This is a genomic window from Shewanella sp. ANA-3 (assembly GCF_000203935.1).
Lineage (GTDB): Bacteria > Pseudomonadota > Gammaproteobacteria > Enterobacterales > Shewanellaceae > Shewanella.
This window is the reverse complement of the sequence record NC_008577.1, coordinates 1,151,112-1,208,782: the sequence shown is the minus strand read 5'-3', so window position 1 is coordinate 1,208,782 and position 57,671 is coordinate 1,151,112. Positions and strand designations below refer to the sequence as shown.

Sequence of the window (57,671 nt, the reverse complement as noted above, 5' to 3'; positions counted from 1 at the left end):
AAATCGCCCTCGTCGTCTCCACCAAGCAGCAACTCACTACCACTCAACAGGAATTACTCGATTCTGTAGAACAACCCGCCGCCAACGCCGTCTGGGCTTTAGATGATAATTTGGCAAGGCAAACCCTAGAGGGGGCGATTAAAGTAGAGCATGTGGGCTCTGCGGTGATTGAACTCGATGACGGCTCGATGTTTGTTTCCGTGAGCAATAATAAGAAAAACAACTCACAAACCTTTATCAGCCTCAGCAATAAACTCTTTGATGACTTAAAAGAAATCTCACGGCCCTTGTATCGGCCCTTTTACTTTGAAGGCACTCAAAAACAGCAGCTTATCGGCACGCTAACCATTTTTTACGATACGCAGGAACTGACCAACACCCTCTTTAGCCAGTTACGCTTCAGCTTTTTTGCCACCTTAGCCCGCGCGCTGTTACTCACCTTAGTGCTGTCTGTCGTATTCCACCGCTTCTTGACACAGCCAATAGCCAGGATCAGCGAGGCCATTGATAAGATTTCCCCCGATTCGCCCGATGAAAACCTGCTGCCCATGTCCAACGCCCATAAGGATGATGAATTAGGTCTAGTGACATCGAAGTTTAACCAGATCCTTATTCAATTCAGTCAGACCCAATCCAAACTGCGTAAAATGGCCACCCGAGACCCATTAACAGGCCTTCCTAATCGAACCCTATTACTCGAAACCATTGCCGTGACTATCCAGCGCTCACGGGTTCATAAAAGCAGTTTTGCTTTGATGTTTATCGACTTAGACCGTTTCAAAAATATCAATGACTCCCTCGGACACGCCCTTGGCGATCAATTCCTCGCCCGCATCGCCCGTATTTTGGAACGCGTGGTGGGCGATAAAGGGTCAGTATCACGCCTAGGCGGCGATGAATTCGTGATTCTAGCCGACTCAGTTCACTCCCCCGACCAAGCTGCCGACTTTGTCGATAAGCTGTTAGTGCAGCTGAATGTGCCGATTCAGCTGAATGAACATGCGATTCACCCGGCGGCATCGATTGGGATTTCCATCTATCCAGAAGATGGCAACAGCGCCGAAGATCTTATCCGCCATGCCGATATCGCCATGTACAGCGCCAAGGCCGCAGGATCGAATCAATGGGCCTTCTTCAAACAACAGATGACCGAGCGCGCGGCTGTGCGACTCCGTACCGAAGCATCGCTACATGATGCCTTGAAAAACAATGAATTTTTGCTCTACTTTCAGCCCAAATTAGATTTACAAACCGGTAAGATCACCGCTTGTGAAGCCCTGATCCGTTGGCAAAAGGATGGCCGTTTAATCAGCCCCATCTCCTTTATTCCGGTGGCGGAAGAAACCGGCATTATTATTCCGATTGGACGTTGGGTTATCGAGCAAAGCTGCCGCGTGCTACGCGACTGGCAGAAGAAATATAACTATGCGATACCGATTGCTATTAATGTCGCGTCACAACAATTTGCCGATGCCAGCTTAGTGTCGGACATTAAGCAAATGGCGCTGCGTTACCAAATTCAACCGGAATTGCTCGAAATTGAAATCACCGAAACATCGTTGATGAATGACATTGAGCTTGCGATCAACAAGTTAGAACAGCTCAAGTCGGCCGGATTTGGTATCGCCGTCGATGACTTTGGTACCGGCTACTCTTCCCTGTCTTACCTGCGGCATTTGCCGATCACGACCATGAAAATCGACCGCTGCTTCGTATCCGACTTACCAGGAGACAGTGCGATTGCCTCGACCATTTTGATGTTAGGTAAACAGTTAAATCTGACTATCGTCGCCGAAGGCATCGAAAACGAGCAGCAACTCGATTGGCTCAAGCGTAACCAATGTCAAATAGGTCAAGGCTTCTACTTTAGCCAGCCGTTACCACAGGCAGAGTTTGAGGCGCTGTATATTGCCAACCAAACCGCAACCATTAGCAATATTGATGGATTTCGTGGCGCCTAACGCACCGAAGAGAGAGTGTAAAAGAGTAAATTTGAGGCAATAAAAAAGGAGGCTTAGCCTCCTTTTTTATGTCAGTAAACGCGTGATTAACGACGTAAACCTAACTTTTGGATCAGCTCATTGTAACGCGCTGCTTCAGTACGCTTCAGGTAAGCTAATAACTTACGACGAGCGCTAACCATGCGTAACAGACCACGACGTGAGTGGTGATCGTGGATGTGCTCTTTGAAGTGATCTTGCAAATGGTTGATTTGAGCAGTTAACAGCGCAACTTGAACTTCAGTTGAACCAGTGTCGTTTGCGCCACGGCCAAATTCAGCCAGGATCTTTGCTTTCGCTTCAGTACTTAGTGACATGTGTCTCTCCAAATATAAAATGTGAATCTCTAGCCGATCACTAACTCAGCCAGAGGGCGCGCTATTCTACCCATAATCCTTGGCGCGCGCAATAAATGCGATGGATTAATAACCCAAGACAATCAATTAAGATGCTTTAGCTTGGTCGTGGAGCACAACTAAGCGCTTTGGTGCCAGTAAGCCATCTTGGTTCATCTCGCCAATTCCAACGAAACGACGCTCAGTGCCCAACGTAATGCGCACCAATGTATCTGCAACGAGTCCAGAGACACGTACCGCCTGACCTTGCATTAAGTAAGCTGCGCTTGCATCTGGCACATTGACCTCAGGAAAGTCAGCAACAGCGGTATCCATAGGTAGCAGCAACGAGTCAAGCAAACTGCTAGGGTCAAGCTGCTCTTCCTGCGCCTTAGCGACTAAGGCTTCGAGTTGCTCCAAGGTGACCATTTTGTCGTAGGGATAATGCGCGACTTGAGTACGACGCAGCATAATCACATGGGCGCCACAACCAAGCATCTCACCTAAATCATCGATGATAGTGCGAATATAAGTGCCCTTTGAACAATGAATGTCTAAGGTCAGCTCATCGCCTTCTAGACCGATGAAGTTCAGTTCAAAGACCGTAATTGGACGCGCCTCGCGCGGCACTTCAATCCCCTCGCGGGCATACTTATACAAAGGCTGGCCTTGGTATTTCAGCGCCGAATACATGGAGGGTACTTGCTGGGTATCGCCACGAAAATGCTCTAAGGCGGACATTAACTGCGCCTCAGTGAATTCGAGCGGGCGAGTCTGCACCACTTCACCGTCGGAGTCGCTAGTATCTGTGCGTTGTCCCAGTTTTGCGGTAACCAGATAACGCTTATCCGAATCCAGCAAATGCTGCGAAAACTTAGTCGCTTCGCCTAAACACACAGGTAGCATACCCGTTGCCAAGGGATCGAGCGCCCCCGTGTGCCCCGCTTTATTGGCATTAAAAAAGCGCTTTACCCGTTGTAATGCAAAGTTGGAACTCATGCCAGTGGCTTTGTCCAACAACACAATACCGTCGATAAAGCGGCCCTTCGAACGTCTCGCCATTACGCTTTACCTTCGGTGTCATCGGCTTCGTCGATGTCATTCGACGTCACATCTTCGGCGCTACCAAACTGTTGCTGCTTGGCTTTATCACTGTTGATCACTTGGCTGACGAGGTTAGACATACGCATACCTTCAACCAATGAACTGTCATACACGAAACGGATTTCAGGCATGACTCTCAGCTTCATGCGGCCCGCAACTAAAGTACGGATATAAGGCGCAGCTGTAATCAAGGCATTGAGCTTTTCTTGCACCAGCTCTTTGTCTTCTTCGAAGAAAGTCACAAACACTTTGGCGTAACTTAAATCGCGGGATACATCGACATCATTAACGGTTACAAAACCAATACGGGGATCTTTCATGTCGCGTTGTAACACAACAGCCAGCTCTTGCTGCAACTGCTGGGCTATGCGACGTGTACGACTGAATTCTTTTGCCATAATAGAGTTACCATAGCTAATGTATTAAATTGAAAGGGCGGCTAATGCCGCCCTCTTTATCGTTACAGTGTACGTGCCACTTCGACGGTTTCGAATACTTCGATTTGGTCACCCACGCGGACATCGTTGTAGTTCTTAACACCGATACCACATTCCATGCCGTTGCGAACTTCGTTAACGTCGTCTTTAAAGCGACGTAGCGATTCGAGTTCACCTTCGAAGATCACCACGTTATCACGCAGTACGCGGATTGGTGCGCTGCGCTTGATGGTACCTTCAGTCACCATACAACCGGCGATTGCGCCAAGTTTTGGTGACTTGAACACGTCACGTACTTCAGCCAGACCGATAATCTGTTGCTTGAATTCTGGTGACAACATACCCGTCATCGCCGCTTTCACTTCATCAATCAGATTATAGATAACGCTGTAGTAACGCAGGTCAACACTTTCGCTTTCGATAGTCTTACGTGCCTGTGCATCGGCACGGACGTTAAAGCCAACCATGATAGCGTTAGAAGCCGCAGCTAAAGTCGCGTCGGTTTCGGTCAGAGCACCCACACCGCGAGCGATGATGTTCACTTTCACTTCGTCGGTAGACAGACCCATTAAGGAGTCGGTAATCGCTTCGAGTGAACCTTGAACGTCTGCCTTCAGAACGATGTTCAGTTCCTTCACTTCGCCTTCGGTCATGTTCGCGAACATGTTTTCCAGCTTAGACTTCTGCTGACGTGCTAATTTCACGTCACGGAACTTACCTTGACGGTACAGCGCTACTTCACGGGCTTTACGCTCGTCGCGAACAACAGTTGCTTCATCACCGGCAGATGGCACACCTGACAGACCTAAGATCTCAACAGGGATTGATGGGCCCGCTTCAGTGATTGAACGACCGTTCTCGTCTTTCATCGCACGGATTTTGCCGTATTCTAAACCACACAGAACGATGTCGCCTTGGCGCAATGTACCTTCTTGAACCAGAATCGTTGCCACAGGGCCACGACCTTTGTCCAGTTGTGATTCGATAACCACACCTGCCGCCATACCGTCACGTACTGCTTTAAGCTCTAATACTTCAGCTTGCAGCAGAATGCCTTCGAGTAGGTCGTCAACGCCAGCACCTGTCTTAGCAGATACGAAGGCGAACATGTTGTCACCGCCCCAATCTTCAGACATAACGCCGTGTTGCGCTAATTCGCTCTTCACGCGGTCGATATCGGCTTCTGGTTTGTCCATCTTGTTGACGGCAACAATCAATGGCACGTTACCGGCTTTAGCGTGTTGAATCGCTTCGATAGTTTGTGGCATTACGCCGTCATCGGCAGCAACAACCAGTACAACGATGTCAGTCGCTTTAGCACCACGGGCACGCATTGCGGTAAACGCGGCGTGACCAGGGGTGTCTAAGAAAGTAATCATGCCGTTTTCCGTCTCAACATGGTATGCACCGATATGCTGAGTAATACCACCGGCCTCACCCGCAGCGACTTTCGCGCGGCGGATATAGTCGAGCAGAGACGTTTTACCGTGGTCAACGTGACCCATGATGGTCACAACTGGCGCACGAGGTTCAAGCTTAACGCCACCCTCTTCATCACGCTCAGACAGTACTTGTTGCTCTAATTCGTTTTCACGGATCAGTACTACTTTGTGGCCCATTTCTTCGGCAACTAATTGGGCGGTTTCTTGATCTAACACTTGGTTGATCGTCACCATTGAACCCATCTTCATCATTTGTTTGATGATTTCAGTCGCTTTAACAGCCATTAAGTGCGCAAGTTCTGCCACAGTAACGGTTTCACCGATACGTACGTCACGGGTAACAGCAGCTACTGGCTTGTTAAAGCCGTGTGCCATTGATTCTGGCGCTGTGCTGCGGTTACGCATGTGTTTTTCGCGACCATCGCGAGCATCTTTACCACCGCGTTTAGTCTTAGCGGTGTTTTTGTTACGTGCACGACGACCACGCTTTTCTTCATCCATATCCGATGAATCTTCAGCGGCACGGGCCACTTTAGAGGTAGTGATATGGTGATCGCTATAACGCTCAGCCTCTTTACGTTGACGCTCTTCTTCGTCCCAACGCTTAGAGTTTTCTTCTGCTAACAGACGTGCTTTTTCAGCCGCTTTAGCCGCTTCTTCGTCTTGCTTACGCTTAGTCGCTTCCGCTTGAGCCGCTTTTAAACGCTCAGCTTCAACACGCGCCGCTTCCGCTTCTGGCGAAGTATCTTTTGTGGTTTTCGCATCAGTCGCCGCTTTGGCTTTAGCTTTTGCTTCAGCATCCGCTTTCGCCTTGGCTTCAGCTTTTGCTTCGGCGTCTGCTTTAGCCTTAGCTTCGGCTTCCGCTCTGGCCTTGGCTTCTGCTTCAGCTTTTGCCTGAGCTTCGGCTTCTGCCTTCGCTTTAGCTTCTTCTTCAGCTTTCAGAACCGCTTCGCTCACGTCGCGCTTAACGAAAGTACGGGTCTTACGTACTTCTACTTTAACGTCTTTAGATTGACCACCATTACCGGCCACACTCAGGGTCGATACGGTTTTACGTTGCAGTGTCATTTTGGTCGGTGCACTTTCGCCGCCATGCTGCTTCTTCAGATAATCCAGTAACTGTTGCTTCTCAGCTTCAGACACGTTATCAGTTTGGCCTTTCTTAATTCCGGCCTGAGAGAATTGCTCAATCAGACGTTCAACACTTTTACCCACTTCCGTGGCCAATTTCTCTACGGTAGTATCTGCCATCAGTTAAATCCCCCTGTTGATCGACTTATGCTTCTTCGCCAAACCAACAGATGTTGCGGGCAGCCATGATCAGCGCACCTGCTTTTTCTTCTGTCAATTCTTCAATTTCGATCAAATCATCAATGCCTTGTTCAGCCAAGTCTTCTAGAGTCACGATACCTTTGCTTGCTAAAACATAGGCTAAGTGTCTTTCAACACCTTCAAGTGCTAATAACTCTTCACTTGGCTCCACACCATCTAGTGCTTCTTCAGTGGCGAGAGCTCGAGTTGAGATCGCCGCTTTTGCACGCTCACGTAATGCTTCAACGATATCTTCATCGAAGCCATCAATTGCTAATAATTCAGATACAGGCACGTAAGCCACTTCTTCGAGAGAAGTAAAACCTTCGTCAGCCAGTACTTGAGCAAAATCTTCATCTACATCCAGTGCGTTAATGAATAAGCTCTTCACCTTAGCGCTCTCGGCTTGGTGCTTCTTGTTCATGTCTTCCACTGTCATTACGTTCAGTTCCCAACCAGTCAGCTGAGTCGCTAAACGTACGTTTTGACCGTTACGGCCAATCGCTTGTGCCAGACTTTCCGCTTCAACGGCGATATCCATTGAGTGGTTGTCTTCATCAACGATGATAGAAGCCACATCGGCAGGCGCCATTGCGTTGATCACATATTGTGCTGGATTATCATCCCACAACACGATATCCACACGCTCGCCACCGAGTTCATTCGATACTGCTTGTACACGTGCACCACGCATACCTACGCAAGCACCGATTGGGTCGATACGACGGTCGTTTGACTTCACGGCGATCTTAGCGCGTGCACCTGGGTCGCGCGCAGCGCCCATGACTTCGATCAGCTCATCGGCGATTTCCGGTACTTCAACACGGAACAGCTCAATCAGCATATCTGGCTTAGTGCGAGTTAAGAATAACTGCGCGCCACGTGCCTCTGGACGTACTGAATACAGCAGTGCACGGACACGGTCACCAGGACGGAAAGATTCGCGTGAAATTAAATCTTCACGGAACAATACGCCGTCAGCGTTGTTACCTAAGTCAACAACAACACTTTCACGGGTCGCTTTTTTCACAACACCAGTGATCAGCTCGCCTTCTTTATCTTGGAACTGTTCAACGACTTGCGCACGCTCGGCTTCACGTACTTTTTGTACGATCACTTGCTTAGCGGTTTGCGTCGTAATACGGTCGAAGGCAACAGATTCGATCTGATCTTCGATGTAATCGCCAGGTTGGATTTCTGGGTTTTCGTAACGCGCAGCTTCCAAGGTGATTTCGCGGTATGGGTTTTCTAACGCAACACCGTTATCATCGATCACCATCCAGCGGCGGAACGTTTCATAGGCGCCGGTTTTACGGTCGATAGAAACACGAACGTCGATATCGCCTTCGTATTTTTTCTTGGTTGCAGTTGCCAGCGCAGTTTCTAGCGCTTCAAAAATTTTCTCGCGTGGAACGGCTTTTTCATTTGAAACCGCCTCAGCGACTAGCAGAATCTCTTTATTCATTTCGTCTTGCCTCGTTCACCTTGAAACCATCAAAACTTAGCGATGATGTTGCCTTTACGGATATTATCCAAGGCGACAACCAGCTCTTTACCATTCACATTGAGTGACAGCATTTGGCCGTCAACCTGTGTAATGGCGCCTTTTAAATTACGACTGCCCGCGACAGGCATAGTCAGTTGAAGCTTGACATCCTCACCGACGTAGGCCGCATATTGTTCAGCAGTGAACAGCGGTCTATCTACACCGGGTGAAGAAACCTCTAAGGTATATTCGGTCGAAATAGGGTCTTCAACATCGAGTACAGCGCTGACTTGGCGACTTACGTTGGCACAATCTTCGATATTGATACCATTCTCACCATCAATGAACACGCGCAGGATTGAATGTTTACCCGCTTGTACATATTCAATGCCCCAAAGTTGGAAGCCTAATGCCTCCACAGGCACTTTGAGCATGTCTGCCAGTCTGGATTCTAATGTTGCCAAAATTGACCCCCGGAAAAAACAAAAAAGGGCTTAATAGCCCTAGTAAAACGTCGCATCGGATACGACAAATTTAAAAGTCCCAGATAACAAAAAACCCCGTAATGACGAGGTTATTAGCTTCAAGAACCTGTAAACCATAACGAATTCAAATACTATTCGTTACTAGGAGCTGGTTGCGGGGGCCGGATTTGAACCGACGACCTTCGGGTTATGAGCCCGACGAGCTACCAAGCTGCTCCACCCCGCGTCAACTGTGTGCAAGTATATTGACTATCGTCTTTGCTTGCAATAACTAAGTCAGCGCTTACTTCGTCTCACTTAGCTATATTATGGTGCCGAGAGCGGGACTTGAACCCGCACGTCCGTTAGGACACAGCCACCTCAAGGCTGCGCGTCTACCAATTTCACCACCTCGGCGACACCTTTTACTAGTCAGGAATTTTCGTTTCTGACTTTTCGGTTGCTTGATCAACTGGTTGAGTAACCTGTTCATCAGCACCTAAATTTTTCCATGCATCTTCATTTTTTGCGTGGTTTGCACTTAAGTTGCCAATCAGCAGACTTAACGTGAAAAACGCAATGGCCAGAATCGCCGTTGTACGTGTCAGGAAGTTACCTGAACCGCTTGAACCGAATAAGGTACCTGATGCACCGGCGCCAAATGAGGCACCCATGTCAGCTCCTTTGCCTTGCTGGATTAAGATCAGGCCAATTAAACCTAATGCAACCAACAAGTAAACAACTACTAAAACTTCATACATATTATGCGCTCATCGCTATGGTACACAGACTTAAAAACTCGGTAGAGTTTAAACTGGCACCGCCAATCAGTCCACCATCAACATCAGGTTGGGCAAATAAATCTGCCGCATTACTCGGTGTCACACTGCCACCGTACAAAATCCTGATATTTTCTCCGATAAACGGAGACACTTCAGAGAGACGCTTGCGTATAAACGCATGTACTTCTTGTGCCTGCTCTGGTGTCGCGCTCTTACCAGTCCCTACCGCCCATAACGGCTCGTAAGCGATAATGGCGTTATCAAAAGCCATAGTGCCATTTTTCTGGATCACTATATCCAACTCTTCCGCAATCACCTCGAAGGTACGTCTTGCTTCACGTGCTGGACCCGACTCACCCACGCATAAAATGGGGGTTAAACCGTGCTTTTGTGCTGCAGCGAATTTCTCCGCTACGATATTACTCGTCTCTCCGTACATACGGCGACGTTCTGAATGCCCGATAATGACATATCGACATCCGCAATCTTTAAGCATCTGACCCGAAACTTCTCCGGTATAAGCGCCAAAGTCATGTTGACTTAAATTCTGAGCGCCCATCCTAACAAGTGAACCGTCTAACGCTTCCTTGTTTGCTTCTAGCAGTTGCCTTACGCTTTCTAGATAGATAGAAGGCGGGCATAAAACCACTTCAGCTGAATCATTTTGGAGCTTTGAGGCAAATTTCTTGAACAACTCTTGGGCTAATGCCGCGCTGCCGTTCATCTTCCAATTGCCAGCTACCATAGGACGTCTGAGTGCCATCACTGTCTCCTCTGAAAGCGGCGTGAATAATAGCGAACCACTTATTAAGTTACAATAGCTAAATTCGAAATTTTTCAGATATTAGGTTGGAATGCTTACTTTTTACACGCCAAACCCTATTCTTGCTCATTAATGCAGCTAACACCTTCATTTTTAATCGGTATCAGCTGCACTCGACTAAAGATTGGTCTGATTAGCTCGCCGATTTTACCGCATCTGCGATCAAATTGGCGTGCGCTAACACAGTATTGTGATCATCACCTTCAACCATTACGCGAATTAACGGTTCAGTACCTGATTTACGTAGTAATACGCGACCTCGGGCCCCCAGTTCTGATTCAACCTGAGCTTGAGCGGCTTTAACTTTATCTGAGCTTAATGGGTCGTGTTCCCCCTCAAAACGCACATTCACTAACACTTGTGGCAGCATCTCCATTGGGGCAGTGAGTTGCTCTAGTGTGGCATTTTGTCGACGCATTGCCGCCAATACCAAGATACCTGCCACGATACCATCTCCCGTCGTGCCATGGTCAAGGTTAAGGATGTGGCCCGAGTTTTCGCCGCCAATGCGCCAATCGAGTTCTTTCAGTAACTCCATCACATAACGGTCACCCACTTTAGAGCGGGCAAAAGGAATATCTAAGGCTTGCAAGGCTAAATCGAGGCCTAGATTAGACATTAGCGTGCCGACAACGCCACCACGCAGCACGCCACGGGCTTTAGCATCGCAGGCCAGAATATAGAGAATTTGGTCACCATCGATAACTTCACCACGGCTGTTGACCATCATAATACGGTCACCGTCACCATCGAGTGCAATCCCTAAATCGGCGCCTTCGGTCAATACGGTTTCGCAAATTTTCGCCATGGACGTGGCGCCCACTTTGTCATTGATGTTGACGCCATTGGGCTTATCACCAATGGCAATCACCTCTGCGCCTAACTCACGGAATACCGCAGGTGCAATGTGATAGGTCGCTCCGTGAGCACAGTCCACGACAATTTTTAACCCTGTTAGGGTTTGATCCGCAGGGAAGTTACCCTTGCAGTATTCGATATAACGGCCACGCGCATCTTCAATACGTGACACTTTGCCCAATAGATGTGACTCAACACACTCTAAGGGCTTTTCTAATTCGGCTTCAATTTCCAGCTCTAGGTTATCGTCGAGCTTGCTGCCATCGGTTGAGAAAAACTTAATGCCATTATCGTAATAAGGATTGTGGGATGCACTGATCACCACCCCCGCCTCTGCGCGGAAAGTGCGAGTGAGATAAGCCACAGCAGGTGTTGGCATTGGCCCCATTAACATCACATTGAGGCCAGCTGCCGAAAGACCCGCCTCTAAGGCAGACTCAAACATATAACCCGAAATACGGGTATCTTTACCAATAATCACTTTTTTCGTGCCGCTGCGGGATAACACCCGCCCAGCAGCCCAACCCAACTTTAATGCCAGCTCGGGAGTCATCTGGCCTGAACCTACCTTGCCACGAATACCATCGGTTCCAAAAAATTTACGTTCGCTCATATTGCCCCACAAACTTCAATGTGTCCCTTCGGTTGGGATCATAATATTAATGAAATACTTAACAAAAATAGCCTTTATAGATATGCCTGTGTCGCTTGTAACACTTTCAGCATATCGACAGTTTCAGGGACATCATGGACACGAATGATATGTGCCCCTTTCTGGGCCGCTATCATGGCGCCAGCAAGGCTCCCCGCTAAACGCTCGGAGGTCGGTCTAGCAAGGAGGTTTCCTATCATGCTCTTACGGGATAAACCTATCAATATCGGCAGTTCAAACTGCTCAAAACTATCTAACTTCGCCAGCAGTTCATAGTTGTGTTCTAAGGTTTTACCAAAGCCAAAACCCGGGTCGATTAACAATCGCTCCCGCGGGATCCCCGCATCGATGCAGGCTTGAATACGCTCGTACAAAAACTCAGAAACATCGGCAACAAGGTCTTGGTATTCGGGCGCCGTTTGCATACTGCGCGGTGCGCCCTGCATGTGCATCAAACAGATGGGCACATTTAGCTGCGCCGCAGTCTCTAAAGCCCCAGGCTCCAACAAGGCACGCACATCGTTGATTAAATGGGCGCCAGCATTCACCGCTTGTCGCATCACTTCCGGTTTACTGGTATCGACCGAAATCCACACATCATGGTGTTTCGCGACATATTCCACCAAAGGGATCACCCGTGCGAGTTCATCTTGAACCGACACATCGGCCGCGCCCGGTCTTGTCGACTCGCCACCGATATCGATGATAAGCGCCCCTTGGGCGACCATCTCATCGGCATGTTGGCAAGCTAATTCAAAGGAAGAGAACTTTCCACCATCGGAAAAAGAATCGGGAGTAACATTCAGAATGCCCATCACGACGGGCGAGGCTAAGGATAAGCGTTTGGTTCCAGCAATTAATTCAAACACGCATTGACTCCATTTGGGACAGCTTGCTAGCGCGCTTCATCCGTTTTCTGCGCTTTTCACTCATGTGACTGATTTATATTGAATGACAGCGCAGTCAATTTTCTAGCAAGATAAAACAAGAAAACCCCTTAACGGGGTTCTCTTTCAATTAACAACCGCTACTTAACGGGTGACTCATCGGCATCTTTCAGCTCTGCCTCAACGGGAGCAGTTTTTACCACTTCGTCGACTTTAACGGCAGGTTCACCTTTGCCATTGCCTTTGTCATTTGAACCATTGTCATCCGCTTGCCAATCGGCAGGCTGACGCACTTCACGACGGTTCATTAAATCGTCAATTTGCAGTGAATCAATGGTTTCATACTTCATCAGCGCGTCTTTCATCGAATGTAGAATATCGATGTTATCCAGCAGGATTTGCTTAGCACGGCCATAGTTTTTATCGATAAAGGCTTTCACCTCGGCATCGATAACCGTCGCGGTTTCGTCGGACATTGCCTTGGCTTTACCCATGCTACGACCTAAGAACACTTCGCCCTCTTCCTCTGCATAAAGCAGTGGGCCGAGTTTTTCAGAGAAGCCCCATTGGGTCACCATATTACGGGCAATCGACGTCGCATATTTAATGTCTTGTGAAGCGCCTGTAGACACTTTTTCGCTACCGTAGATCAGCTCTTCGGCTAATCGACCACCGTAGGCAACCGAAATCTGGCTCTCTAACTTACGACGGCTTTGGCTAATCGCATCGGCCTCAGGTAAGAAGAAGGTCACACCCAGCGCACGACCACGCGGGATGATGGTTACCTTGTGCACAGGGTCATGCTCTGGCACTAAACAGCCCACAATCGCGTGACCCGCTTCGTGGTATGCTGTCATTTCTTTTTCAGCTTCCGACATCACCATAGAGCGGCGCTCAGCCCCCATCATGATCTTGTCTTTTGCACGCTCGAATTCTTCCATACCGACAACACGGCGGTTACCGCGCGCCGCAAACAGTGCCGCTTCGTTAACTAAGTTGGCTAAATCGGCACCGGAGAAACCTGGAGTACCGCGGGCAATTACGCTTGCTTTCACATCTTCAGAAAGTGGCACTTTACGCATATGCACTTTAAGGATTTGCTCACGACCGCGAACGTCCGGTAGACCCACAACCACTTGACGGTCGAAACGACCTGGACGCAGCAGCGCAGAGTCCAATACGTCAGGGCGGTTGGTCGCCGCAATTACGATAATCCCTTCGTTACCTTCGAAGCCGTCCATCTCAACCAGCATTTGGTTAAGGGTTTGCTCACGTTCATCGTGACCACCACCTAAGCCTGCGCCACGCTGGCGACCTACGGCATCGATTTCGTCGATGAAGATAATACAAGGGGCTGATTTTTTCGCCTGTTCGAACATGTCACGCACACGAGATGCACCGACACCGACGAACATTTCTACGAAGTCAGAACCTGAAATGGTAAAGAAAGGTACCTTTGACTCGCCCGCAATCGCTTTAGCCAGTAAGGTTTTACCTGTACCTGGTGGGCCAACCATGAGCACGCCCGTTGGAATACGACCACCCAGTTTTTGGAATTTGGTTGGATCACGCAGATAATCGACCAGTTCTTTCACTTCTTCTTTGGCTTCATCACAGCCAGCAACGTCAGCAAAAGTGGTCTTGATTTGATCTTCGCTCATCAGCTTGGCTTTGCTCTTGCCAAAGGACATAGCGCCTTTGCCACCGCCGCCCTGCATCTGGCGCATAAAGAAAATCCATACCCCAATCAGCAGCAACATTGGGAACCAAGAAATAAAGATCTGGGTTAAGAAACCCGATTCTTCGGCTTCTTGGCCTTTCATGGTGATGCCTTTACGGTCAAGATCATTAATTAAATCTTGGTCATACAGTGGCATGATGGTCGTGAATTTTTCGCCCGTGCGCTTAGAACCTTCGATAGTACGTTGGTCACTTTTCACTTCAACACTAGCGACTTGTCCATCACGAACATTGTCTAGGAAAGTAGAATAATCCATCTTCTGCGATGACGAAGAAGAGGGGGAGTAACCCTGAAACACTGACATCAGCACGACGGCGATGACAACCCAGAGTATTAGATTTTTTGCCATGTCACTCAAATTACTAGACCTCATAAAGTCTTGCGATGATTAACGCTAGGGTACTACAACTTGTACCCTGTCGCCACAAGATAGACTTCACGGGAGCGTGCCCGCGACGAGTCCGGTTTACGTGTTTTTACTACTTTGAATGCGTCTTTTACCGCCTTCATATATTCGTCAAATCCCTCCCCCTGAAAGACTTTGACCGCAAAACTGCCGTTAGGTGCCAATACTTGATGACACATATCTAACGCCAGTTCGACTAAATACATGGCGCGCGGCTGATCGACACCATCGGAACCACTCATGTTGGGCGCCATATCAGATAATACAACGTCAACCTTATCCGCACCGACGCGAGTTAGCAATGCTTCGAGCACTTTCTCTTCACGAAAGTCCCCTTGCAAGAAATCCACGCCGACAATAGGATCCATTGGCAAAATATCACAGGCGATCACTTTACCTTTATCTCCGGTCAGCTTGACGGCTATTTGAGACCAACCACCAGGAGCCGCACCTAAGTCCACCACAGTCATTCCAGGGCGGATCAATTGGTCCTTCTCCTGGAGCTCCTCAAGCTTGAACGCAGCGCGAGAACGCAATCCCCGTTTCTGTGCTAGTTTGACATAATGATCATCAAAGTGTTCCTGCATCCAACGGGTGGAACTGGCCGTACGTTTTTTACCTGACATTTAAAATCCGCAACAATTGAGAGTTACACAAGGGCTATATAAGGGTAGAATAGCGGTTTTTCAACAGTAACTCAGCAAAAGTTGGTAGAAATGAACTTAACAACCAAACAAAAACAGCATTTAAAAGGTCTGGCGCACAATTTAAAGCCAGTGGTGCTGCTTGGTGCCAATGGATTGACTGAAGGTGTACTCGCTGAAATTGAAAGCGCACTCGCTTATCATGAACTGATTAAAGTGAAAGTAGCCTCTACCGATAGAGAGCTAAAAAATGCCATCGTTGATGCCATAGTACGTGAAACTCAATCTGCAAAAGTGCAACTTATTGGTCATATTCTGGTGATTTATCGTCAATCGCCTGAAATGAAAATTGCCCTGCCAAGAGCTAAGTAATTTTCCAGCCTTAAACAAAACGGCCACTCAAGCGAGTGGCCGTTTTGTTTTCAGCACTTAAGGCGTGTCGGTGATGACTTGCACTTTATAATGCTCTGGCGTTAATCCCAAAAATTCAGGCAATGAAGTCCCGACCGATATCGATGAGAAAGTACCAGTCAAGATGCCGATAAACATGGCTATCGAGAATCCTTCCAACGGCCCACCACCCATAATCCATAACGCTCCGACCGTCATTAAGGTGGTTCCCGAAGTCACCATAGTGCGGGAAAATGTCGCGACAATCGCTTGGTTATTAATCTCCTGAATAGCAAGCTTTGGCTTAGCAATCAATAACTCCCGAATCCGGTCGGCGATAATGATCGAATCGTTGAGTGAATAACCTAAAATCGCCAGCACTGCAGCGAGTACAGTTAAATTAAACTCCATCTGGGTTAATGAGAAAAAGGCGAGCACAAAAATCACGTCGTGCACCAGCGCAAATAACGCGCCGGAGGCGAGACGCCATTCGAAGCGATAACTCAAATACCCTAAGATACACAGCATGGCCACCAACAGGGCAAGACCGCCCTGCTCGGCTAACTCTTTACCCACTTGCGGGCCGACAATACTGGTGTTCAGTACTTGCACCTCACCCAGTGGCGCTAAGGTTTGCGCAATATCAACATTACTTTGTGCAGTGTCCGCATAGCGTAATACCCAACGCCCAGGCTCACTGGCCGAAATCACCGTCACCTCTTGCTGATAAGCCGCGTTCAATAAGGGTTGCAACTCGCTGCTGGTGATACGCCTGTCGAGCTGAACCTCAGTCACCACACCGCCAGTAAAGTCTAAGCCCCAGTTAAAGCCTTTCATCCCGATGATGGTGAGTGAGGCCAGCATTAAAAAGATAGAGATAGCGCTCGATACATAACGCCATTTAGTCAGATTGATATTCTTCATAGTTATACCCTCACATGGCGGCGCGCATCACGCCCATACACTAGGTTGATTAAGGCTCTTGAGGCAAAAATACCGGTAAACATACTGGTTAGCAGGCCCAAACCCAAGGTCAAGGCAAAGCCTTGGATGGGACCATTACCGATGGAATAGAGCACAACCGCGGTAATCATAGTGGTGAAGTTAGCGTCGAAAATGGTTGAAAACGCACTGTCAAAGCCAGTGTCGATAGCCAGAGCGAAGCTGCGCCCCTCTTTCAACTTGTCTTTAATCCGCTCGAAGATCAGTACGTTGGTATCGACCGCCATGCCGACCGTTAACACCAGACCGGCAATACCGGGTAAGGTCAATACCGCGCCGGGGATCAGCGCCAGCAAACCAAAGAGGATCACCATGTTAGCAATCAAGGCCACATTGGCCACCCAACCAAGACGGCGATACCAGAGCGCCATAAACAGCAAGGTAATTCCCATGCCAAGACCGAGCGCTGCAAAACCGTTTTGAATGTTTTCGGCGCCAAGGGTTGGGCCAATGGTACGCTCTTCAACAATGGTCACGGGCGCCGTCATTGAGCCCGCGCGTAGCAGCAGCGCTAATTGCTGCGCCTCTTGATAGGTGCCTGCGCCCGTAATTCTAAAGCGATCTCCGAGCTGTGATTGAATGGTCGCGACACTGATAATCTCTTGGGTTTGCTTAGCTTTGCCCTGCTCATCCCGGCTATATTCGCTGTAGGATGTTGCCATCGGTTTACCGATATTGGCGCGGGAGAACTCCGACATTTTTTGGCCGCCGATACGGTCGAGGTGAATGTTCACTTCGGCCATGCCCATTTCACCAATATTGGCGCGGGCATCGACAATATGATCGCCACCCAATACGGGCGTGCGGGCCACATAAACAGGATTGCCAGATTTATCCTTCAGCACCTGCGCATTCACTGAACCCGACTCTTTGACCTCAAAAAAGGCCAGACTTGCGGTCGCGCCTATCACGTTTTTAGCTGCAGCAGGGTCTTGGACACCGGGCAGCTCGATACGAATACGATGTTCGCCCTGACGCTGCACTAGAGCCTCAGTGATGCCCAGCTCCTCAATCCGGCTACGCATAATTTGCAGGTTTTGCTGCACGGTTAAATTACGTAACTTGATTTGCTCTTCTTGAGCGAGTTTGACCACTAAGCCATTATCCGCATTGGTTAATTGCCAAGTCGGGTAGCTTTGCTGCATAAACTGGCGAATGGTTGAGCGCGCGTTATTGGTGGATTGAGCCGCGTCATTAAATGCAATTTCGATTTGCAACCCTGCATCATCGCGCGTGCTATCAATACGCACACTGGCGCCACGAATTTGCTGTTCACGCAAAAACAGCCTAAGGGACTCGACTAACGCATCGGCTTGGGCTTGATAGACAGGCTGCACATCCACATCGAGCAAAAATTGCACCCCACCGCGCAAATCGAGCCCGAGTTTAATCGGTTCAAAGCCCATATTTTGCAGCCAGCTTGGCGCAGCACTCACCAGTGCCAGCGTGAGCTCTTTCGGCTCACTCACCATGGATGACACTAAGGTCTTTACCAAGGTTTGCTCGCTGTCATCATTGAGCACGATAAGGGTTTGCCCGCCTTCTGAGCTGTTGGCACTGCCCTGTTGGGCATGCTTAACTTCGATACGTTTAACCTCAACGCCCTGCGCCTTTAATTTATCCCGCAGTTCAATGGGGGTTAAGTTAAGCCCCGCTTTAGCGCCCACCTGCACGGCGGCGTCTTCTCCATACCAAGTCGGTAATGCACTGAATAACATCACGATAATGGTGACGATAAGCACAAGGTATTTCCAAGCTGAATAATGATTTAGCAGCTTTTTACTCTGAATTTTATCCATAGATATCACTCGCATGATATTGCCCGCTCTGATAGCCATCTGTAGTGCAAATAGCGCTAATAACCATGAGCGAACAATCACTGTATTACGGTGAAACCTGTAAACACGGATCCCACAAGGAGAACGCTAGATGCGAGCAAACTCAGTGGTGATAACCGATTCAAATTCGTCTAAACCGAATGGATTTAAATCCAATGCGATTTAGTCGCACCTTCGGCAATCACTCCGCAGGCTTTGACATTAGGTTATCGGGTACAGGTTTCGGATGACAAAATGCAAAGTTAATCAAAGGTATCCGTAGAAGCGTATGGTTCAGGGGACGAACTCAAACGGTATCCTGATGGATAAACCTTGCTAACTTGCAACAGAGAAGTGAGTTAAGCGGCTTGCTGACTAAAGCGATATTGGAGGTTGGAGACTTTCCAGCCGGAGATCCGCGCGGGTGAAGATTCGGCTAAGAGGGTCCAATCCGGGCGAGCATCGAGGCGAATATTTTCCCCTAATGCGGGCGCTGACTCGGGTACAAACTCAAAGGCCAACAGATAAACAGGCTTCACCTCACGCATATCATGCTGAACAAGATTGATAAAACGCTGGGAGTTAACCGGAGCAAAATTAAAATCATCCGAGTGACTGACTAATTCAGGCTCGGAGCAATCGGTGGCTTGTGTCTTATCTGAAGCGGTGCAGACAGCTTGAGTATCGGTCGCAGTCGATGGTGCCGTTGAGTGATGTGATGCAGTGCTCTCTTGCACTGAGAGTGACGGCGTATCCGCAGTAGGCGCAGTTGTTACTACCGTTGTCGCTACAGTTTTAGGCGCCAGATGCTGTTGCTGGGCGGTTAAGCTGCGCGGCGCATAGCCACCCGCATGGGCGATCAAGATGATCGACACGCAGAGTAACATTAATCCTTGGCGCCAGTGCTTAATCAAACTCAGTTCCTAAAAGGTACACGCAACCATTTACGTGATGAAATATTTGCAGAAGAAACCACACTTTCTTGGATAGCTTTCGTAAAGAACCTGATGAATGCATAGAAAACTCCAAGCATGCAGCTTAGGTAACGGCCGCTTTAGAGGCAAGTTAAACTTTATCCATCTTGCGAATTTGTGCGCTGAAGATGCTGATTTTGCAGTGTTTTAGGTATAAAAAAGCCGCACTAGGCGGCTTTTTTATACGTAAACAATCGAGTCTGGCGTACTAAGACTTAGATGTATTGCACCGAAATAATTTCGTAATCGGTCAAACCACCTGGGGTTGCGATCGACACTTCATCACCTTCATTCTTGCCCACTAAACCACGGGCAATCGGAGAATTAACTGAAATCAGGTTTTCTTTGATGTTAGCTTCATCGTCGCCCACGATACGGTAAGTCACTTCCGCATCGGTATCCAGATTGAGGATAGTCACAGTGGTACCAAAAATGATACGACCATTGTTCGCCATCTTAGTCACGTCGATGATCTGCGCGTTAGAAAGTTTGCCTTCAATGTCACGAATACGCGCTTCACAGATCCCTTGCTCTTCACGGGCTGCATGATATTCCGCGTTTTCCTTTAGATCGCCTAACTCTCTCGCTGAGGCAATCGCTTCAGTGATTTTCGGGCGACGTTCAAACTTGAGCATATCTAACTCTTTACGCAGCTGTTCTGCACCGACAACTGTCATAGGAACCTTAGTCATAACTTCTTTCGTCTCCTTTAAAACAAAAGCAACCCGTGCCGACGCTAAAGGTCAACACAGTAAAATCAGGGTGGAATTGCGCTATTCTAATCGTTATGCGCTTGGGATGCATCAAGAACTATGCACCAGTGCAGCTTACTGAAGCTCAGGCTCAGATGCTAGTGCCAAAGTATAATAGTGCGAACTTAAGTAGGAAATGCCCACAAACGAACTTGTAGGCATTGCTAAGGAGGAGCGTTAAAGCATGCGCTTATTCAAGCCCTGCTTCGAAGGTCAAAAAGATTTCGCTAACTGTTTTATCGGCAAGCGATTTATCAGGACTTGGACGTTCGATTGAAGCATGCAGCAGATAACGACCAGCAGCGGGCAGCGTCATCGCCACTTTACCTTCTTTATCCGAAGTTAAACTGATTTCTTCCGGCTTGTTACGGTACAGGCTGCCATCCTTCATGATCGCTACACTCACGCCTTCGACAGGTTTACCATCGTAAACAAACTGCAGTGTAGCGGGTTCATTTTCAACGATATCAGCGGGATGGGTAATAGGCACCAATTCCAAGTATTCACCTTTCGGCGCTAATACCTTATCGGTGGGTTTGTTGCGGGTCACATAGGTTTCGACCCGCGCCACATTTAATGAACCTTTTAGCTCATAGGCATCCTTTGGCATCACGGCCGCTGTCGCTTTTTTATCGAGTCGACTGCGAACCATGCCTTCTTTACCTTTGATTTTATAAACAGAAAAGTATCTCGGCGTGACTTCCTTTTCAAACTTATAGGTACCGTCTTGCAGTAACTGCACGTCGAACACCGATTTACGACCGCCAGTGTAGCTTGAACTTGGGGAGCTTGGCTTACCATCGGGTAAGTACACCCGAACATCGCTGGCGGTGACCGGTTTATCAAACATAAACACTTGGTTACTGGCGGACACATCAGATGTGATCCACACCGCCTCTTGGCTTTCGGCCGAGACATTATAGTGGCTGGGTAGAATCCAGCGGTCATGGCTGCTCGCCAATGGGCTGATGCAGAGCGCGCTAACTAAGGCAAGTAAACGTAGTTTCATCTTCATATCCTTTCAGTAAAGTGCAGGGCTTAGCGAGTCATACCGCTTAAGCGAATATCAATCACGCCAGTTTCAGTGGTTGCTGGTAGTTGGGCGGTAAAATCCCCCGCCGTTAAATCCAGGTTTTGCCTCACGAGATCACGCCCGCCGTGCTCGCGCACCACTTCGATAAACACTGTGTAGGAGGCTGGAGTCAGCGGTTTACCCGCATCATCCGTTAAGTCCCAATCAATTTTGTAATGGCCTGCAGGCTTGGTCGCCGAGGCAATACCGTCGACAAAGCTCATATCTTCGCGCCCCGCCTTTCGCCACCAACGACGAATATCCTTGAGCCATTTATGGCCCTCGTCCCATACCCATAGACTTATGGTTTTAACGGTTTGGCCCTTGGCATCTTCAACCCACACGGCCACATAGGGTCTGTGATACTGACCCTCAGTAATTTCTGGCAAGGTCAGATCAACGGTCATTTTCGGCGCGGCAAATACCGCTGAACTCACAAACAACGCACCTATGGCGCTGGTGCGAATAAGCTGACGCATCATTAATCGGTTCTCCCTATGGAACAAAATAGACATACACAAGTGCACAGCCTGAACTGACGAGCACCATATAAAACAAGGATTTTTTAAGTCGTTTCGTTTGAGGCAGCAGCAAATAGGCGCCGGTGAGCGAAAAGAGAATAATCAGCAAGGCGCAGAGATCTAACACCCAAGCCCAGACAATCCCGGTATTGCGCCCCTTGTGCAGGTCGTTCAGCACCGCAATAACGCCATAATCTAAAGTCTCAACATAGGCTTTGCCGTCAAGCAGATCTAAGGTGACGGTGCGATAGGTGCCTGGGCCTTTATTCACTAGGCTTATCTCATCCTCATCGATATCGGCAGTGCCAATATCCATATCCCACTGGCTTTTTAACCAATGCCCCGCCGCTAAACGCCACTCAGGCTCCTGCGGCGCTGCAGGTGTTAAATAATTAGGAATATCAAACTGTTCACGTCGTGGTTCTTGATCCGCTGAAGAAAACCAATTGGGATGGTTTAAGGTGATCCCGGTTACGGCAAAAAACAGCATTAACAGCAGCAGTGCCATAGAGACATAAACATGAATAGTCCGAGCGAAGGAAAGCGATGATTTACTAACTTTTAATTTCAATGACTGACTCTCAAGAAGGGATATTAGGCGAGCGCCTAAATCGCCACCAACCTTTAGCTAATAGCCTGTATTAACGAAAGTTAATGGGTTAGAGAGTAAATGATATTTATTATCAACAAAACCCGACTTTACATTCTTTACATCACAAGTACGGTATAACGGCAACGTTGATGGGAAATATCACAAACTCGTAGAGCAAGAAAAGCAGCGGAGAATACAGAAATAATTGTAAAACCAGTACAATTTCAATTAGATAAAACTTAACCTTTTACCCTCTAACCTTTTACCCTCTAATCACTGTAAAAATTTACTTATTCACCCCTCTCGTTTACAGAATCGCAATCGGCTACAATCCGCCGCCGGCGACTTGCTGGTACTTCCAAAGGAAATATCATCTTGAGTACAACTCTGCTCAAAAAAATGCGTTGCCTACATATTATCTGGCTCGCACTAATGCTTAATGCCTGTGTTGCCCCACTGCTATTGATGTCACCCCAAGGCCAACTCATGTGGGCACTGCTAAAACCCCTTGTCGGATTAAATCCAAATGACGTGGGGCTGTTCGAACAGCCACTGATTAAAGATCGGATGAAAGCTCTGCTCGGAGACAACTACGAGACCACGGTATCGCTGCTGAAAACCGCCGATAAAATCCAGCAGGAAGGTCCACTGTTTTATATGGTATCGACCTATACGCCAGTGCCGGAAATGGCCGAAAAAGCAGGCTTTGTGTGGAACTCAGAAACCAACCAAATGGCGGTGATGTTGCTTACGGGTGGATCGCCAAAAATTATCTCTGAGCAATTTACCGATCAGGCTGAGAAACTGGTACCAAGCTGGCCTAAAGAACTGGCTGACTACACAGATCCGCAAAAACTACAGCAAAAGGCGATAGATGCAGGCACGGAAAAGCTGCAAGAACAAATCCCAGCGGCTGCGCCCCTAAAAGCGGTTGCCACTGGAGATGTAAAAGCGACACATGAAGCGGTGCTTGAACAGGCAGTGAGCGAAGTCGCAGCTCCCGCAGCGGTTAAAGAAGTTAAACCCGTACAATAATCACTAATCAACGCTCTGCGAGCGTTTTAGTCGCGCTTCACGTTTGTCGGTGTCAGCCACAGTGTTTATTCAGCACTGTGGCTTTTTTATCTCAATGAACACCAATTAAGCACATCTTAGCCATTAGCACATAGCCAAAATTCAAGGCTTGCTCTAGTGATGCCATAGCACGCTAACGATATCGGAAAAGAAGATTGGAAAATAACGAAGTAATGAGGGAGTGACTCGAAAAGCACATCACAAAAGACAGAAAGCAAAAAGCCCGTCGTAGGACGGGCTTTTTAACTATGGCTGGGGTACTAGGATTCGAACCTAGGTATGCCGGGATCAAAACCCGGTGCCTTACCGCTTGGCGATACCCCAATTAACTTGTCATCAACCTTAAAGGTTCCACTTTGATGGTACGGGAAGAGAGACTTGAACTCTCACACCTCGCGGCACCAGAACCTAAATCTGGCGTGTCTACCAATTTCACCATTCCCGCATCAAAATGTACCAGATTGGCAAACAAAGGCGTCTCTGGATTTTTACCAGATAAATCAAATTGATTTAACGTGGATTTAAATATGGTAGCAATGGCGGGACTTGAACCTGCGACCCCAGCATTATGAGTGCTGTGCTCTAACCAGCTGAGCTACATTGCCATGGCTGGGGTACTAGGATTCGAACCTAGGTATGCCGGGATCAAAACCCGGTGCCTTACCGCTTGGCGATACCCCAAAAACTGAGAAACATGAAATGATGGCTGGGGTACTAGGATTCGAACCTAGGTATGCCGGGATCAAAACCCGGTGCCTTACCGCTTGGCGATACCCCATCACTAACTTGTTTCATACATCCGCTTACGCCGATGGTTAAAAATAATGGTACGGGAAGAGAGACTTGAACTCTCACACCTTTCGGCACCAGAACCTAAATCTGGCGTGTCTACCAATTTCACCATTCCCGCACTGCTTCAAGTTGACATCCTGAATTGATGCTAGCAAACGCTAGGATAACGAAATGGTAGCAATGGCGGGACTTGAACCTGCGACCCCAGCATTATGAGTGCTGTGCTCTAACCAGCTGAGCTACATTGCCACTTCGTTATTGCGCGCCCCTCGTAGCGAGGAACGGGGCGTATTATGCTTATTCGAGGTATCGAGGTCAACAGCTTTTTTTCGCTATTTCCCTCGAGACAAACCGTTCGGCTATTACTTCACCAAACTGAGCAACAGATGCGCTAAATCGACCTCTGTTGCCCGTATTTTGCCTTACTTTCTAGAGCTTAGCCCTTTATCAAAGCTGTTAGACGTTAAACAGGAAGTGCATAACATCGCCGTCTTGAACAATGTATGTCTTGCCTTCTACACGTAACTTACCCGCTTCTTTGGCGCCCGCTTCACCTTTATAGGTAATAAAGTCGTCAAATGCCATCACTTGAGCACGAATAAAGCCACGTTCGAAGTCGGTGTGGATAACACCCGCCGCTTGTGGTGCAGTCGCGCCGACAGAAACGGTCCAAGCGCGCACCTCTTTCACACCCGCAGTGAAGTAAGTTTGCAGGCTCAGCAATTGGTAACCTGCGCGGATCACGCGGTCTAACCCAGGCTCTTCTAACCCGAGGTCAGCCATAAACTCATCACGTTCTTCGGCCTCCATTTCAGCCAGTTCAGACTCAATGGCGGCACACACAGACACAACAATGGCATTTTCTTTTTCAGCAATGGCACGCACTGCATCTAAGTGTGGGTTATTTTCGAAACCATCTTCAGCCACGTTAGCGATATACATGGTTGGCTTTAAGGTTAAGAAGTTTAAGTAAGCAACCGCTTCTAATTCTTCCTTAGACAGCTCCATAGAACGCAGCATATGGCCTTCATCGAGGATGGGGCGCATCTTCTCGAGAACATCCACTTCAAACTTAGCGTCTTTATCGCCACCCTTAGCGCGTTTTTGTTGGCGGATCACCGCACGCTCTAAGCTGTCTAAGTCGGCTAATGCCAATTCAGTGTTGATGACTTCAATATCGCGCGCAGGGTCAACACGGTTAGCCACGTGGACAATGTTGTCATCTTCAAAGCAGCGCACCACGTGACCGATAGCATCGGTTTCGCGGATGTTAGCAAGGAACTTGTTACCTAAACCTTCACCTTTCGACGCGCCCGCTACTAGACCAGCAATATCCACGAATTCCATGGTGGTTGGCAGTACACGTTGCGGATTTACAATTGCCGCCAGCGCATCTAAGCGTGGATCCGGCACTGGTACTACGCCAGTGTTTGGCTCGATGGTACAAAACGGGAAGTTTGCCGCTTCGATGCCAGCCTTAGTTAACGCATTAAAAAGCGTTGATTTACCTACGTTAGGAAGACCAACAATGCCGCATTTAAAACCCATATTCTTACCTTTCTCTCGATGATAGGCTGGCGAGTCACACTCACCAGCAAGTTTATAGTCAGCCTGCCCTTAGGCAGTACATTGATTAATTCTATTGTCCTTGTGTTCGCCGTCCTTTCGCGGGCCGCGAGCACTGGGCTTACTCTGCTTTAAAGGAGTGTAAGCGAGTCATGGCTTTCACCATGTCCTCTTTAAATAGCACTTCTGTGGAACGTACGGCTTCATCCACGGCGGCGTTGATCAGCTCTTGTTCTTTGGCTGGCGCTTTACCCAGTACGTAACCACTTACTTTATTCTTATCGCCAGGATGGCCAATCCCAATCCGTAAACGGTAGAAGTTTTTATCATTAGCCAGTTTAGCAATAATGTCTTTTAAACCGTTATGGCCACCATGACCGCCACCGAGTTTAAATTTAGCCACACCTGGCGGCATATCCAACTCATCGTGGGCCACTAGAATTTCTTCAGGCGTAATACGGAAGAAATTCGCTAAGGCCCCCACGGCTTTGCCGCTTAAGTTCATATAGGTAGTTGGGATCAGCAAACGCACATCTTTACCATGCAATACAGCTCTGGCGGTAAGGCCAAAATACTTACTATCCGGCACTAAGCTGACGCCACAGATGCGGGCCAATTCTTCCACATACCAAGCACCCGCATTATGGCGAGTCTGCGCATATTCGGCGCCCGGATTGGCAAGACCTACGATTAATTTAATTTCGCCCATGACACTCACTAATGGCACTCAATACAGTGTTAATTGGTCGCTGGCAAAGCGCACATGGACGACCATCTTGAGTTAATAATGCCGCTTATGCTCGTTAAAAACGCGGCATTTTAGCACTCAATGCGTAAGTCAACAAATGCCGAGTGAGTCAGCACTCACGATGTGGCCTAATTGAGCCCCATCGCATACTTCAGCACGGTTCGCTTGATGGGAGAATTAATATTGGCCAGTTTTAACGCGCCGTTACGCAGTAATTTAAGTGGCAGAATGTCATTACTAAAGCCTGCGTAAAACACATCCATGGTCGTCATCATCAGCTGATTATCGCGATAACGTTTAGCTTGATAGGCATTTAATACCTCGGTGGACCACCAAGGTTTATCCTCGGTTAATGCAGTCTTGATGACCGCCAGTAAGGCTTCGACATCCTTAAAGCCGAGGTTAACCCCTTGGCCCGCCAACGGGTTAATGGTGTGCGCAGCATCCCCTAAAATAACCACATTCGGCTTATAATAGGCATTCGCGTGGCGGCGCGTGAGGGCAAAGCTGCCCTTAGCTTCAACGGTAAAGTCACTGTCCAAGCGAGCGGGAAAATGCTGGCGGATTTGGTCGGCAAGCTGCTTATGATTCAGCTGCATTAACTGTTTAATGCGATTGGCATCGTCATACCAGACTAACGACGCATGATTGCCGGGTAGAGGTAATAACGAGCGCGGGCCGTTAGGGGTAAATTGTTGCCAAGTAACATCTTGCTGGCCTTGGGCGGTTTGGATATTAATCAGCATCGCCGATTGAGCATAGTCCCACCCCGAAATGCCAATCCCCGCCCATTGGCGCACCTGCGAATTGGCGCCATCGGCCCCGATGAGCAGCTTTGCCTCAAGCTTGATACCGGATTGTAAGTGCACACTCACCCCGTCTGCGAGGCGCGAAAATGTCGCCACACGCTCGGGGCAAAACAATTTAATCGCATCCCATTGCTGCATTTGCTCCCACAGGGCGAGTTGCACCAAGCGGTTTTCAACAATATGCCCTAAATGGCTCGCGCCAATTTGTGAGCTATGGAATTGGGTAATGCAACCATCAAGCTCCCAGGTTTCTAAGCCCAGATAAGGCACATTACGCATGTTAAGCAGACTATCGAGCGCGCCGAGTTGTTCGAGTAACTGTTCGGAGGCCACACTTATCGCCGACACGCGCACATCTAATGCCTGCTCGGGGGAATAAGCCTCGGGGGCAAATGATTCAATCACCGCCACCTGTAAGCCTTGCTTCGCCAGCCCGATAGCCGTTGCCGCGCCCACCATACCGCCACCGACAAGGATCACATCAAATAGCTGAGTAGCTGTGGTTGTCTGGCTTGGTTGCTGTGTTTGGCTTATCGCTTGGCTCATCTTAGTTACCACTCTTTAGAATTCTTTCCATTTATCTGACCCACTTTACTCTTAGATAGAGCTCGAACTTAAGCCCCAAGCTTAAAGCGCATCACGCTGATCACAGGCATTGTATCAAAAGCATGTCAATTTCCGCTCAAAGGTGAGCAAATGTTGCTAGGGGCGCATTTGCTCACAGTTGCTTACAAAGGCAAGTTTTCAGCCTTGGCAAAGCCACTACACTCTAAGGCAACCCCGCGGGGATCTCAGGCGGTCTGCGGGACAAGCCGATTAGCTTCTCACTTAGCGAGCCCTAGCCGTTCGGGACGAGTTACCAGTGAATCCACTTAATAGAGTTAGTGAGGATGTCATGAAAACACTCATCCACTTGCAGATAGCCAGTAGTCTACTGATTTGCAGCGCGATCCCATTTAGTCATGCATTGGCAGCAACACCCGTGATGGAAACCATCACAGTCAATTACCGCGACCCGCTCGATTATGCCCTATATCTACATACCACGGAAATGTTGAGCGTATTTCGACTCGAAATCCGTGAGGACATTAGCATTCAAGCCCGTAATAGCTTGTTAGAAATGGCAAATGCTGCCCAATTTAGCCAACCATCACTCGCACAAAACCCATCAGCTGAGATAAACCTAGCTTCTTTGTGGGTATCACAATCTCAAGGGATTAGCGAGTAAAAATGTGGACAAAGCTGGTCAGCAGCCATAACTGCGGGTAAAATGTCGCGCTATTTTTACTGGGCGGCCGGATTTGTCTGTAACAGGGCAAAGGCAGCTTGGGCACATATTTACTGGGCAGCGTAGGGCAACACAACTGATGAGCAAAAAACTCCATATTAAAACTTGGGGCTGTCAAATGAATGAGTATGACTCATCCAAGATGGCGGATCTTTTAGGCGAATACCAAGGTTACACCTTGACTGAAGAAGCAGAAGAAGCGGACATTCTACTGCTGAACACTTGTTCTATCCGCGAAAAAGCGCAGGAAAAAGTGTTCCATCAGTTAGGTCGTTGGAAAACCCTTAAAGATAAAAATCCCGATCTGATCATTGGTGTGGGTGGTTGTGTTGCATCGCAGGAAGGTAAAGCGATCAAAGACCGTGCTCAGTGCGTCGACATCATCTTTGGACCACAGACACTACACCGTCTGCCAGATATGATCGACCAAGTACGCCGTGGCGAAAAGGCCGTGATCGACGTTAGCTTCCCTGAAATCGAGAAATTTGACCGTCTACCAGAACCGCGCGCCGAAGGCCCAACGGCGTTTGTGTCTATCATGGAAGGTTGCAGCAAGTACTGTTCATTCTGCGTGGTGCCTTATACCCGTGGTGAAGAAGTCAGCCGTCCATCGGACGATATCATCCTCGAGATTGCCCAACTGGCAGAACAAGGTGTGCGCGAAGTCAACCTGCTCGGTCAAAACGTTAACGCCTACCGTGGTGCAACCCACGACGGCGGCATTTGTACCTTTGCCGAGCTATTACGCTATGTTGCCGCTATCGATGGTATCGACCGTATTCGCTTCACCACCAGTCACCCGATTGAATTTACGCAGGACATTATCGACGTTTACGAAGATACTCCTGAATTAGTCAGCTTCCTGCACTTACCAGTGCAATCGGGTTCTGACCGCATTCTGACGGCAATGAAGCGTGGCCATATGGCGATAGAGTACAAGTCAATCATCCGCCGTCTGCGCAAAGCCCGTCCTGATATCCAAATCAGCTCTGACTTTATCATTGGCTTCCCTGGCGAAACCAAAGAAGACTTCGCCGATACCATGAAGCTGATTGAAGATGTGGCGTTTGACCACAGCTTTAGCTTTATCTACAGTGCGCGCCCTGGTACACCTGCGGCAGATTTACCCGATGACGTTGATATGGAAGAGAAAAAACAACGTCTGGCGATTCTGCAGGACCGTATCACTCAACAAGCCATGCGTTACAGCCGCCATATGATGGGCACAGTACAACGTATTCTGGTTGAAGGCCCATCGGTGAAAAACCCTATGGAGCTGCGCGGCCGTACCGAAAACAACCGTGTCGTCAACTTCGAAGGTCAGCCAAAGCACATCGGTAGCTTTGTGGATGTCGAAATTGTTGACGTTTACACTAACTCACTGCGCGGTAAATTTATCCGTGGTGAAGATGAAATGGATCTGCGCCGCAACCTGCGCCCATCGGATATTCTGGCCAAACACAAACAGGATGACGATCTCGGTGTGACACAATTTAAACCTTAAGGGTTTAAAATCGAGCAAGCAGCACCTATATCAGGGCGACATGGTTTAGCTAACCTCAGTGTCGCCCTTTTTGTTTTGTGTACTTTTGCCTTTTATAGAGCAGTCATTCAAAACCCTTGGGCTTAACGATTTTCCGTTAGCAATTATCCGCTATGGCTCGTAAACTGAGATTATCTTCTGATTAGAGACTGCGATAGCAAACAGGCATCGCACTTGGCTTTTCACTCAGCACTTTGCTTGGTATTTGACAATAGGAGTACTATTTGTCCAGTAAATTAACCACAATGAATCTGTATCTCGAACCCGCAGAAACCCGCCGTTTGGCCTCGCTGTGCGGTCCCTTCGATGACAATATCAAACAGATTGAGCGTCGCGTTGGCGTTGAGATAGTCCGTAAGAACAACCATTTTCAAATTACCGGACTGCCGCGTAACTGTTTAAGTGCCAATAACTTACTTAAGCAGCTCTATATCGAGACCCAAACGGTCAAGGGCAGCACGCCGGATCTCGACCCTGAGCAGGTGCATTTGGCAATTCAAGAAGCCATAGCCCTCGAACAGGACGACAGCGGTGACGATAAATCTTTATTTATCAAAACCCGCCGTGGTGTGATTAAACCGCGTAACCCCAACCAAAGCACCTATGTGGCCAACATTGTGCGCCATGATATTACCTTTGGTATTGGCCCAGCGGGAACGGGTAAAACCTACTTAGCAGTGGCCGCCGCAGTAGATGCATTAGAGCGTCAAGAAGTGCGCCGTATTCTGCTCACCCGCCCTGCGGTTGAAGCAGGGGAAAAACTCGGCTTCTTACCCGGCGATTTAAGCCAGAAAGTCGACCCTTACCTGCGCCCACTTTATGATGCCTTGTTCGAAATGCTCGGCTTTGAAAAGGTGGAACGCTTAATCGAGAAAAACGTCATCGAAGTGGCGCCGCTCGCCTATATGCGTGGTCGCACCCTAAACGATGCCTTTATTATTCTCGATGAGAGCCAAAACACCACCGTCGAACAGATGAAGATGTTCCTAACCCGTATTGGCTTTAACTCACGCGCGGTGATCACGGGGGACATCACCCAGACAGACTTACCCAAACATGTTAAGTCGGGTCTGCGCCACGCTATTGAAGTCCTGAGCCAAGTCGAGGAAATCAGCTTTAACTTCTTCGTGTCTCAAGACGTAGTGCGCCACCCAGTGGTTGCTCGGATTGTTGAAGCCTATGATGCTTACGATCGTAAGGAGCAGGCATTAAAGGCTGAAAAAGAGCGCCGCGACTATCAACAAGCGCATCCACAAACGCAACAGGAAGTCTTAAAGCATGAGTCTTGATTTAGCCTTAGATGTGCAATACGCCACGGCGAGTGACTATCTGCCCAGTGAAGATCAGTTTGCTCTTTGGGTAAAAACTGCCATTGGTAACAGCATGGAACAGGCGGAGCTGACCATTCGCATCGTCGATGCCCGTGAAAGCCAAATGCTAAACAGCACCTACAGAGGCAAAGACAAACCGACCAATGTGTTGTCGTTTCCCTTTGAAGCACCGCCAGAAATTGAACTTCCACTGCTTGGAGATCTTGTCATTTGTGCCGCAGTCGTTGAAAATGAAGCGCGTGAACAAGATAAAACCCTAGAAGCCCATTGGGCACACATGGTTGTACATGGTTGCCTGCATCTGCTAGGTTATGATCACATTGAAGACGAAGAAGCCGAAGAGATGGAGTCGTTAGAGACTCAACTCATTGAAAGCTTAGGTTTTACTGACCCATATAAGGAACAATAATTAACCACGGTGCACAGCATCAAGGTTAATGAGAAAACTATGAGTGACGATATCCCCCCGAGTACGAGCGCCCAAAAGAAAGGCTGGTTTGACAGAGTAAGTCAGTTATTTCAGGGCGAACCTCAAAATCGCGAAGACTTAGTCGATGTGATTGATGGCGCAGAGCAGCGCGAGTTAATCACCGAAGACACCCGCGAAATGATCAAAGGTGTATTAGAAGTTTCTGATATGCGTGTTCGGGATATTATGATCCCACGAGCTCAAATTGTCGCGATTCAAATCGACAATACTGTCGAAGAATTGCTCGCAACTGTTATCGGTTCAGGCCATTCTCGCTTCCCTGTGGTTAACGAAGATAAGGACCATATCGAAGGCATTTTACTGGCTAAAGATTTGATCCCCTATGGTTTCTCAAACAGTGAAGAACCCTTCTCCCTTGAGCGCGTGATCCGCCCCGCCGTCGTTGTGCCAGAGAGCAAACGCGTCGACGTATTACTCAAAGAATTCCGCTCCCAGCGTTACCATATGGCGATTGTCGTCGACGAATACGGCGGAGTATCGGGTCTAGTGACCATTGAAGATATTCTCGAAGAAATCGTCGGTGAGATTGAAGACGAATTCGACCACGATAGCCCTGAAGATACTGAGATCCGCAAAGTCGGTAACACTGTCTACATGGTAAAAGCGTTGACGCCTATCGAGGATTTTAACGAAGAATTCAATACTCACTTCAGCGATGAAGAGTTTGATACCGTCGGTGGTTTAGTGTCCCATGCCTTTGGTCATCTACCAGAGCGTAATGAGAGCATTATGATCGAAGGAATTGAATTTAAAGTCATCAATGCCGATACCAGACGCTTAATCCAACTCAGAGTTAAACTCCCCGATCCCAATGTCGGTGAAGACGTAGAATAACCCTCTACGTAAGAATAACGCTCAGTGTAAGAAGAATTATCCGTGCTAACTAACATTCGGGCTTTTGCCCAACAAAAGTCCCGACTGAGCGTGTTACGGCTCGTGCTGGCGTTTATTTTAGGCGCCAGTACGGCGCTTTCCTTTGCCCCTTATTCCTTGTGGATTATCTATCCCGTCGCCATGGCCTTAGCCCTGTGGCTGAGTGGCTCCTTGACTCCTAAAGCCAGCTTCTTCCATTGGTTAAGCTTTGGTTTTGGCTGTTTCGCCGTTGGGATCAGTTGGGTGCATGTCAGTATGGACACCTTCGGTGGCCTCCCCTTGGCCGCCTCAGTGGGGCTAATGGCGCTGTTAGCCCTCTATTTAGCCCTTTATCCGGCCTTAACGGGTCTCGGTTTAGCGTGGTTGACCCGCACTAATACTCCGTCGCTATGGCGCAATCTATTACTCTTCCCCTCGCTTTGGGTCTTAGCCGAATGGGCTAGAGGCTGGGTGATGACAGGATTTCCCTGGATCTGGGCCGGCTACTCTCAAACCCAAGGTCCATTAAAGGAACTCGCGAGTATTATTGGTGCCCTAGGACTCAGTTTCTTAATTGCGATGCTCGCAGGCGCCTTAGCCCTGTGTTTTAGCAAGCGCTACAAAAGCCTGTTGATTTTACTGCCCATCATCGCAGCTGCGGCTTGGGTTGCCCCAAAGCTAACGCAAATCCAGCCGACAGGCGAATCAGTTAAAGTTGCTCTGGTGCAGGGAAACATTCCCCAAAGTATGAAATGGGAACCCGAGGCACTCTGGCCAACCCTATTGAAATACATGGATTTATCCCGTGAGCACTTCGACGCTGACATTATCGTCTGGCCAGAAGCCGCGATCCCGGCGCCAGAATCTATGGTGCAAGACTTTTTGGATAATGCTAACAAGGTTGCCAACCTTAACCACACTTCCATCATCACGGGGATTATTAGCCGTCAACAGAACGAGTTTTATAACTCTTTGATCGTGCTAGGTAACCATAATCAGAAGCAACAAGATACGCCGGATTATGAGAGCGATGGCAGCAACCAGTTTAAAAAACACCATCTACTGCCTATCGGCGAGTTTGTGCCCTTTGAAACCTTACTGCGCCCAATTGCGCCTTTCTTCAATCTGCCAATGTCCTCCTTCGCTCGGGGCGATTATCAACAGCCGAACTTGAGCGCCGTAGGCCATAAAATTGCCCCGGCAATTTGTTATGAAATCGCCTTCCCAGAGCAGCTGCGTGACAGTGTTAACCTCGGCACCGATCTGCTGTTAACCGTATCGAACGATGCGTGGTTTGGCACCTCAAATGGGCCGTTGCAGCACATGGAAATCGCCCAAATGCGCGCCATCGAATTGGGCCGTCCTCTGGTGCGCGCCACCAACAACGGTGTGACCGCGGTTGTTGATGAGAAAGGCAATATCACAGCTGCACTGCCGCAATTCGAAACGGGCGTGCTAAGCGCGACGATTCCACTGGTCACAGGCCAAACTTGGTTTGCCAAAATCGGCCAAACACCGCTGCTATTGCTGTGTGGTGCGCTGCTGTTCGTCGGGTTTATTCGTCGTAAAAAATAACAATAGAGTCAGAAATTGATTAATCAGAAACGCATTCAAGGTTTTACCTTAATCGAACTCGTCGTCGTTATCATAGTGCTCGGGATTTTAGCGGTTATTGCGGCGCCGAAATTTATCGGTATGAGCAAAGAGGCGCGGGAGAAAAGTCTGCTGCAACTTCAAGCCAGCGTAAAAACCGCCAATACCTTGGCCTATTCCAAGACCCAAATGCCCAGTTTGCAAAGCCAAGCCGTTGTGGGCCGTGACGATATTATCGACATCGACCTCGATGGTAATGGCACGGTCGACACTCGCCTCAAGTGGGGATATCTGGACAATACCGATATCGAAAAATGGATAACGAAAGACGATAAACTCGTCATTCAATATCAAGGCATTGATATTACTTATATTGGTTACGACTTAAATGACAATTCCATTGTCGACGACGATCAGTGTTATTTCCGCTACACCCAAGCTGCCGATTCGAGCACTCCGCCGCTTTACGATATCAATGTTCAAGGCTGTTGATGACTCACAAAAAAACGACGCAAAGCGTCGTTTTTTATTTATGCACGTTGAAGCAATCCCCTTAAGGCGTTAACGCCTCACGGGTAAACTCCTCATGGTCACACTCGGGGCAATCTGGGATCACTCCCGGGAACTCGATACTCATTTCATGGCCGCAGTTAGTGCACACCATCACCCCTTGACTCACAATATCGCCACTCTGGTAATAGCCGTGGTGCTTGAAGTCTTGAGTCAGCTCGTGCCACTCCACTTGGCTGCGGTCAGTGATTTCACTTAACCAATGCCAAAGGGTGTTTTCAAGGGTGATCACCGTCGGGCTGTGGCTTAAGCTGTCGGCATTTTGCTCACGCAAAAAGCTGGCGATATCACGCTTTAAGAATTGCTCCACTAAGGCGAGCTCATCTTCCCCCGCTTGTTCTTTGAGGCGTAAAAACTCCTTCCCTTGAGTGACAGACTTAAATAAATTCTTTGCAGTCAGCGAGTTATCTTCCGCAAATTGCGCTTTCACTTCGTTAATTAAGGCTTGATACAGTCCTAGTAGCGCACTACTTCTATCATTCATAACCAATACTCCTTCATAGAACCTTTTTAATGCATCGCTTCTAGTTTATTCTATGCAGATCTTATTCGCGTCGATATGGCGTTAGATCAAATAAATAGGCGGCACTGCCGGAAATAGCGTGATGCAAGAGCAATATAATCCCTCAGAAATTGAAGCCTTAGTGCAAAAGCACTGGCACGACAACAAAACCTTTGAAGTTACTGAAGATGCGAACAAAGAAAAGTTTTATTGCCTTTCGATGTTCCCCTATCCTTCAGGTCGACTCCACATGGGACACGTTCGCAACTATACCATAGGCGATGTGGTTGCCCGCTTCCAGCGTCTTCAAGGCAAAAACGTGCTACAACCTATCGGTTGGGACTCTTTCGGTTTGCCTGCAGAAAACGCCGCAATCAACAACAAAACAGCCCCAGCACCATGGACTTATCAAAATATTGAGTACATGAAGAATCAGCTAAAACTGTTAGGTTTTGGCTATGACTGGAGCCGTGAAATCGCCACTTGTACCCCAGAATACTACCGCTGGGAACAATGGTTCTTCACTAAACTGTACGAAAAAGGCTTAGTTTACAAGAAGACAGCTTCTGTTAACTGGTGCCCTAACGATGAAACCGTACTGGCCAACGAGCAGGTACAAGACGGTTGCTGCTGGCGTTGTGATACCCCTGTAGAACAAAAAGAAATTCCACAGTGGTTCATTAAGATCACCGCCTACGCCGAAGAACTGTTAAACGATATCGACACCTTAGACGGCTGGCCTGAGCAAGTTAAGACCATGCAGCGCAACTGGATTGGTCGCAGTGAAGGCGTGGAAATGACCTTCGGTGTGGCAGGTAGCGACAAGTCATTCGATATCTACACAACCCGTCCAGATACCCTGATGGGCGTAACCTATGTGGCTATTGCTGCGGGTCATCCATTAGCAGAATTAGCGGCTCAAACTAACCCAGAGCTGGCTCAATTTATTGAAGAGTGCAAAAACAGCACCACTTCAGAAGCCGATTTGGCCACCATGGAAAAACGCGGTGTAGCAACAGGCCTTTACGCGATTCACCCCATCACTGGCAAACAAGTGCCTATTTGGGCGGCGAACTTTGTACTGATGAACTACGGCACCGGCGCCGTAATGTCAGTCCCTGGCCACGACCAACGCGATTACGAATTTGCTAAAAAGTACAATCTGCCCATCGAAGCAGTTATCAAGCCTGTTGATGGCGAGTTAGACATCAGCGAAGCGGCTTACACCGAAAAAGGCGTACTGTTTAACTCTGGTGAGTTCGACGGTTTAGACTTTGACGGCGCCTTCAATGCCATCGCCGACAAGTTAGTGGCTGAAGGTAAAGGCAAACGCCAAGTCAACTATCGCCTACGCGACTGGGGTGTATCACGTCAACGTTACTGGGGCGCACCTATTCCTATGGTGACCTTAGCCGACGGCACTGTTATTCCAACGCCTGAAGATCAACTGCCAGTTATTCTGCCAGAAGATGTGGTGATGGATGGTATTCAAAGCCCAATCAAGGCCGACAAAGAATGGGCGAAAACCCAAGTTAACGGCCAAGATGCGCTGCGCGAAACCGATACCTTCGATACCTTTATGGAATCTTCTTGGTATTACGCCCGTTACTGCAGCCCACAAGCAGACCAAATGTTAGATCCGACTAAGGCTAACTACTGGTTACCAGTAGATCAGTATATTGGTGGTATCGAACACGCTTGTATGCACTTGTTATACTTCCGCTTCTTCCACAAGTTGCTGCGTGATGCGGGTCTAGTGAACTCTAACGAGCCAGCGAAACAACTGCTGACTCAGGGCATGGTTTTAGCCGATGCCTTCTACTACACCAACGACAAAGGTGCCCGTGTATGGGTGTCTCCGCTGGATGTAGTGACCACAGAAAAAGACGATAAAGGCCGAGTCACCAAAGCCATCGATAAAGACGGTAACGAACTGGTTTACACCGGTATGTGCAAGATGTCTAAGTCGAAAAACAACGGTATCGACCCACAGGTGATGGTAGAGAAATACGGTGCCGACACAGTTCGTCTGTTTATGATGTTCGCATCACCACCAGAATTAACTCTGGAATGGCAAGAGTCTGGCGTTGAAGGCGCACACCGCTTTATCAAACGTCTGTGGAAACTGGCCAGCGATTATGTGGCTCAGGACAACAGCGAAGCCTTAGACGTTAGCAAATTAACTAGCGAGCAAAAAGCGCTGCGCCGTGAAGTACACAAGACCATCGCTAAGGTGACCGATGATATCGGCCGTCGCCAGATGTTCAACACTGCGGTTGCCGCCGTGATGGAACTGATGAACCACCTGCAAAAAGCGCCACAAACCACAGGTCAAGACCGAGCCATTATCGGTGAAGCTTTAACTGCGGTAGTGCGTTTACTGTACCCAATCATCCCACACGTGAGCTTTACCCTGTGGAACGAACTGGGCAACACCAACAGCATCGAAGACAGCCAATGGCCTGTTGTCGATGAATCTGCTCTGGTAGAAGACAGCAAACTCATCGTGGTACAAGTGAACGGTAAAGTGCGCGCTAAGATCACTGTCGCTGCCGATGCTGACCAAGCGTCAGTGGAAGCGCTGGGTATGGCGGACGAGCAAGTCATCAAGTACTTAGATGGTGTTACGGTTCGTAAAGTTATCTATGTACCCGGTAAACTGCTCAGCATCGTTGCCAACTAACATCGTTGCTGTGATAAACGGATGCTGTCCACAAGACAAACAGGAAACCGCGAAAACTTATGCTAATTAAACGCTTAGCTTTCGCAATCATGGCGCTGGTCATTATGACCAGCGCAGGTTGCGGTTTTAAGCTTCAACGTAGCTACCAAATCCCCGAGCAGCTCAATCAACTCAGTTTGAGCAGCTCGGACGAATACAGCGAACTCACCCGTTTGGTGCGTGAGCGGTTACGTTTGAACAACGTCAAGATTGTCGATGCTGCCAATGATGTGCCAGTGTTAAGGCTCATCACCGACTCCTTAGAGCGTTCTACCCTGTCACTTTACCCTACGGGCAATGTGGCTGAGTATGAGCTTATCTATTTCGTCGAATTTGCCGTGGCCTTGCCGGGCAAAGAGGCGCAGCCTTTCAAGATTGAAATTCGCCGCGATTACTTAGACGACCCTCGCACCGCACTGGCGAAAAGCCGTGAGATGGAACTGTTAGTCAAAGAAATGCGTATCCAGGCGGCCGACCGGATCCTGCAATCCATGGCCAGCACAGAGGTGAATTAATGCAGGGTCCAAATTAATGTGGAACTGCAATAAAATGTGGAGAGTGATTTAAATGCGTGTTTATCCTGATCAACTCTCCCGCCATCTCAATCCGCTTCACGCTTGCTACCTGATTTTTGGTGATGATCCTTGGTTGCTCGAAACCTCCAAGGATCAGATCCGCCAAGCAGCCAAACGCCAAGGGTTTGAAGAGCGCGTTCAGTTAATTCAAGAAACGGGTTTTAACTGGGGTGACTTGACCCAAGAATGGCAATCCATGAGCCTGTTTTCTAGTCGGCGCATCATTGAGCTAACACTGCCCAACGCAAAACCCGGTGCTGATGGTTCGGCGGCGCTACAAGCGTTACTACAAACGCCAAATCCCGATGTGTTGCTGATCCTCGAAGGCCCCAAACTCGCCAGCGAGCAAACCAATAGCAAGTGGTTCAAAACCTTGGATAGTTTAGGGATTTATTTGCCCTGCACTACGCCAGAGAGCGACCAATTCAGACGTTGGCTCGACTCACGAATTGCGCACTTTAAGCTGAATTTACAACCCGATGCGCGCGCTATGCTGTACACACTCTACGAAGGGAATTTACTCGCCGCCGATCAGGCCATGCAGTTGCTGCAACTGTTAAGCCCAAGCCAGCCCATCGGCGCCGACGAATTAAGCCATTACTTTGAAGATCAATCCCGCTTTACTGTGTTTCAGCTCACCGATGCACTGCTGAATAATCGTCAAGACAGTGCTCAGCATATGCTGGCCCAGCTCAACGGTGAAGGCACGGCCATGCCGATTTTACTCTGGGCCTTATTCAAAGAGCTGCAGTTACTGCTTAGCCTCAAGAGTGAACAAGCCCAAGGCGCGCCCTTAAATAGCTTGTTTGGTAAACATCGAATTTGGGATAAACGCAAACCCTTGTACCAGACCGCGTTGCAGCGCTTAAGCCTCACCCAAATCGAACATATGCTTGCCTTCGCGTCTAAGCTGGAGCTAAACCTTAAGCAATTAGGCCATGAAGATTGGACAGGGCTTAGCCACCTGTGCTTATTATTCGATCCTAAGGCCCACGGCCATTTGGCCCATATCAGCTTAGATTAAGGCTCTGACTGAATGCGTATCGGTATTTTAGGCGGCACCTTCGACCCCATACATTACGGCCATATTCGCCCCGCGATGGAAGTCAAAGCCAGCCTCAAGCTGGATAAAATCCTGCTGATGCCCAACCATATTCCGCCGCATAAAAACACCACCCACTCGAGCACGGCGCAGCGGCTCGAAATGGTCGCGCAGGTATGTGAGGCATTAACCGGTTTTGAGCTTTGTGATATCGAAGCTAAACGCGACAGCCCATCCTATACGGTTGTCACCCTTCAGCAGTTAAGTCGGCTTTATCCCGATGACGAACTGTTTTTTATTATGGGGATGGATTCGTTTATTCACCTGCAAAGCTGGCATAAATGGCTGCAACTGTTTGAATTAGCCAATATTGTGGTATGTCAGCGCCCGGGCTGGCATTTAGCCGAAGGGCACCCAATGCAGCATGAACTCAGCGCACGTCACGCAACGCTTGAAGCCTTAAGTCACTCAAGCGAGCCGCAACATGGGCGCATCTTTACCGTCGACATCAGCCCACAGGATATTTCGTCCACTCAAATTCGCTCACAGCTGGCCATGGGGGAAATTCCACAGGACGCCCTCCTACCCGTCACTCTAAATTACATTCAAAAACAACGGCTTTATTTTTCTTAGGCTGAAAATCAAGCGCTAAGAGTACAAACTCAGCCGCTAAGATCGCTAAGAGAATGTATTCCCCCGCTTAAGACTGATATACTAGCGCGCTATTTAAAATGAATGAGGTACATCAGCGTGCAGAGCGCCGAATTAAAGCAGTTTGTTGTCGACAAAATCGACGATTTAAAAGCCCGTGACGTCGTGGTTATCGATGTCAGCAACCAATCTAACATCACCGACTATATGGTGATTTGTTCAGGTACATCTAAAACTCACGTGAAAGCGATCGCCGAAAACCTCGTGCTCGAAGCGAAAGCCGCTGGCATTCCACCAATTGGTATCGAAGGCCGCGACAGCAGCGAATGGGTATTGGTGGATATGGGCAACGTGATCCTGCATGTTATGCAAGACCAAACCCGCGATTTCTACCAGCTTGAAAAGCTCTGGTCAGAAAAGCAAGCCTAATGAAGTTGCAACTTATCGCAGTAGGGACACGGATGCCCGATTGGGTCACCCGCGGCTTTGAAGAGTACCAACGCCGCTTCCCCCGAGATATGGCACTGGAACTTATCGAAATCCCTGCCGGCAAGCGCGGAAAAAACGCTGATATCGTTCGTATCCTGCAAAAGGAAGGCGAGCAAATGTTAGCGGCAATCCCTAAGGGCAATCACATTGTCACCTTAGATCTTCCCGGCAAAAACTGGACTACGCCAGAACTGGCGACCGCCATGAACAAATGGCAACTCGATGGTCGTGATGTGAGTTTACTGGTTGGCGGCCCCGAAGGCTTAGCGCCCGCCTGTAAGGAAGCAGCCCATCAGAGTTGGTGCCTGTCGGCATTAACCCTGCCCCATCCTCTGGTGCGGATTGTGGTTGCCGAAAGCTTATACCGCGCGTGGAGCGTGAACACCAATCACCCTTATCACAGAGAATAGCGGGATCTTGATGTTAACGAGTGTCAACCACCCGGATGGGATCAGCTGGAGATAGCCTAAGTGTCGCCAAAAAAGCGGATAACCATGCACGACCACGCCGCCGAGGCGTCACTGTTTAAGCGCCGTGCGCTGTTCACTTTTTTTTGTGTAGTCGCCCTCCTGAGCGTGTTGGTGACCAATCTTTATCACCTTCAGGTTGAATCCTATAAAGATTACGCAACACGTTCTAATGACAACCGTATTCGTGTCGTGCCCATCGCTCCAAGCCGTGGCCTGATTTACGACAGAAACGGCGTACTCCTCGCCGAAAACCAACCCTTTTACTCCCTCGATCTGGTGCCTGAGAAAATTGCCAATATGTCCGAGACCTTGGACGAGCTAGGCAAGTTAATCGAAATCACCCCAGATGAGCGCGAAACCTTTACCGACGCCTTAAAGTTTCACCGCCGCTTTAAGCCGCTTACCCTTAAAAATCAGCTGACTGAAGAACAAGTGGCGATTTTTAGCGTGAACCAGCATCGCTTTCCCGGTATTTCCGTCGAGGCGGGTTTAAAGCGTAACTACCCCTATGCGAGCCAGCTCACCCATGTGCTGGGCTATGTAGGCAAAATCAACACCCGCGATCGCGCCCAATTGGAGCGTAACGATCAATGGAAGAACTATGCCGCCACCAAGGATATTGGTAAGCAAGGCATTGAAAAGTTTTATGAATCTCTGCTACACGGCACGCCGGGTCACCTCGAAGAAGAAGTGAACAACCGCGGCCGAACTATCCGTACCCTTAAAATCGTACCGCCGGAGCCGGGGCAAGATATTTACTTAACCCTAGATTTGCAATTGCAGCAAAAGGCGGTGGAATTACTCCAAGGTCACCGTGGCTCAATTGTCGCTATCGACCCGAGGGACGGCGGCATCTTAGCCCTAGTCTCAAGCCCTAGTTACGACCCGAATCAGTTCGTTCAAGGGATTAACAGCAAAGATTACAGTGATTTATTAAACGATAAATCTCGCCCACTGATTAACCGCGCGACCCAAGGTCAGTATGCGCCAGCTTCGACGGTCAAACCCATTATCGCCCTACTGGGGTTAGATGAAAAAGCCGTCACCGAACACACTCGTATTTGGGACCCTGGCTTTTGGCAAATCCCTGGCGTTGAGCGTAAATACCGCGACTGGAAACGTTGGGGCCATGGCTGGGTGAACGTCTACAGCGCCATCGTGGAATCCTGCGATACCTACTTCTATGAATTGGCTTATAAAATCGGTGTCGATCCTATCGCCCGCTTTATGGAGCAATTCGGCTTTGGACAAAATACCGGTGTCGATATTTTCGAAGAGTCGGCGGGCAATATGCCGTCGAAGGAATGGAAGCGCTTAAAATACAACCAAGCTTGGTATATTGGTGACACCATTTCTGTCGGTATCGGCCAAGGTTACTGGACCGCCACGCCATTGCAATTGGCCAGCGCCACCGCCATTCTCGCCAACGATGGCCGCCGCTTCCCGCCACATTTGTTAAAGTCGATTAAGGATAATACGGCCAAAATTGACTCACCAATTAACGAGTTACCGCCGATTGAGCTTAAAAATCCGCGCAACTGGAAAATCATTAATGAAGCGATGCGCCAAACGGCTCATAAGTCTCGCTTCACCGACGCCAGTTACACGGCTGCGATGAAAACCGGTACGGCGCAGGTCATTGGCGTGGCCGAAAACACTAAGTACGATGCCAATAAAATTGCCGAGCATTTCCGCGATAACGCCCTCGTGGTCGCCTACGCGCCCTTTGAAGATCCTAAAATCGTCCTCGCTGTGGTAATGGAAAACGCCGGCTGGGGTGGCGCAAACGCAGGCCCAGTCGCCCGCGCTATGCTCGATGAATACATGCTAAGAGACACTTGGAAACCAACGCCATGAGTGCCCAACCACGTCAAAATATCTGGCAACGAATGCATATCGACTTGCCCTTACTGCTCGGTCTGTTTGCCGTCATGGGCTTTGGCCTGTTTGTTATTTACTCCGCCAGCGGTGAAGACCTTGGCATGATGGAGCGCCAACTGTTTAGGATGTTTTTATCCCTAGGCATTATGTTTACCATGGCGCAGATCAATCCCGAGGCGCTAAAACGCTGGGCTTTACCGATTTACCTTGCGGGGATTGTACTGCTGCTTGGGGTGCATTTTTTTGGGGAAATAAATAAAGGCGCGCAGCGCTGGTTGAACTTAGGCTTTATGGAGTTCCAGCCATCGGAACTGATTAAACTCGCCTTCCCCATCACTATGGCGTGGTATATCAGTAAGTTCCCTCTGCCGCCGAAGAAACGTTACCTTGCAGGTGCGGCGGTGATTTTGTTAGTCCCGACGCTGCTAATTGCCAAGCAACCAGACTTAGGTACCTCAATTTTGGTTGCGGCATCGGGCATTTTCGTGCTGTTTTTATCGGGCATGAGCTGGGCGATTGTGGGCGGTTTTATTGCCGCTGTATTAGCCTTCTTGCCGATCCTCTGGTACTTCCTGATGCACGATTACCAAAGAACCCGCGTGATGACCCTACTCGATCCGGAGAAGGATCCGCTAGGCGCTGGTTACCACATCATTCAATCAAAAATCGCCATTGGCTCCGGCGGCCTCTGGGGCAAAGGTTGGCTCGATGGCACCCAATCCCAATTAGAATTTATCCCCGAACGTCACACCGACTTCATCTTTGCGGTGATCGGTGAAGAGTTTGGCCTGATAGGCAGTATTATCCTGCTCCTGATGTATCTGTATATCATCGGACGCGGCTTAGTCATCGCCTCTCGCGCGCAAACCAGCTTCGCCCGGCTCCTTGCAGGCAGTATCACATTGACTTTCTTCGTTTATGTTTTTGTGAATATTGGTATGGTTTCAGGTATCCTGCCTGTGGTGGGTGTACCTTTACCCCTTGTCAGTTATGGTGGTACTTCCATGCTGACATTGATGACAGGGTTTGGCATTCTTATGAGCATTCATACCCATAGACGTTTTGTAGATAGATAATTTTTAGGGACTTTTTAATGCCTATTCTTCGAGCTTGTTTGGCTCCACTGGCAGTACTTTGCCTCAGTTCATATCTCCTTGGTTGCTCGACGGCAAACGAGCCTGCGGCCCCCACACCGCAGCCAAGTGCGGCGGTGACCACACAGGCGCCAACGCCAGTATTACCCGAGGCCTTAAAGGCTGAGTTTATTAAAACCCAAATGGCACAAGGCTTTACCCAAGCCGAAGTTGAAAGTTTTTTAGCAAAGGCCAACTACAACCAAGCCGTTATCGATGCTATTTCTCGCCCTTGGGAAGCCAAGCCTTGGCATCAGTATTATCCGATTTTCCTCACCGAGAAACGCCTCAATGCAGGTCTAGCCTTCTGGAAAAAACACGAGGCAACGATTGCCAAGGCCGCGACAAAGTACCAAGTCGAGCCACAAATTATTGTGGCCATTATTGGTATCGAAACCTTCTATGGTCAGTACACAGGTAATTATCCGGTAATCGATGCGCTCTATACCTTAGGGTTTTATTACGAGCCAAGAGCCACTTTCTTTCGCAAGGAATTTGGCGAGCTGATGAAGCTGGTAAAAGAAGAACACTTAGATATCAATAGCCTCAAGGGTTCCTACGCCGGAGCCATGGGCTTTGGTCAGTTTATTCCTTCAAGCTACCGCCACTATGCCGTGGATTTTGATGGCAGCGGTAACCGTGATTTACTCCAGAGTCCAGAGGATGCCATTGGCAGTGTTGCCAATTATTTCCATGAACACGGCTGGCAGTTGCATGCACCCGTTGCGCTCCCTTTAGTGAATAGCAGTGCCAATGCGCCTAAAGCCAAAGTGTGGGCTGGTGAGAAGTTGCAGTACAAGGTCTCTGATATTCTCAGCCCAAGCTTATCGCTGGCCACCGCCCGCGATTTAGATGCCTCGCAAAAGGCCATGCTCATCGAGCTCGAACAAGTGGGTAGCAAGGACTACTGGCTAGGACTCAATAACTTTTATGTGATCACCCGTTATAACCGTAGCCCTTTGTATTCCATGGCCGTTTATCAATTTAGCCAACAACTGAAGCAACAACATGACGCTAAAAAATAACCTTTTACCGCTCTTGATGCTCGGCTGCTGTTTTGTGCTCGCGGCCTGCTCGAGTTCTAATTCTGGCTCTGCCAGCGAAAAGAACAAGAACATGGATCCCAACAAGGGCCGCTACGCGCTAAAAAACGATAAGATGCCCATCAATCCACCCAATGTGGACCATGTGCCAAACGCGACCCCAAAATACGAGCCTTACAGCCGCCGCGGTAATAAACCTTATACGGTTTATGGAGAGTCCTATACGGTGTTAGATTCGGGCCAAGGCTTTTCCGAAACGGGACGCGCCTCATGGTACGGCGAGAAATTCCACGGCTATGAGACATCGAACGGCGAGCCCTACGACATGTATGGCATGTCAGGTGCCCACAAGACCTTGCCCCTGCCAAGCTATGCCCGCGTCACTAACTTAGATAACAATAAGCAGGTGATTATTCGGATTAACGATCGCGGCCCTTTCCATTCGGATAGGATTTTAGACTTATCCTACGCCGCCGCTTATAAGCTGGGCATGCTAGGCACTGGCACCGCACGGATTAAGCTAGATGTGATCTATATTGGCACTCAGGCTGCGACACAGTCCGCCATCGCCAATATCCAATCCTCAGGCAATCACTACATACAATTGGTGGCTTCTAAGGATCAGCATAGGCTGAACAAAATGGCGAAGGATCTGGAGAAGAAATATCAGGTCAAGACCCGTGTACAACCGGCAAACAATATGTATAGACTACAGCTCGGTCCAATTGGTCAAACCGAACTAGCCGACCGATTACTCAATAAAGTGAAACAAGACGGTTACCCCGAAGGCTATATGGTTTTAGAGTAGTGACCGCTCACTATAAGATGTAAATTTAGCTTAAAAATACCCCAGATGAAGGAACCTTCACTGAAAACCTTTGTCGAAGGGTGGTATACTCGCGAAACTATTTTGCCTTTTCTTTCAATACAACCAAAAAGACGTGCTAAGTTAATGATGAATTTTGTAAAAAGTCCCATTAAAACATTGCTGCTAATTTCGAGTGTTTCTCTTCCTGTTTATGCTGCGCAGCCGATTGTTACCCCTGATGCACCTACAGTTGCCGCCAAGGCTTACGTCTTGATGGATTATTACTCGGGCCAAATCATTGCCGAAGAAAATGCCTACGAAAGCTTAAACCCAGCCAGCTTAACGAAGATGATGACCAGTTACGTGATTGGTCAAGAAATCAAAGCCGGTAACGTATCCCCAGATGATGATGTGACCATCAGTAAAAATGCGTGGTCGAAGAACTTCTCTGACTCATCAAAAATGTTCATCGAAGTGGGTAAAACCGTTAAGGTTTCCGACTTAAACCGCGGCATCATCATCCAGTCGGGTAACGATGCCTGTGTGGCCATGGCCGAACACATTGCCGGCACCGAAGGCGCCTTCGTCGACATGATGAACTCATGGGCCAAGCAGCTTGGCATGCGTGACAGCTACTTCGAAAACTCCCACGGTTTAGACTCAGAAAACCACAAATCCACTGCCTACGATATGGCGTTATTAGGTGCTGCGCTTATCCGTGATGTGCCTGAAGAATACCGTGTCTACAGCGAAAAATATTATACCTTCAACGGTATCAAGCAATATAACCGCAACGGCCTGCTGTGGGATAACAGCATGAATGTCGACGGTATTAAAACCGGCCACACCTCTGGCGCGGGTTATAACTTAGTCGCATCTGCTACCAAAGACGGCATGCGTTTAATTTCAGTGGTAATGGGCACCCAGAGTGAAGCCGCCCGTAAAGCCGAAAGTAAAAAGCTGCTTACCTATGGTTTCCGCTTCTTCGAAACCGTAACCCCTTACAAGGCGGGCGACAGCTTCGTGACCCAACAAATTTGGTACGGCGATAAGAGCACTGTCGATTTAGGTGTTGCTACTGATACCCCAATAACCATCAGCCGTGGCCGTGCGAAAGACTTAAAAGCCAACTTCGAACTGACTAAGCCACTGGATGCACCACTGAAAAAAGGTGAAACCGTTGGCCGCTTATACTTCCAGTTAGATGGCAAAGATATTGCGCAATTCCCGCTGGTTACCCTGCAAGAAGTCAATGAAGGCAGCTGGTTCAGCAAATTAGTTGATTACTTTAAGCAACTGTTTTCTGGTTGGTTTAGCTAATCGGAATCACAAAAACTAAGCCACCTTCGGGTGGCTTAGTTGTTTTTGGGGGAGTATCGCCCTTGAATCGGGTATAATCGTCACCATATAGTTCCCATTAAAATGGTTATAGAGCACGACTATGTTAAACACGAAATTTGATGAACTCATGGAGTTCCCCTGCGCCTTCCCCTTCAAAGTGGTTGGCGATGCCCACGAAGCCCTGACCGACAGAGTCGTTGCCGTAGTGCAAAGACACGCCCCAGGTGATTATTCACCTACGGTTAAGGCCTCAAGCAAAGGTAGCTACTACTCTGTGACCATCCGCGTCACAGTGACCAGCAAAGATCATATTGAGACTCTGTACACTGAGCTTGCCGGTATCGAAGGCGTACGCCGCGTACTATAAGTATTCCTCAAGGCCATGAAATGTGATCTGTCTTACATTTATGGTCAAGAGGCGTATAATAGCGCCACTCAATTCTAGGGGAGAGGTTGCCCTTGCAAGACACCACTTTGCATATTCGGCATCTGGGACAACAGGATTACGAGTCTGTGTGGCATGCGATGCAGCATTACACCGACACACGTAACAGCGATAGCCCAGACGAACTGTGGATCGTTGAACATCCACCCGTATTTACCCAAGGCCAAGCAGGTAAAAGCGAACATATTTTGAATCCGGGTGATATTCCCGTGATCCAAGTGGATCGTGGCGGCCAAGTGACTTACCACGGGCCGGGACAATTAGTTGTCTACCCTCTCCTCGATATTAAACGCAGCAAGATTGGCGTCCGTCAGCTCGTGACCCATATCGAGCAAAGCATTATCGATATGCTCGCCAAATACGATATCAATGCCTACGCCAAGGCCGATGCGCCGGGCGTGTATGTGGATCAGCGCAAAGTCGCCTCTTTAGGGCTTCGCATTCGTAAGGGCTGCTCCTTCCACGGCTTAGCACTGAATGTCGATATGGATCTTGCGCCGTTTCGCCGCATTAACCCTTGCGGTTATGCCGGGCTTGAAATGGTGCAATGCAAGGAACTCGGCGGCCCACAAACCGTGATAGAAGCAGGCGACCAACTCATAATTACCCTTAGCCAACTATTGGGCTACCAACAACTAGTTCATCATCAAGGATTAGCAGCGTCATGAATAGGCCTGAACGTTTACAACCCGGAGTCAAATTAAGAGATGCCGATAAGGTCTCGCGCATTCCGGTTAAAATCGTGCCCTCTGAGCGCGAAACCATGTTACGCAAACCCGATTGGTTAAGGGTCAAACTGCCCGCATCTAACCAACGCATTCTCGAGATCAAGCAAGCATTACGTTCGAACGGTCTGCACTCGGTCTGTGAAGAAGCTTCTTGCCCTAACTTGGCAGAATGTTTTAACCACGGCACCGCGACCTTTATGATTTTGGGCGCAATTTGTACTCGCCGCTGCCCATTCTGCGACGTGGCCCACGGTCGTCCATTGAAACCTGATGCAGAAGAGCCGGTCAAACTGGCACAAACCATTCGCGATATGAAGCTGAAATACGTGGTTATCACCTCGGTTGACCGCGATGACCTGCGTGATGGCGGTGCCCAGCACTTTGCCGACTGTATCCGTGAGATCCGTAAACTGAATCCTGAAATTAAGATTGAGATCTTAGTGCCCGATTTCCGTGGTCGTATCGACGCTGCCCTCGACATTCTGTCGACCGAGCCGCCTGATGTGTTCAACCACAACCTCGAAACTGCGCCTATGCATTACCGCAAAGCGCGTCCAGGGGCGAACTATCAATGGTCACTCGACCTACTGAAGCGCTTTAAAGAGCGTCACCCCAATGTGCCGACAAAATCGGGACTAATGATGGGTCTAGGTGAAACCAACGAAGAAATCGCCCAAGTGCTGCGCGACTTACGTGAGCACAAGGTAGAAATGTTGACCTTAGGTCAATATCTGCAACCGTCTAAGTTCCACCTGCCGGTTGAGCGTTACGTCTCGCCAGCCGAGTTCGATGAGCTTAAAGTCCTTGCCGATGAGCTGGGCTTTACTCACGCCGCCTGTGGCCCATTAGTACGTTCAAGCTACCATGCAGACCTGCAAGCTCAAGGTAAAGAAGTGAAGTAACCTTCGCTTTATTAACTCCATAAAAAAACAGCGCTAAAGCGCTGTTTTTTTTATCGACTTCTAAAATCTTAAGCCGTTTCGCTTAAGGCTAAGTCCATCAAAATCGCATCTTCTTTGCCCTCAGCCAAAGGGTAATAGCCCTTGCGACGGCCAGTTTCGACAAACCCCCGCTTCTGATAGAGCGCGCGCGCGGCAAGGTTTGATTCGCGAACCTCCAGCATCAGCACCACCGCCTTGGCAGCCTTAGCGCAGTCGATAACCGCCGTGAGTAGCAGATGCCCATAACCTCGCCCTTGTTGCGCTGGCGACAAACAAATATCCAGCAGCGTTGCCTCATCGACAATCTGCTGCACAATCGCAAAGCCGAGTAACTCGCCATCGCGTTGCATTAATCCAAGGACGCGGTACAAGTGGCCAAAACAATCGGCAAGATTATTCTCACTCATAGGATGGGAATGGGCACTCGCTTCAATGCGTGCTATTTGGCTTACATCCGTTGGCGTCAGGAGCACAATTTGCAACGATTCACTAAGGGTCTTAAGAACTTGATGACTCACGGGAAAATCCAAATTAAAAGGTAACTCACGATAATGTACAGGGCACAACCAATAGAGGCTTAGGCCGTTAATTGCTGCTCACGCCACTGGCAGATCTGGGCCCATAAGGCACGCTTTGCCTCACTGCGTGACAGCAAGTCCGCTAAGGGATCCGACACTAACCAAGCTACTCTGGGCCTAACCCTATTGCGGCGTAAATCCCAGACTATGGTTTTGCCCTTATGCGGCTCAGTGTTGAACTCACAGTCGTCCTTACTGATGCCGATTAATCCGAGCACGGTTTCGAGTAAAGGCTCGGCGGCGGGCGTCATCTCGTCTGCATCCCAAACCACTTGATAAGGTCGCACTTTAGTATCGCGAAGCTGCCAGGGAGTAATCTCCATTGCGGCTAAATAGGCTGATTTATTCATGGGGTGATTGGGGTTTCATTAGGTTCTAACACAAGTACAAGGATACCAGCTAAATAGACCGAATGTTATTGTCACGACGCAGGTCTCCATGCAAATTCATCCCAAAATCCCAATTAAGCTGTAAAGGTTAATCTATAAATTCGATTCATAAAATCTATTTTAACCGCTTTAGATGTTTAGCTCATTTGATAAGCTATCCCCATTGAGTAGGACAATAGGAGGTATTTCCATGATTAACATCGGCATCAACCAGAGTCACAGAGAAGAAATCGCCGCTGGGTTAAATCAGTTATTGGCCGACAGCTACAGCCTTTACCTTAAGACCCACAGCTTCCACTGGAACGTCACAGGCCCCATGTTCACTAGCTTGCACTTGTTGTTTGAACAGCAATATACCGAGCTTGCCTTAGCGGTCGATTTAATCGCCGAGCGAGTGCGCGCATTAGGCGCAAGGGCATTAGGCTCCTATTCGGCCTATGCCAAGTTGACTGAAATCCGTGAAGATCAAGGTGTCACTAAAGCAGAAACCATGATCCGTGAACTGTTAAGCGACCAAGAAGTGGTGATCAGAAACGCTCGTGCGCTCTATCCCTTGGTTAGCCAAGCCAACGATGAGGCAACGGCAGATTTACTCACCCAGCGTATTCAACTCCATGAGAAAAATGCGTGGATGTTACGTAGCTTATTAAGCGAATAACCCTTTCATCATCCCCAAGCCAAATGGCCGAGCAGTCACGCGCTCGGCCATTTTTATTAGGCATTTATCGGTACTAAAGCCAATTTAGAGATACTTAAGCCAAGCCTGCTGACTCTGTCCTTTGTAACGGCTAAACCAACGCACGGGGTAATAGAGTAAGGGGATCAAGACTAAGCTTATCAGCCATACCCACCCCATATGCGCTACGCCAAACAGCTCACCATGGTTTGCGCCAAATACCCATTTAGCCAGCGAATACAGCAACAGCAGCACATATAAGTGCAAGATATAGAAGAACATAGGCACTGAACCAAACACTGCTAACCTCTGCCCCATCCAACCTAATACACTGCCTGTCGCAAAATAACGCTCAAACAGCACTAAGCTATAGAACATTCCGCCCAAGGTCACCAACAAAAAACTGAGGGATGGCGGATACTTAGTTAAGTTAAATACCAACATTAAGGTTTGGCCTAAGGTATCGCCAAACTGCCAAGGCAGCGTCTCGCCGTAGATATTGAATCCACGCAGCAAGCCAAACAGCAGAGCGCAGCCAAGCCCTAGCAATATCAATTTTTGCTGACGCTGCCACGCATCGCCCCCTCGGCCAAAGACGGGGCCTGTCACATAGCCCAATAAAATCACGCCAATCCAAGGTAGCGCTGGGTAACTTATCTTCAGCTTAAGCTCGCCCTCGGCAATCAAATAACCTCGGTCATGCAGTATCGTCCACAGACTATAGCCCCACTCGTCTGGCGTAAAATGAATAGGCGACAATAGGTTATGGCCAAAGATAATCAATAGCCCGAGCAATGCCATCCACAGCCTTGGGAGGTTGATAAGTGCCGCAAGGGCCAACATGCTCAGTCCTATCACCCAAATCACCTGCAACCACAGGGTGTGATAATTGCCCATCCATGAGAAATTAATCACCAGCACCTCGAGTGCGATTAAGAATAGTCCGCGCTTGATTAAAAACTCGCGCGCAGACCGCGGTTCACCATAGCCACGATTAGCGTAAAGCCAAGCCGAGACCCCAGTTAAAAAGACGAAGACCGGCGCACAAAAGTGCGCCGCAAAACGGCTGACAAACAGCGCCCAGTTTGTTGTGCTTAAATCCATAGGATCGCTCACCTGCATATGCAGGAAAAACCGCTCCCGCACATGATCGAGCAACATAATCAGCATCACTAAGCCGCGCATCATGTCGATGCTATTGATCCGCTGACGCCCCTGTAGCTTAGGCGCCACCAGCAAAGCCTTGGGTGTCACTGTGGTATTAGAATTCATAGCTAACACTCACTTTAACGTTACGTGGCTCACCCGGTACGGCCCACAGCGCCGAGTAACTGCTGGCGATATAGTGCTCATCCAGCAGGTTATCGACATTGAGCGCGAGACTTAGATTTTCGCCAAGCCGAGTAGTGAAGAACATTCCAAGCAACTGATAACTCGGTAATTGAAAACTTGGATCGGCCGAATCGCCCAAGCGTGAGTCCACATAACGCCAACTCAACCCTAAATGACCGTCGATAGAAAGATCATTTAAGTCCTGTTTGAGAATGACACTGCCCGTGTGTTTTGGCACATTGACCAACGGACTGCCCGCCGGAATTAACACGCCCCAATCTAGATTCAGACTGTCGTTCGCCGTCCGGGTATTCAGGTAGGCATAGGACAAGGACGCTTGTAAGTTCTCGGTCAACTCGGCCGTAATATCCAATTCAATCCCCGTGCTCTTGGCTTCACCAAGGGTCGCCGAAAAGCCAACATTGACGGGATCTGAGGTCAAGATATTGCTCTTTTGCGCATCAAACCAAGCCAAACTGCCATTGACGGGTAGCTCAAACCAAGTGCTGTTGAACTTAACCCCCAACTCGACGGATTTGCTCTCCTCTGGCTCGAAGGGATTACCCGCATAATCAGTGCCTGAAAGCGGTAAAAATCCTTCCGAATAGGAACCGTAAACACTTAGCGCCTCAGACCATTGGTACACTAATCCGACTTTCGGGCTGACCCTGTGATCGCTTTGATCCGACAGACTCGCGTTGACCTGCTCTGCGATTTCTTGGGAATAACGGTCAAACCTTAACCCTAAATGCAGTTTCCAACGCTCGGTTAACTCCAATTGGTCCTGTAAATAGGCACCCCAAGCATCTTGAGTCTCTCGGTTTTCATACAACAGACTCACCTCAGGCTGAGCAGCGCCATATTGGGGGGTAAAAATATCGATAGCATAGGCGCCCTTCTGGCCTCGATAACGGTAGAGTCCCGTTTTCAGTCGATAATGATAGGCATCCGTTCCGAGCAGCAGATTGTGCCTTATGCTACCAGTATCAAACTGACCGCTGAGTTCGGCCCGCACTGAATGGTCTTCAGAAGCATAATCTCGATAACGATGCTGCCGCGTCAGCGTACGGCCATCGTCATATAAGGATTGACGCCCCTTTGCTAATTCAGCATCCGAAGAGTAGCCATTTAAACTCGAATCGCGATAGTTATAACCCGCGGTCAGCGACCAATCCTCATTCAATTCATACTCATAGGTAAGCTGATGCCCAGTCGCATCCACTTTTGTTGGCCCATCATTGGGCTCGCCCAAGTAACGCGAACGGGACACGGTATTAAAATCGTTATTGAGCACTACTACACCACGGTCAAATAACTGTTCTTGTTTAAGATATTCAACCTCATACAGGAGCGATGACCTATCCGACAGTTGCCAACGCAGCGATGGTGTGACGATTTTTTTATCGCTAAACACGTAATCGCGAAAACTGTCATGTTCCTGCCAAGCACCATTGATCCTAAAAGCTAAGCTATCAGTCAGCCCCGAAGTAAAATCCCCTTCTAACCGATATTGATCAAAACTCCCCGCGGAGGCTTTTAAATAGCCCTGCGCCTCGTACTGCGGCTTTTTAGTCACAATATTTACAGTGCCGCCGGGCTCCGAGCGTCCATAAAGCGCCGAGCCCGGGCCTTTGAGAATTTCCACATAGGCCACGTTCGATAGGTCTCTGTGGCCGCTAAAACCTCGGCCACCATTAAAACCATTGATTAAATAGCCCGATGGCATGTTTTCATTCCCAGGAAAGCCCCGTAACGAAAAACTATCCCATAACCCACCACCGTTATTTTGCCGCGCGACACTGGCGGAATAATCCAATAAGTCTTGAAAACGCGTCAGCCCAGTATCTTTAATCAGTTGCTCATCCAGCACAGTAATTGCCTGGGGCAACTCAGTCGCCGGCACATTGCCGCGGTATGCCTGACGATAATGAATACTTAAACGCTCGATATCGCCATTAAGTCCAACGGTATCAGTTGGCATAGCCTCGGCGGCCAATAGGGGAACACTCGCATCCAACGCCAATAACGCCACGCCCAGCACGAATGCCGAGCGCTTGTGGCTAATATAAACAGCCATTTTTACTCCAAAAATAAACAGCATCGGGCACCTTAGTTAAGCCAAGGCGCTCGAAAAATAAGAGAAATAGATAAAAAGCAGGAGTTAGGCTGTTAGCGGCGGCGCGCGGCTATGGAAGTGGCGCCTAAATGGCGTCTTAAAGGAAATAACATCAAACTCAACCGAGATAACACCCTGTTGAGCAACTTGAAAATCTAAAGGAGAGTATGAGAGGGCATGCTGCAATTGATGCTGATGCAAACACAGCGCGCAGTGGGCCTTGGCATCATCATTGAGGTGGGAAACACTGTGCACCGCAAACGCAACAGACAGCAACACTAAGATGGCTGCAAGCCATAGTGCTAATCTGCGCCTTGTTTGCATCACAGAACTCAAACCATACCTCCTCAAACCAAAGGGCTTGCGATTGTATGTTAGACACTACGAAAGTTGCAAATACCTTTACTTAACAAATGTAAGCAAATGCGGTGAGAAAATTTATCGCGCGCAAAATAAAACGGCTCGCATATTTCTATGCAAGCCGTTGTTTTATTTGGCAGGGGTGGCAGGACTCGAACCCGCAACCATCGGTTTTGGAGACCGCTGTTCTACCAATTGGAACTACACCCCTGTTGACGTGGGGCATTATGCTAAAAGCACTCTCAAAGGTAAAGGACTTTTTATGACAAACTTAATTAACTGAGGAATTTTCAAACAAGTTTTGCATCTACTGTTGATTTAATTGGCATAAAGCTGAAAAAGTCGGCATTTACACTCAGTGCCGAGCGTTAAAAAACCGCCAGCAACTGGCAAACATTAAAACCTGATGCTCTGTCTGTGCCCAAAAACTCACAAAAGAGTCATGGGTACGCCTTAAAAGATGAATTAAAGCGCAGCGTGTACCACGCACTCGCGACCAAATCCCATCACGGATGGTTAATCATCAAGGGTTGAGATAAAAATCCGCCGCAAGTCATTGTCCCAAAGCTGGATAATTTTGCGGGTCTTATCCTTATTCCAAAAACACTTACCAAACAGGATAAGCCCTGCGCCCTCTAAATCCCGTTTATCTTCGATATTAAAGCGCTTAAACAGTTTAGTTTTAACGGCCTCAATAGGAATACCTATGTCTTTACTGTCGGCGGGATTAAGCCAAGATAGCGTCGGGTCGCTGTGGGAGATAGTGCCCCAGTACATATGGGGTTTGTAATCTGTAGGATCCGCATCGGCAAAATTCACAAACAAATTCTTCGCCCGCCAGCGATACTTGCGCTCATCATCGGTGTAAACCCAAAGATCCGAAGTCGCCAGATCCGAGCCGCGCAGCAGGCTATGGAGTAACTTTTCTAGCCCTTGGCTCGGAGTACGCGTTGCCGTGATGGCTATCTCGGGCTTATCGGTCGCCACTTGATAGCCAGCTTTAGGCTCCTGCACTGACTCTAATGGCTCGGTCTCATTTGCAGTTTTACTTTTGGACCCAACCTCTTGCTCTTGGGGAGCGTTCACTTTGAGCGTTGAGCTAGATGGTCTCTTATTACTGGGATTGAGCGAAAAATCGATAACCAAGGCATCGGCGTCGAGCAGTTGTTGCTGCACTTCGAGTGCATCTTGTTCTTCACGGGACTTTTGCGCCGACGGATTAAATTCGATGCAATCGAGCTTATGGTAACGGGAGCCAAAACAGGCGGCCCTACCATCCTTAGATGCTTTACGAAAATAGGCTTTGCCGTAGCAGGCGGGGCAATATAAATGTTGGCGTAAACGCTCAATCTCAGCCTCGGGTAACTGCTGAAATTTGAACACACTGTAAGTGACACCAGCCATTACATTAGGGTTGAGTCGTAGTGGCGACGAAGCCTGCTCTACCGCAGCCTCGGTTGTGAGTACACAAATCGCATCCAACATCTCTTGCTCCCCTAATCCTTATCTTCGCGAGCTTATCTCAAGTCTTAAGCCGGATGAAAATAGCTCGCGAGTCGCGCGGCTAAACTCGGCGGCAATATGGGTTTATTACCAACAGTCGTTTTGCCATAAAAACCTTGCAGCTTGTCGATTAACTGCCAAAAACACAGGGTTGCCGCCAATGCATCGAGGGCGGCGTACTGAACTTGCGCTTGGGATAAAGGCACCTGTTGCCAATTCGAGAGGGTAATTTTTTTAGGTTTATCGATGCGTTTATGCAGTAATGCCGCCACCAATTGACGCGTGCCCATTTCCTTCCCAGCACCAAGCTGCGCCATCGCCCAATTCAAATCAAGTCGTGGAGAGACCTGAATATCCCAATCCCGTTTCAGTGCTTGGCCATCGCCCCTTAATCCGATCCCCACTTTGAGGATCTGCTCATTTTCGAGCAAAGGTTTAAGCTCGGCGAGCCTCTCGCCCAATACCGCCTGCTGAAATAAATAGCAGGTATCGGAGGTCGCCAGTTGCACTAAGCTCAAGGGATGTTGAACGCCCGGCTCAAAGCTTGCCCGCGTTTCGGTATCAAACCCCAGTACGGATTCACGGCTAAGTTGTTGTAATGCGGTGGCAAGCTTATCGAGCGTGACTAATTCAACATGCATTTCAACCCGCCTCTCCTCCCGTATTTCGCCCCTAATATCCACCAGCGACAGTGGCGTAAGGTTTGCCAGCTCGGCATCAGTTAATCGCGTAGTTAAGGCAAGCTTCTGCTGAAACCATTGGAACTTAAGTTGCGAATCGGCTGCCGATAAGTCCCCC

At 48.8% G+C, this 57,671-nt stretch carries 54 protein-coding genes, 10 tRNA genes and 1 pseudogene (2 of these 65 cut by a window edge); 25 read left to right on the top strand and 40 right to left on the bottom strand.

Annotated elements, in window-relative coordinates; genetic code table 11:
* Positions 1-1,961, top strand: a pseudogene (locus SHEWANA3_RS05430) (EAL domain-containing protein) (it extends 90 nt beyond the left edge of the window).
* An 86-nt stretch (positions 1,962-2,047) separates the two neighbouring features.
* On the opposite strand, the gene rpsO reads toward SHEWANA3_RS05430, so the two are convergent.
* From rpsO to rlmE, 14 genes are all read right to left on the bottom strand, one after another.
* Positions 2,048-2,317: a 30S ribosomal protein S15 gene (rpsO, locus tag SHEWANA3_RS05425; protein WP_011621820.1), complete on the bottom strand. Its 270-nt coding sequence runs from the start codon at positions 2,315-2,317 to the stop codon at positions 2,048-2,050.
* A 126-nt stretch (positions 2,318-2,443) separates the two neighbouring features.
* Positions 2,444-3,397 carry a tRNA pseudouridine(55) synthase TruB gene (truB, locus tag SHEWANA3_RS05420; RefSeq protein WP_011716145.1) on the bottom strand — a complete coding sequence of 318 codons (954 nt, stop codon included), beginning with the start codon at positions 3,395-3,397 and terminating at the stop codon, positions 2,444-2,446.
* Entirely contained in the window at positions 3,397-3,837 is a 441-nt protein-coding gene (gene rbfA / locus SHEWANA3_RS05415; protein ID WP_011716144.1) for a 30S ribosome-binding factor RbfA, read from the bottom strand. The genes truB and rbfA overlap by 1 nt, the downstream gene beginning before the upstream one ends.
* Positions 3,838-3,899: 62 nt before the next feature.
* A complete protein-coding gene (gene infB, locus SHEWANA3_RS05410) occupies positions 3,900-6,569 on the bottom strand; it encodes a translation initiation factor IF-2 (RefSeq protein ID WP_011716143.1) in 2,670 nt (889 codons plus the stop codon).
* Between the two features lie 25 nt (positions 6,570-6,594).
* The gene (nusA, locus tag SHEWANA3_RS05405) at positions 6,595-8,094 is read right to left on the bottom strand and encodes a transcription termination factor NusA (protein WP_011716142.1); all 1,500 of its coding nucleotides are present in this window, start codon (positions 8,092-8,094) and stop codon (positions 6,595-6,597) included.
* Positions 8,095-8,123: 29 nt separating this feature from the next.
* Positions 8,124-8,579, bottom strand: a complete 456-nt coding sequence (gene rimP, locus SHEWANA3_RS05400) for a ribosome maturation factor RimP (RefSeq protein WP_011716141.1) — start codon at positions 8,577-8,579, stop codon at positions 8,124-8,126.
* Positions 8,580-8,749: 170 nt separating this feature from the next.
* Positions 8,750-8,826, bottom strand: a tRNA-Met gene (locus tag SHEWANA3_RS05395).
* Positions 8,827-8,909: 83 nt separating this feature from the next.
* Positions 8,910-8,996 (bottom strand) — tRNA-Leu (locus tag SHEWANA3_RS05390).
* Positions 8,997-9,007: 11 nt separating this feature from the next.
* A complete protein-coding gene (secG, locus tag SHEWANA3_RS05385; RefSeq protein WP_011716140.1) occupies positions 9,008-9,340 on the bottom strand; it encodes a preprotein translocase subunit SecG in 333 nt (110 codons plus the stop codon).
* 1 nt (position 9,341) lies between these two features.
* Entirely contained in the window at positions 9,342-10,124 is a 783-nt protein-coding gene (gene tpiA, locus SHEWANA3_RS05380; protein ID WP_011071430.1) for a triose-phosphate isomerase, read from the bottom strand.
* A gap of 193 nt (positions 10,125-10,317) precedes the next feature.
* Positions 10,318-11,655: a phosphoglucosamine mutase gene (gene glmM / locus SHEWANA3_RS05375; protein ID WP_011716139.1), complete on the bottom strand. Its 1,338-nt coding sequence runs from the start codon at positions 11,653-11,655 to the stop codon at positions 10,318-10,320.
* Positions 11,656-11,729: 74 nt separating this feature from the next.
* Positions 11,730-12,563, bottom strand: a complete 834-nt coding sequence (folP, locus tag SHEWANA3_RS05370) for a dihydropteroate synthase (RefSeq protein ID WP_011716138.1) — start codon at positions 12,561-12,563, stop codon at positions 11,730-11,732.
* 158 nt (positions 12,564-12,721) lie between these two features.
* On the bottom strand, positions 12,722-14,695 hold the full coding sequence (gene ftsH, locus SHEWANA3_RS05365) for an ATP-dependent zinc metalloprotease FtsH (RefSeq protein ID WP_011716137.1): 1,974 nt from the start codon (positions 14,693-14,695) through the stop codon (positions 12,722-12,724).
* A gap of 29 nt (positions 14,696-14,724) precedes the next feature.
* Complete coding sequence (rlmE, locus tag SHEWANA3_RS05360) at positions 14,725-15,354, bottom strand: 23S rRNA (uridine(2552)-2'-O)-methyltransferase RlmE (protein WP_011621809.1); 630 nt, start codon at positions 15,352-15,354, stop codon at positions 14,725-14,727.
* Between the two features lie 90 nt (positions 15,355-15,444).
* Here rlmE and yhbY point away from each other — a divergent pair, with 90 nt between their 5' ends.
* Positions 15,445-15,744: a ribosome assembly RNA-binding protein YhbY gene (yhbY, locus tag SHEWANA3_RS05355; RefSeq protein ID WP_011716136.1), complete on the top strand. Its 300-nt coding sequence runs from the start codon at positions 15,445-15,447 to the stop codon at positions 15,742-15,744.
* A 57-nt stretch (positions 15,745-15,801) separates the two neighbouring features.
* Here yhbY and secF read toward each other — a convergent pair whose 3' ends face one another.
* The 7 genes from secF to SHEWANA3_RS05320 form a co-directional block, all read right to left on the bottom strand.
* Positions 15,802-16,686: a protein translocase subunit SecF gene (gene secF, locus SHEWANA3_RS05350; protein ID WP_011716135.1), complete on the bottom strand. Its 885-nt coding sequence runs from the start codon at positions 16,684-16,686 to the stop codon at positions 15,802-15,804.
* A 2-nt stretch (positions 16,687-16,688) separates the two neighbouring features.
* Positions 16,689-18,563: a protein translocase subunit SecD gene (gene secD, locus SHEWANA3_RS05345; RefSeq protein WP_011716134.1), complete on the bottom strand. Its 1,875-nt coding sequence runs from the start codon at positions 18,561-18,563 to the stop codon at positions 16,689-16,691.
* A gap of 377 nt (positions 18,564-18,940) precedes the next feature.
* Positions 18,941-19,468 carry a hypothetical protein gene (locus SHEWANA3_RS05340; RefSeq protein ID WP_011716133.1) on the bottom strand — a complete coding sequence of 176 codons (528 nt, stop codon included), beginning with the start codon at positions 19,466-19,468 and terminating at the stop codon, positions 18,941-18,943.
* Positions 19,469-19,770: 302 nt separating this feature from the next.
* The gene (greA, locus tag SHEWANA3_RS05335; RefSeq protein WP_011621805.1) at positions 19,771-20,247 is read right to left on the bottom strand and encodes a transcription elongation factor GreA; all 477 of its coding nucleotides are present in this window, start codon (positions 20,245-20,247) and stop codon (positions 19,771-19,773) included.
* Between the two features lie 250 nt (positions 20,248-20,497).
* Positions 20,498-21,316 (bottom strand): DUF4198 domain-containing protein, encoded by an 819-nt coding sequence (locus SHEWANA3_RS05330; RefSeq protein ID WP_011716132.1) that lies wholly within the window; start codon positions 21,314-21,316, stop codon positions 20,498-20,500.
* Positions 21,317-21,345: 29 nt separating this feature from the next.
* The gene (locus tag SHEWANA3_RS05325) at positions 21,346-21,858 is read right to left on the bottom strand and encodes a DUF2271 domain-containing protein (RefSeq protein WP_041412944.1); all 513 of its coding nucleotides are present in this window, start codon (positions 21,856-21,858) and stop codon (positions 21,346-21,348) included.
* Between the two features lie 16 nt (positions 21,859-21,874).
* A complete protein-coding gene (locus SHEWANA3_RS05320) occupies positions 21,875-22,471 on the bottom strand; it encodes a PepSY-associated TM helix domain-containing protein (RefSeq protein ID WP_041412564.1) in 597 nt (198 codons plus the stop codon).
* A gap of 420 nt (positions 22,472-22,891) precedes the next feature.
* Here SHEWANA3_RS05320 and SHEWANA3_RS05315 point away from each other — a divergent pair, with 420 nt between their 5' ends.
* Positions 22,892-23,527, top strand: coding sequence for a hypothetical protein (locus SHEWANA3_RS05315; protein ID WP_011716129.1), 636 nt, complete (start codon positions 22,892-22,894; stop codon positions 23,525-23,527).
* A 288-nt stretch (positions 23,528-23,815) separates the two neighbouring features.
* Here SHEWANA3_RS05315 and SHEWANA3_RS05310 read toward each other — a convergent pair.
* From SHEWANA3_RS05310 to SHEWANA3_RS05265, 10 genes are all read right to left on the bottom strand, one after another.
* Positions 23,816-23,890: transfer RNA gene (locus tag SHEWANA3_RS05310), tRNA-Gln, on the bottom strand.
* A 36-nt stretch (positions 23,891-23,926) separates the two neighbouring features.
* Positions 23,927-24,011 (bottom strand) — tRNA-Leu (locus tag SHEWANA3_RS05305).
* 83 nt (positions 24,012-24,094) lie between these two features.
* A tRNA-Met gene (locus tag SHEWANA3_RS05300) sits at positions 24,095-24,171 on the bottom strand.
* Between the two features lies 1 nt (position 24,172).
* Positions 24,173-24,247 (bottom strand) — tRNA-Gln (locus tag SHEWANA3_RS05295).
* 22 nt (positions 24,248-24,269) lie between these two features.
* Positions 24,270-24,344: transfer RNA gene (locus tag SHEWANA3_RS05290), tRNA-Gln, on the bottom strand.
* Between the two features lie 47 nt (positions 24,345-24,391).
* Positions 24,392-24,476: transfer RNA gene (locus tag SHEWANA3_RS05285), tRNA-Leu, on the bottom strand.
* Positions 24,477-24,530: 54 nt separating this feature from the next.
* Positions 24,531-24,607, bottom strand: a tRNA-Met gene (locus SHEWANA3_RS05280).
* Positions 24,608-24,814: 207 nt separating this feature from the next.
* Positions 24,815-25,906: a redox-regulated ATPase YchF gene (gene ychF, locus SHEWANA3_RS05275; RefSeq protein WP_011621800.1), complete on the bottom strand. Its 1,092-nt coding sequence runs from the start codon at positions 25,904-25,906 to the stop codon at positions 24,815-24,817.
* A 139-nt stretch (positions 25,907-26,045) separates the two neighbouring features.
* Positions 26,046-26,633: an aminoacyl-tRNA hydrolase gene (gene pth, locus SHEWANA3_RS05270; protein WP_011716128.1), complete on the bottom strand. Its 588-nt coding sequence runs from the start codon at positions 26,631-26,633 to the stop codon at positions 26,046-26,048.
* Between the two features lie 167 nt (positions 26,634-26,800).
* Positions 26,801-28,027 (bottom strand): FAD-dependent monooxygenase, encoded by a 1,227-nt coding sequence (locus SHEWANA3_RS05265; protein ID WP_011716127.1) that lies wholly within the window; start codon positions 28,025-28,027, stop codon positions 26,801-26,803.
* A gap of 349 nt (positions 28,028-28,376) precedes the next feature.
* Here SHEWANA3_RS05265 and SHEWANA3_RS05260 point away from each other — a divergent pair, with 349 nt between their 5' ends.
* The 7 genes from SHEWANA3_RS05260 to SHEWANA3_RS05230 all read left to right on the top strand — a co-directional run bounded on the left by SHEWANA3_RS05260 (position 28,377) and on the right by SHEWANA3_RS05230 (position 35,070).
* A complete protein-coding gene (locus SHEWANA3_RS05260; RefSeq protein WP_011716126.1) occupies positions 28,377-28,709 on the top strand; it encodes a hypothetical protein in 333 nt (110 codons plus the stop codon).
* A gap of 139 nt (positions 28,710-28,848) precedes the next feature.
* A complete protein-coding gene (miaB, locus tag SHEWANA3_RS05255) occupies positions 28,849-30,273 on the top strand; it encodes a tRNA (N6-isopentenyl adenosine(37)-C2)-methylthiotransferase MiaB (protein WP_011716125.1) in 1,425 nt (474 codons plus the stop codon).
* Between the two features lie 263 nt (positions 30,274-30,536).
* Positions 30,537-31,601: a PhoH family protein gene (locus SHEWANA3_RS05250; protein WP_011716124.1), complete on the top strand. Its 1,065-nt coding sequence runs from the start codon at positions 30,537-30,539 to the stop codon at positions 31,599-31,601.
* Complete coding sequence (gene ybeY / locus SHEWANA3_RS05245) at positions 31,591-32,052, top strand: rRNA maturation RNase YbeY (RefSeq protein ID WP_011716123.1); 462 nt, start codon at positions 31,591-31,593, stop codon at positions 32,050-32,052. Before SHEWANA3_RS05250 ends, ybeY begins: the two co-directional genes overlap by 11 nt.
* Before the next feature lie 39 nt (positions 32,053-32,091).
* Complete coding sequence (gene corC / locus SHEWANA3_RS05240) at positions 32,092-32,967, top strand: CNNM family magnesium/cobalt transport protein CorC (RefSeq protein WP_011716122.1); 876 nt, start codon at positions 32,092-32,094, stop codon at positions 32,965-32,967.
* Positions 32,968-33,009: 42 nt separating this feature from the next.
* The gene (gene lnt / locus SHEWANA3_RS05235; RefSeq protein WP_011716121.1) at positions 33,010-34,560 is read left to right on the top strand and encodes an apolipoprotein N-acyltransferase; all 1,551 of its coding nucleotides are present in this window, start codon (positions 33,010-33,012) and stop codon (positions 34,558-34,560) included.
* 15 nt (positions 34,561-34,575) lie between these two features.
* On the top strand, positions 34,576-35,070 hold the full coding sequence (locus SHEWANA3_RS05230; RefSeq protein WP_011621791.1) for a type II secretion system protein: 495 nt from the start codon (positions 34,576-34,578) through the stop codon (positions 35,068-35,070).
* A gap of 61 nt (positions 35,071-35,131) precedes the next feature.
* Here SHEWANA3_RS05230 and SHEWANA3_RS05225 read toward each other — a convergent pair whose 3' ends face one another.
* The gene (locus SHEWANA3_RS05225) at positions 35,132-35,632 is read right to left on the bottom strand and encodes a zinc ribbon-containing protein (protein ID WP_011621790.1); all 501 of its coding nucleotides are present in this window, start codon (positions 35,630-35,632) and stop codon (positions 35,132-35,134) included.
* A gap of 121 nt (positions 35,633-35,753) precedes the next feature.
* On the opposite strand from SHEWANA3_RS05225, the gene leuS reads away from it, so the two are divergent.
* From leuS to lipA, 14 genes are all read left to right on the top strand, one after another.
* Entirely contained in the window at positions 35,754-38,333 is a 2,580-nt protein-coding gene (gene leuS / locus SHEWANA3_RS05220; RefSeq protein ID WP_011716120.1) for a leucine--tRNA ligase, read from the top strand.
* A gap of 59 nt (positions 38,334-38,392) precedes the next feature.
* Positions 38,393-38,887, top strand: a complete 495-nt coding sequence (gene lptE, locus SHEWANA3_RS05215) for an LPS assembly lipoprotein LptE (protein ID WP_011621788.1) — start codon at positions 38,393-38,395, stop codon at positions 38,885-38,887.
* A 52-nt stretch (positions 38,888-38,939) separates the two neighbouring features.
* Positions 38,940-39,971: a DNA polymerase III subunit delta gene (holA, locus tag SHEWANA3_RS05210; RefSeq protein WP_011716119.1), complete on the top strand. Its 1,032-nt coding sequence runs from the start codon at positions 38,940-38,942 to the stop codon at positions 39,969-39,971.
* A gap of 12 nt (positions 39,972-39,983) precedes the next feature.
* On the top strand, positions 39,984-40,622 hold the full coding sequence (nadD, locus tag SHEWANA3_RS05205) for a nicotinate-nucleotide adenylyltransferase (protein WP_011716118.1): 639 nt from the start codon (positions 39,984-39,986) through the stop codon (positions 40,620-40,622).
* A gap of 117 nt (positions 40,623-40,739) precedes the next feature.
* Positions 40,740-41,069 (top strand): ribosome silencing factor, encoded by a 330-nt coding sequence (rsfS, locus tag SHEWANA3_RS05200; protein WP_037430791.1) that lies wholly within the window; start codon positions 40,740-40,742, stop codon positions 41,067-41,069.
* Entirely contained in the window at positions 41,069-41,539 is a 471-nt protein-coding gene (rlmH, locus tag SHEWANA3_RS05195; protein WP_011621784.1) for a 23S rRNA (pseudouridine(1915)-N(3))-methyltransferase RlmH, read from the top strand. Before rsfS ends, rlmH begins: the two co-directional genes overlap by 1 nt.
* A gap of 60 nt (positions 41,540-41,599) precedes the next feature.
* On the top strand, positions 41,600-43,456 hold the full coding sequence (gene mrdA, locus SHEWANA3_RS05190) for a penicillin-binding protein 2 (protein ID WP_011716117.1): 1,857 nt from the start codon (positions 41,600-41,602) through the stop codon (positions 43,454-43,456).
* Positions 43,453-44,556: a rod shape-determining protein RodA gene (rodA, locus tag SHEWANA3_RS05185; RefSeq protein WP_011716116.1), complete on the top strand. Its 1,104-nt coding sequence runs from the start codon at positions 43,453-43,455 to the stop codon at positions 44,554-44,556. Before mrdA ends, rodA begins: the two co-directional genes overlap by 4 nt.
* A gap of 17 nt (positions 44,557-44,573) precedes the next feature.
* Positions 44,574-45,638: a lytic murein transglycosylase B gene (gene mltB, locus SHEWANA3_RS05180; RefSeq protein ID WP_011716115.1), complete on the top strand. Its 1,065-nt coding sequence runs from the start codon at positions 44,574-44,576 to the stop codon at positions 45,636-45,638.
* Positions 45,622-46,464: a septal ring lytic transglycosylase RlpA family protein gene (locus tag SHEWANA3_RS05175; RefSeq protein ID WP_011716114.1), complete on the top strand. Its 843-nt coding sequence runs from the start codon at positions 45,622-45,624 to the stop codon at positions 46,462-46,464. Before mltB ends, SHEWANA3_RS05175 begins: the two co-directional genes overlap by 17 nt.
* 144 nt (positions 46,465-46,608) lie before the next feature.
* Positions 46,609-47,784 (top strand): serine hydrolase, encoded by a 1,176-nt coding sequence (locus SHEWANA3_RS05170; RefSeq protein WP_011621779.1) that lies wholly within the window; start codon positions 46,609-46,611, stop codon positions 47,782-47,784.
* A gap of 121 nt (positions 47,785-47,905) precedes the next feature.
* Positions 47,906-48,172, top strand: a complete 267-nt coding sequence (gene ybeD, locus SHEWANA3_RS05165) for a DUF493 family protein YbeD (protein ID WP_011621778.1) — start codon at positions 47,906-47,908, stop codon at positions 48,170-48,172.
* Between the two features lie 92 nt (positions 48,173-48,264).
* Positions 48,265-48,918: a lipoyl(octanoyl) transferase LipB gene (lipB, locus tag SHEWANA3_RS05160; RefSeq protein ID WP_011716113.1), complete on the top strand. Its 654-nt coding sequence runs from the start codon at positions 48,265-48,267 to the stop codon at positions 48,916-48,918.
* Positions 48,915-49,880, top strand: coding sequence for a lipoyl synthase (lipA, locus tag SHEWANA3_RS05155; RefSeq protein ID WP_011621776.1), 966 nt, complete (start codon positions 48,915-48,917; stop codon positions 49,878-49,880). Before lipB ends, lipA begins: the two co-directional genes overlap by 4 nt.
* A gap of 68 nt (positions 49,881-49,948) precedes the next feature.
* Here lipA and rimI read toward each other — a convergent pair whose 3' ends face one another.
* Both rimI and SHEWANA3_RS05145 read right to left on the bottom strand, forming a co-directional pair.
* Positions 49,949-50,401 (bottom strand): ribosomal protein S18-alanine N-acetyltransferase, encoded by a 453-nt coding sequence (gene rimI / locus SHEWANA3_RS05150; RefSeq protein WP_011716112.1) that lies wholly within the window; start codon positions 50,399-50,401, stop codon positions 49,949-49,951.
* A gap of 95 nt (positions 50,402-50,496) precedes the next feature.
* A complete protein-coding gene (locus SHEWANA3_RS05145) occupies positions 50,497-50,847 on the bottom strand; it encodes a DNA polymerase III subunit psi (protein WP_011716111.1) in 351 nt (116 codons plus the stop codon).
* A 229-nt stretch (positions 50,848-51,076) separates the two neighbouring features.
* On the opposite strand from SHEWANA3_RS05145, the gene dpsA reads away from it, so the two are divergent.
* On the top strand, positions 51,077-51,544 hold the full coding sequence (dpsA, locus tag SHEWANA3_RS05140; protein ID WP_011621773.1) for a DNA starvation/stationary phase protection protein DpsA: 468 nt from the start codon (positions 51,077-51,079) through the stop codon (positions 51,542-51,544).
* A gap of 84 nt (positions 51,545-51,628) precedes the next feature.
* Here dpsA and SHEWANA3_RS05135 read toward each other — a convergent pair whose 3' ends face one another.
* The 6 genes from SHEWANA3_RS05135 to SHEWANA3_RS05110 all read right to left on the bottom strand — a co-directional run.
* Positions 51,629-52,834 carry a heparan-alpha-glucosaminide N-acetyltransferase domain-containing protein gene (locus tag SHEWANA3_RS05135; protein WP_011716110.1) on the bottom strand — a complete coding sequence of 402 codons (1,206 nt, stop codon included), beginning with the start codon at positions 52,832-52,834 and terminating at the stop codon, positions 51,629-51,631.
* Positions 52,824-54,971, bottom strand: a complete 2,148-nt coding sequence (locus tag SHEWANA3_RS05130) for a TonB-dependent siderophore receptor (RefSeq protein ID WP_041412943.1) — start codon at positions 54,969-54,971, stop codon at positions 52,824-52,826. Before SHEWANA3_RS05130 ends, SHEWANA3_RS05135 begins: the two co-directional genes overlap by 11 nt.
* A gap of 84 nt (positions 54,972-55,055) precedes the next feature.
* Positions 55,056-55,346 (bottom strand): hypothetical protein, encoded by a 291-nt coding sequence (locus tag SHEWANA3_RS05125; RefSeq protein ID WP_041412562.1) that lies wholly within the window; start codon positions 55,344-55,346, stop codon positions 55,056-55,058.
* Between the two features lie 158 nt (positions 55,347-55,504).
* Positions 55,505-55,581, bottom strand: a tRNA-Trp gene (locus tag SHEWANA3_RS05120).
* A 305-nt stretch (positions 55,582-55,886) separates the two neighbouring features.
* Positions 55,887-56,855, bottom strand: coding sequence for a hypothetical protein (locus tag SHEWANA3_RS05115; protein WP_011716107.1), 969 nt, complete (start codon positions 56,853-56,855; stop codon positions 55,887-55,889).
* 44 nt (positions 56,856-56,899) lie between these two features.
* A protein-coding gene (locus SHEWANA3_RS05110; RefSeq protein ID WP_011716106.1) for a 3'-5' exonuclease crosses the window boundary here: on the bottom strand, positions 56,900-57,671 show its 3' portion. It continues 140 nt past the right edge of the window; 772 of the gene's 912 nt are visible here — the last part of the coding sequence; the start codon falls outside the window, past its right edge; it ends in the stop codon at positions 56,900-56,902.

Excerpts from the sequence above, each read along its gene's own strand:
- SHEWANA3_RS05115 (WP_011716107.1), bottom strand. The coding sequence starts at position 56,855 with ATGTTGGATGCGATTTGTGTACTCACAACCGAGGCTGCGGTAGAGCAG.
- SHEWANA3_RS05130 (WP_041412943.1), bottom strand. The coding sequence starts at position 54,971 with ATGGCTGTTTATATTAGCCACAAGCGCTCGGCATTCGTGCTGGGCGTG.
- secD (WP_011716134.1), bottom strand. The coding sequence starts at position 18,563 with ATGGATAAAATTCAGAGTAAAAAGCTGCTAAATCATTATTCAGCTTGG.
- rodA (WP_011716116.1), top strand. The coding sequence starts at position 43,453 with ATGAGTGCCCAACCACGTCAAAATATCTGGCAACGAATGCATATCGAC.
- nusA (WP_011716142.1), bottom strand. The coding sequence starts at position 8,094 with ATGAATAAAGAGATTCTGCTAGTCGCTGAGGCGGTTTCAAATGAAAAA.
- pth (WP_011716128.1), bottom strand. The coding sequence starts at position 26,633 with ATGGGCGAAATTAAATTAATCGTAGGTCTTGCCAATCCGGGCGCCGAA.
- tpiA (WP_011071430.1), bottom strand. The coding sequence starts at position 10,124 with ATGGCACTCAGACGTCCTATGGTAGCTGGCAATTGGAAGATGAACGGC.
- ybeD (WP_011621778.1), top strand. The coding sequence starts at position 47,906 with ATGTTAAACACGAAATTTGATGAACTCATGGAGTTCCCCTGCGCCTTC.
- ychF (WP_011621800.1), bottom strand. The coding sequence starts at position 25,906 with ATGGGTTTTAAATGCGGCATTGTTGGTCTTCCTAACGTAGGTAAATCA.
- SHEWANA3_RS05175 (WP_011716114.1), top strand. The coding sequence starts at position 45,622 with ATGACGCTAAAAAATAACCTTTTACCGCTCTTGATGCTCGGCTGCTGT.
- rlmE (WP_011621809.1), bottom strand. The coding sequence starts at position 15,354 with ATGTCAGGTAAAAAACGTACGGCCAGTTCCACCCGTTGGATGCAGGAA.
- SHEWANA3_RS05330 (WP_011716132.1), bottom strand. The coding sequence starts at position 21,316 with ATGAAACTACGTTTACTTGCCTTAGTTAGCGCGCTCTGCATCAGCCCA.
- rpsO (WP_011621820.1), bottom strand. The coding sequence starts at position 2,317 with ATGTCACTAAGTACTGAAGCGAAAGCAAAGATCCTGGCTGAATTTGGC.
- greA (WP_011621805.1), bottom strand. The coding sequence starts at position 20,247 with ATGACTAAGGTTCCTATGACAGTTGTCGGTGCAGAACAGCTGCGTAAA.
- ftsH (WP_011716137.1), bottom strand. The coding sequence starts at position 14,695 with ATGAGGTCTAGTAATTTGAGTGACATGGCAAAAAATCTAATACTCTGG.
- leuS (WP_011716120.1), top strand. The coding sequence starts at position 35,754 with ATGCAAGAGCAATATAATCCCTCAGAAATTGAAGCCTTAGTGCAAAAG.
- SHEWANA3_RS05265 (WP_011716127.1), bottom strand. The coding sequence starts at position 28,027 with ATGAGCCAAGCGATAAGCCAAACACAGCAACCAAGCCAGACAACCACA.
- SHEWANA3_RS05340 (WP_011716133.1), bottom strand. The coding sequence starts at position 19,468 with ATGTTACTCTGCGTGTCGATCATCTTGATCGCCCATGCGGGTGGCTAT.
- ybeY (WP_011716123.1), top strand. The coding sequence starts at position 31,591 with ATGAGTCTTGATTTAGCCTTAGATGTGCAATACGCCACGGCGAGTGAC.
- lipA (WP_011621776.1), top strand. The coding sequence starts at position 48,915 with ATGAATAGGCCTGAACGTTTACAACCCGGAGTCAAATTAAGAGATGCC.
- SHEWANA3_RS05260 (WP_011716126.1), top strand. The coding sequence starts at position 28,377 with ATGAAAACACTCATCCACTTGCAGATAGCCAGTAGTCTACTGATTTGC.
- rbfA (WP_011716144.1), bottom strand. The coding sequence starts at position 3,837 with ATGGCAAAAGAATTCAGTCGTACACGTCGCATAGCCCAGCAGTTGCAG.
- nadD (WP_011716118.1), top strand. The coding sequence starts at position 39,984 with ATGCGTATCGGTATTTTAGGCGGCACCTTCGACCCCATACATTACGGC.
- glmM (WP_011716139.1), bottom strand. The coding sequence starts at position 11,655 with ATGAGCGAACGTAAATTTTTTGGAACCGATGGTATTCGTGGCAAGGTA.
- SHEWANA3_RS05325 (WP_041412944.1), bottom strand. The coding sequence starts at position 21,858 with ATGCGTCAGCTTATTCGCACCAGCGCCATAGGTGCGTTGTTTGTGAGT.
- dpsA (WP_011621773.1), top strand. The coding sequence starts at position 51,077 with ATGATTAACATCGGCATCAACCAGAGTCACAGAGAAGAAATCGCCGCT.
- yhbY (WP_011716136.1), top strand. The coding sequence starts at position 15,445 with ATGAACTTAACAACCAAACAAAAACAGCATTTAAAAGGTCTGGCGCAC.
- SHEWANA3_RS05145 (WP_011716111.1), bottom strand. The coding sequence starts at position 50,847 with ATGAATAAATCAGCCTATTTAGCCGCAATGGAGATTACTCCCTGGCAG.
- infB (WP_011716143.1), bottom strand. The coding sequence starts at position 6,569 with ATGGCAGATACTACCGTAGAGAAATTGGCCACGGAAGTGGGTAAAAGT.
- SHEWANA3_RS05135 (WP_011716110.1), bottom strand. The coding sequence starts at position 52,834 with ATGAATTCTAATACCACAGTGACACCCAAGGCTTTGCTGGTGGCGCCT.
- holA (WP_011716119.1), top strand. The coding sequence starts at position 38,940 with ATGCGTGTTTATCCTGATCAACTCTCCCGCCATCTCAATCCGCTTCAC.
- mltB (WP_011716115.1), top strand. The coding sequence starts at position 44,574 with ATGCCTATTCTTCGAGCTTGTTTGGCTCCACTGGCAGTACTTTGCCTC.
- secF (WP_011716135.1), bottom strand. The coding sequence starts at position 16,686 with ATGAAGAATATCAATCTGACTAAATGGCGTTATGTATCGAGCGCTATC.
- SHEWANA3_RS05225 (WP_011621790.1), bottom strand. The coding sequence starts at position 35,632 with ATGAATGATAGAAGTAGTGCGCTACTAGGACTGTATCAAGCCTTAATT.
- corC (WP_011716122.1), top strand. The coding sequence starts at position 32,092 with ATGAGTGACGATATCCCCCCGAGTACGAGCGCCCAAAAGAAAGGCTGG.
- SHEWANA3_RS05170 (WP_011621779.1), top strand. The coding sequence starts at position 46,609 with ATGATGAATTTTGTAAAAAGTCCCATTAAAACATTGCTGCTAATTTCG.
- rlmH (WP_011621784.1), top strand. The coding sequence starts at position 41,069 with ATGAAGTTGCAACTTATCGCAGTAGGGACACGGATGCCCGATTGGGTC.
- secG (WP_011716140.1), bottom strand. The coding sequence starts at position 9,340 with ATGTATGAAGTTTTAGTAGTTGTTTACTTGTTGGTTGCATTAGGTTTA.
- SHEWANA3_RS05315 (WP_011716129.1), top strand. The coding sequence starts at position 22,892 with ATGCGTTGCCTACATATTATCTGGCTCGCACTAATGCTTAATGCCTGT.
- lptE (WP_011621788.1), top strand. The coding sequence starts at position 38,393 with ATGCTAATTAAACGCTTAGCTTTCGCAATCATGGCGCTGGTCATTATG.
- truB (WP_011716145.1), bottom strand. The coding sequence starts at position 3,397 with ATGGCGAGACGTTCGAAGGGCCGCTTTATCGACGGTATTGTGTTGTTG.
- miaB (WP_011716125.1), top strand. The coding sequence starts at position 28,849 with ATGAGCAAAAAACTCCATATTAAAACTTGGGGCTGTCAAATGAATGAG.